The sequence below is a fragment of the Chromatiales bacterium genome, assembly GCA_020445605.1.
Taxonomy (GTDB): domain Bacteria; phylum Pseudomonadota; class Gammaproteobacteria; order JAGRGH01; family JAGRGH01; genus JAGRGH01.
The window spans coordinates 1-55897 of record JAGRGH010000063.1 but is presented as its reverse complement, the minus strand read 5'-3'; the positions used below and the strand labels follow the sequence as shown (position 1 = coordinate 55897).

Below are 55897 nucleotides of genomic sequence, written 5' to 3'. Positions count from 1 at the left end.
GCTGGCGATCGGGCTGTTCGCAGACCGGCTTTGGGTGGTGCTGCTCGCCCAGCTCGGCCACGCCGCAACCTTCGGTCTGTTTCACGCCGGCGCGATCGAACTCGTGCATCGGTACTTCCACGGTCGGCACCAGGGCCGCGGGCAGGCGCTGTATTCGAGCCTGAGTTTCGGGGCAGGCGGCGCGGCGGGAAGCCTGTCCGCCGGCTATCTCTGGTCTGCCGGGGCGCAGTGGGCGTTCGGGGTGGCGGCCGGCGCCGCTGCGCTCGGGGCGCTCGTCGCCTGGCTGTGGCTGCGCGGCCCCGAGGCCGAGCGGCCCGCCCGGATCGAGGCCCCCGAAGCCCCGGTCTGATCTGCGGAATTGATCACCCGCGGATTCCCGCGCAAAATACTCAGGAAAGCAGTCCGGTCAGGTGTCCCGGTCAGCGGCGTGGAGCGTGTTCGCGTAGGCGCGGATTCTCAGCCGCGCCGGGGTTTGGACTGCGTCGAGCCTGCGCCCACCGGGCGTGGGCCGGATTTTTCGGGGATTGAGTATGCGACTGTCGACCAAAGGCCGTTATGCCGTGACGGCGATGCTGGACCTCGCCTTGCGCGACGAGGAGCACGGCCACACCACGCTGGCGGACATTTCGGGCTGCCAGGACATTTCGCTGTCCTATCTCGAGCAGCTGTTCGCGAGGCTGCGCAAGGCCGGCCTCGTGCAGGGTCTGCGCGGGCCTGGCGGCGGCTACCGGCTGGCGCGTGACGGAGCGGAAATCTCCATCGCCGAGATCATCACGGCGGTCGACGAGAACGTACAGCTCACCCGCTGCGGGGGACGTGAGAACTGCAAGGACGGTGAGCGCTGTCTGACCCACGATCTGTGGATGGAACTGAGCGAGTCCATCCATGACTACCTGAGCAGGGTCAGTCTTGCCGACCTGGTCGAGCGCGGCCGCACCCGTGCCGCCTCCGACACTCAGCGCGACGTGTCGCTGTCGCGCGCCGCCGGGCGTTCCCGCGCTGGCTGAACAGTGTTGCGTGCCGGCAGCAGCCGGCGCAGGGCCGTGAGCAGTTCCACGCGACTCGTGGGCTTGATCAACACCTCGTCGATGCCGGCCTCGGTGCAGTCCTGACGCACGCCGTCCGGGGCGTCGGCCGTCAACGCAATCACCGGGATCGCCGCATTCGGTCCGGCCCCGGCCCGAAGTTCGCGCGCCACCTCGAGACCGGATGCAATCGGCATGCGCAGGTCCAGCAGCGCGGCGGCGAAGTGCTCGCGATCGAGCCGGCGCAGCGCCTGACCACCATCGCTCGCGACCACGACCTCGAAACCGGCCGCGCTCAGATAGGATTCGAAAATCGTCGCGTTGATCTCGTTGTCGTCGGCGATCAGCACCCGTGGCGCGCGCTCCTGAACCAGTTCCAGCCGCCGCGGGTCGGCACGGCGAGTTTCGCCGAACAGTCCGGTCAGGAGCGGAAACAGATTGCCCGCGAACAGCGGCTTCAGCGTGGTCAGAAAACGCTGCCCTTCGGCCGCGCCGGCGCGATGCGGATACAGCAGGGCGCCGACGGGCAGCGACCGGTAGCCAGCGGCATCGATCTGGCGACGGGTCGCCTTGAAGTCGCGGCCGGTCAGCGTATCGGCAATCAGTCCGGCGTCGGCATGCGCAAGGCGCGCGATGAACGCATCGATGTTCGCGGTCACCTCGACGTTCAGGTTGCAGGGCTGGAGATAATCCAGCAGTACCGTGGCGTCCGTGCCGGCGTCTGCGCACACGACGATGTTGCGCTGAGCGAAGTCTGGCACCGTGAGTGGCTGGGCGGTCGCGGCATCGATCGGCAACCGCACGCTGAATCGGCTGCCGCGTCCGGGCTCGCTGTGCGGCTCGATCGATCCGTGCATGAGTTCGACCAGTCCTTTCACAATGGACAGGCCGAGCCCTGTTCCACCGAAGCGGCGCGCGGTGGATGCGTCGGCCTGGTGAAACGGGTCAAACACCCGCTCGATCTGGTCGGGATGGATTCCAATGCCGGTGTCCACGACTGAAAACTCCAGTTCCCCTTCGACCGGAGACTGCACTTCGATTCGAATCTCGCCGCGTTCGGTGAATTTCACGGCGTTGGATATCAGGTTGCCGATGACTTCCTGAAGTCGCAGCTGGTCGAAGTTGATGTGGCGCGGCACCTCGCCGTCGATTACACAGTAAAGATCGATGCGCTTGTTCCACGCCGACTCTGCATACAGCATCAGTGTCGCGTGGATGGCTTCGTGCAGATCGAATGGGCGAAGTTCGAGCTGCATCTGGTGTGATTCGAGCCGCGACAGATCGAGCAGGTTGTTCAGCATCCCGAGCAGCAGCTTCGCCGAGGTGTCCAGCGAGCGCATGTAGGTGCGCTGGGTTTCGTCCAGGCGGGTCTCGGACATCAGCGCGGTCATGCCGACGACGCCGTTCAACGGCGTGCGAATCTCGTGACTGACATTCGCGAGGAATGCGCTCTTGGCCGCGTTGGCCGTTTCGGCCTGGCTGCGGGCAAGCACCAGGCGGCGCAGCAGTCGATCCTGATAGAGCGGCAGGATGGTCAGCCCCGCGTAACCGAACAGCACCTCGAACGGTGCGGTCTGCCAGGTGCCGAGTACCGCAAGGACGATGGTGTAACCAACGACGCTTGAAATCGACGCCGTGAGCAGACCCATGCGCCCGTAGCGGACGCCGTGACCAATGAAAATCCATATGAAAATAAGAAAATAGGGTCCCAGTGGATCGCCCGTCAGATACAGCGACCAGACCACCGCGGATGCATCGCCGGCGACTGCAAGATAGCGTTGCCACGGGGGATGTGGTCGATACCAGGCGCTGATCAACAGCCAGACGAACCACAGGAGATAGATTCCGAACAATGCAATCGTGAGCGTCGCGTCGAGCTGATAGTGTCCGGATACGATCGCGGTGCCGAGATACGCCGCGGTAAACAGCCAGAAGGCCATGCGCACCAGTGCTGATTGCAGATCGTCATCGTCGCGAATGCGCTTGACGAGCCGCTGGCCGTCCGCGGTCCCGGCGTCCTGAAGTTCGTTGATGTTCATGATGGCTGCTTCATTGATCAGAGTCCGACAAACGGCAGCGATAGATGCGCGGCAGGTTTTCGTGCGCAATCAGAGTGGCGACGTCTGGCGGCAGCTGCGCGAGCCACGCCCGAATCGTCCGCGCGACGGATGGAAGTTCCGCCCAGCGTTCCGGGCGGAAGGTGTCGACACCGACCAGAAACCGTTCCGGGTATTCCATGAACAGCCATGCCCAGTCGTCGTCCAGGACGCCATCCGGTGCGATGCGTTCGTCGCGCACGGAGGTGTCGATGTACAGATTCGGATGGCGCCGTAGGTAGTCCGCGAGCAGCGGCGGATACGGATAGGCGCCGGCATGTGCCCAGACCACCCGCGCGGCTGGAGCGAGTTCGAACAGTGCATCGATCACGGCCGGATCGCCGTGGATCAGCAGGGCGAGATCGCGTTCGACCGCCAGTTCGACGACCTGTTGAAACACCGCGCTGTGTCGCCCCGCTGCGAATAGATGCAGTTCGCCGATACCGCACCAGTGCATGGCATCGAGTCGCCTGGCCAGCCGGCCGGGAAGCGCCGCGTCATACATCCATGTCTCCTTGTTCACGGCATTCTCATACACGCCGAGTAGCGGCAGAACACGACCCGGCTGCGCCGCGGCAAGCTCGGCGACGAGTTGTGGCGGCCGGCTGGTGATCACCGCCCGATCGATGCCCGCCGCGTCGAGGACTTCGCTGATCCGTGCGGGCGGAAGGGCCTCGTGAATGTCCGCGTCGTAGTGCAGGTGCGCGTCGTTGAACGCTGCGCAATTTGTCGTTGCGGTTACCCAGATCAGGATGCGGGCAACGAGGCTCGTGGTCCGTCGCCGCCCCCCTGCCTGCATGGGTCAGTCCGGCCGGATCGCGAACCGCCCGCTGCCGAGCAACATGATTGCCACGGATCCGAACAGGAACAGCCCCTGCAGTTCCAGCGCCCAGCCGCCGTGGCCCGTGAGTTTCGCGAGGTCCGCCATGTGCACCAGACCGATGGCCACCAGCATGTTCACGGCCATCAGGGCGCCACCCAGGCGACAGAACAGGCCCAGGATGACAAGGATCGGTGCCAGCACCTCGCCGAGATATACGCCGTAGGCAATCTGTGAGGGCAGGCCGGCGCCGGTGAGCCGCTCGCCGATCTTGCCAAGCGCCTCCGCGTGCATGATCTTCGCCACGCCGTGGAACAGCATCAGTCCGCCGACGCTCAGGCGCAGTACGAGCTTGCCGAGGGCGTCACCCGGGGACGATTGCGCAATCATGATTTACCCCTCCCGTTGTTTCAAAAGACCCCTCTCTGATCAAGCGATTCTGACTTGCCAGAGCAACGTAAACGAAAAGTGTGACTTTTCGCCAAATTTTCCCGCTTTCGACGGCTTGCCGCCGTCGATCATGGCGCCACCTCCCTGTGCCGCCGGAAACCTTGATACCGGATCGTGTCTACCGCGCTGCGCGCCAAGTGTCCCGGCTGGCCTCATGTCGTGTGCGTGGGCTGCGATTCCGCGCGCTGCAACAGCGCGCGCGCCAGACGCACGATGCGGCGCCGGTGCCACATCAGCTGCAGACGACCACCGCCGACCTGGCTCCAGAGCACCGCGGCGCGAACGCCGGCCAGCAGCAGCGCGCGCACGCGCGTGGCGACCAGCGGCCGGTTCAGATGTCCGGCCTGACCGCGCACGATCACGCGCGGACGCAGCGTGCTGACGGTCTGCACATAGAGCTCCGACAGTGGCGCGATCACGTCGTCGTGCAGCGCACCGAGCCGCTGGCGCAGCTTGTCGATGCGTTCGATGCCATCGCGCAGCTGCGCGAGCATTGCCGCGTTGGCGCTCAATCGACGTTCGAGTTGCAGGAGCACGATGACGTATTGCGTGACCTGCAGATTTCGCCCCTGACCGCCCTCGAGCTGTTGCACGAGCAGTCGCAGTCCGGGCTGGAGATGCTCGAGCCCCCCGTAGACTGCGGCGGTGCTGTCGGCATCGATGCGAAAGATGCTCTCCAGGCAGGTGCTCATGGTCTCGCTGTCGGCGATGCCGGTGCGCGCGATTTGGTCGACCAGCGCGGTCGCCTGAAACAGGCCCGCCAGTGCGATGGCGGTACGTTCGTCCGGGGCGCGGATCACTCTAGGGCCATACTCTGTGGAAATGCCCGTCCGAGTCTAGCAGGTTGTTGAAAAAGGACCATCCATGGCCTTTTCAACATCGCAACCGAAAAGCGCGGTTTTCGGTTGCTCACGAAAATCAAACACTTGGGTGTTCGACTTTCGGGCGCGACGTCCCTGTTTCACGATATCAGGCTGTTGAAACGAGAATTTCAACAGCCTGCTGGCAAGTTCCCGGCGACCGGTCAGGGCACCCGGTCGATGACCGCGCCACCCAGACAACGTGTGCCGGCGTAGAACACGACGGACTGCCCGGGCGTCGCCGCGCGTTGCGGTGCGTCGAACGCGACGTCCAGCCGGCCGTCCGGATTGCCCGCGTGAACGACGCAGGCCTGCAGCGGTTGACGGTGGCGGATGCGTGCGCTGGCGCGAAACTCCACGTCTGGCGCAGTACCGTCGATCCAGTGCGCAGGGTCGGTCGTGAGCCGTGTGTGCATCAGGCGCGGATGGTCATGCTGCTGCGCCACGATCAGCGCATTGCGTGCCGGCTCCTTTGCGACCACGTACCAGGCCGCCTCGCGGGCGCCGGCGACGCCGCCCACGCCCAGCCCCTGACGCTGACCCAGGGTGTAGAACGCAAGCCCGGCGTGTTCGCCGATCACCGCTCCGTCCACCGTTTCGATCGGCCCCGGCGCGCGTTCGACATAGCGGCCGAGAAAATCCGCGAACCGGCGTTCTCCAATAAAGCAGATGCCGGTGGAGTCCCTGCGGTCGTGATTGGGTAGGCCCGCAGCGCGCGCGATGGCCCGCACTCCGGGCTTGGTGAGTTCGCCAAGCGGAAAGCGTGCACGCGCGAGCACGTCGGCGTCGAGCGTGTGCAGGAAATAGGTCTGGTCCTTGTCTTCGTCGCGGCCGCGATGCAGTTCGGCCCGTCCGTCGCGCATTTCGATGCGCGCGTAGTGACCCGTTGCGATGGCGGCCGCGCCGCGCGAGAGCGCATGGTCGAGAAAGGCGCGAAACTTGATCTCGCGGTTGCACAGGATGTCCGGGTTCGGCGTGCGGCCGGCGCGGTACTCGTGCAGGAAGTTCTCGAACACGCGGTCCCAGTATTCGCTGGCGAAATTGACCGCGTTCAGCTCGATGCCGAGGTGTGCCGCCACCGCCTTCGCATCCGCGAGATCCTGGGCGGCCGCGCAATATTCCGCATCGTCGTCTTCCTCCCAGTTCTTCATGAACAGCGCGTCGACGGGGTGGCCGGCTTCGAGCAACCGCAGCGCGGCGACGGCGGAGTCCACCCCACCTGACAGCCCCACTGTGATCGGTTCTCGCACGGCGTTCAGTCCGCCAGCGGAAAGTCTGCAATCAGCTCCAGCGGATAGCGTCGGCCGGCGCGAAAATCATCGATACAACGCAGCACAAGCTGGCTGCGCAGCATCTCGGGGCGCGCGGCGAGTTCCTCGCGCGATAGCCACACCGCGCGCTGCACGCCGTCGTCGAGCGGCTGGACCGGGTCGTGTTGGTCGACTGCACCGCAGAAACAGAATCGCAGGTAGGTCGTGCCGCCAAACGCGCGCGTCTCCAGCCGGTAGACGCCGACCAGTGCCTGCGGGGTGAAACGCCATGCGGTCTCTTCGCGCGTCTCGCGCACCACGGCGTCGAGCAGGGTCTCACCCGCGTCCAGATGGCCCGCAGGCTGATTGCGCACGAGCTGGTCGCTGTCGGCGTATTCCTCGACGATCAGGAATCGACCCTCGCGTTCGACGATGGCCGCCACGACGACATTGGGTTTCCAGATTTCGGAATGACTCATTTCCGGTGACGCCTCATGAACGGGCCCGCTGGTGTTCCGCGACCGACACCAGTTCCTGATACAGCTGCTGTGCGGACGCGTCCATGTTCTTCGCCTCTGCCGGACGGATGCCGGCGGACTTGATGGAGGCGAGCGCCGGCCTGAGGTCGGCCGTTTCCAGGTCCAGATATCCCGCCAGACGACCGAGTTCCTGAACCGCGGATTGCGGACTCAGAAACCAGTCATAAACACTGATGTAAGCGTTCGTACGGTCCTGAATGTCGCGCAGGATCCGGTTGTAGGCCCGCCAGATCTGCAACGACAGCTCGTTGACCGATAGTCCGGCCTGCTCGGCTACGGGAGTTACAAAGCCCGTGACGCACATCGAGGACACGGACGCCGCCGGTGAGCGCAGGATGATCACCGGCCGCAGGTCTTGGTAGCCCAATTCCCGCAGCAGCCGCTCCCAGAATGGATACAGCAGTACCGTACGCGGGTCTTTCCAGCCCCACAGGCCTGCGTCGCCGAACTGTTCGCGCAGGTAGGACGCGACCGGCCCGGAAACCCCGGGCGGCATCGACAGGCTCGCAGCCGATTGCGCGGCCGCGAGCAGCCGTTCCTCGGGGGCGAACCCGTGGGGATGGCAGCCCATGACCTGAAGTGCGCGCATGTCAACGCCGAGAAAGAACCGGTTCTCCCAGAATCCGTGTACGTTTGCATGATTGGCTTCCAGCAGCGGTTCGCCGAGCTGCACGCCCATCAGGTTCAGCATGCGCGCAAGCATGGACGTGCCGCTGCGGTGCATGCCCAGCACGGGCACTACGGTGGAAGAGGTTCGGGTCATGGATTTACCAGGTCTACGGCGTGACGTGCCGCGGTCATTCGCCGAGATCCGCGCGGGATGTCGGGACGGGTTCCAAGCATACCCATATCAGTCGGGCGCAAGGCACCATTGCCCGGGCGCCAGGTCGCCGAGCCGGTACGGGCCCACCGCGGTTCGCACCAGGCGCAGGGTCGGCAGACCGACCGCAGCCGTCATGCGCCGAATCTGACGGTTGCGACCCTCGCGGATCGCCAGCTCGATCCACGCGGTCGGGATATTGCGCCGGAACCGCACCGGCGGGTCCCGGGGCCACAGGCCGGGCGGCGCGATCCGCACTGCACGTGCCCGGCGAGTGGGGCCGTCGCTGAGGTCCACTCCAGCGCGGAGTTGCTCCAGCGCATGGTCTGACGGCTCGCCCTCGACCTGCACCAGATAAGTCTTCCACAGCTTGTGGCGTGGATCGGCCAGCCGGTGCTGCAGGGCACCGTCGTCGGTCAGTACGAGCAGCCCTTCGCTGTCGCGGTCCAGCCGCCCTGCGGCGTAGACGCCGGGCGCCTGCACAAAGTCCGCCAGCGTCGCCCGCCCGTTGGGGTCCGTGAACTGGCAGAGCACGCCGAAGGGCTTGTTCAGCAGCAGCACGCGCCGCGCGGGGGTTTCCGCTAGCATCGGGACCGAAACCTGAAAGTTCGAGGAGTGACCTCATGGTGATCGAACCGGTCGAATCCCGCCACCTCGTGCCGTTTGACGGTGCGTTCAGGCTTGACGGCATTTCCACCCGCCCGCCGGACGGCGCGGCCGAGGGGAAATCGCTGAAGAAACGCCTGAACAAGATCGTCGACGGCCTGGACGAGTGGCAGCGGCGGCTGTACGCGGCCGACACCCACGCGGTGCTGCTCGTCTTCCAGGCCATGGACGCCGCCGGCAAGGACAGCACGATCCGCGCGGTCCTGCGCGGGATCGATCCGGCCGGCTGCCAGGTGTTCTCGTTCAAGCAGCCGTCAAAGGAGGAACTCGACCACGACTTTCTCTGGCGCACTGCGCGCTGCCTGCCGGAGAAGGGGCGTGTCGGCGTGTTCAACCGAAGTTATTACGAGGAGGTGCTCGTCGTCCGCGTGCATCCGGAGTTCCTCGGTGGCCAGCGCATTGATGTGCCGAACGATCTCGACGCGCTCTGGGAGCAGCGCTACACCTCGATTCGTGAACACGAGCGGCACCTCGCTGCGAACGGCACGCTGATCCTGAAGTTCTGGCTGAACGTTTCCTACGAGGAACAGCGCCGGCGATTCCTGTCCAGACTCGAAGAGCCGGAAAAAAACTGGAAGTTCGCAGTCGGTGATGTGAAGGAGCGCGCGCGCTGGAACGACTACATGCAGGCCTATGAGGCTGCGCTGGCGGCGACCTCGCGCCCGTGGGCGCCGTGGTATGCCATCCCGGCCGACGACAAGCCGTACATGCGCTGGAAGGTCGCCGCGATCGTGCGGAAGGCCTTTGCCCGGCTGGCGCCTGCGTATCCGACGGTCGCCGAGGACGAGCGCGTGCGCTTCGACGAGATGCGGACCCTGCTGGAGTCGCAGGCCTGAGCTGACGACCTGCGGGCCGCTTATTCCTCGCCGTAGACCATGGGCTTTTTCGGCGGCGTCAGCACCAGGCGCTCGGCCGCGAGTTCGTCCTTCGCGAACATGATCTTGTACTGAAGTCCGGCGGCCGGGTCGGCCTGTGCGCGCAGGGCGCGGACGTTCTTCTTCGCCTGCTGGAAGTCGTCGTGCGATTCCAGCAGCGTGGCACGGCGCGGGTTCTCGCGCATCTCGAACAGGTAGTAGGGCATGGGGATTTCGTCGTTCAGGCGGGTGGGAGATGATACCTGCACGGCTGACTCAGCGTTGGCGATCCTGACCATACTCGCTATGGCTGCGAATCGCCGCCTTGATTCAGCCCTGCTCAGCCACGCAGAGACGATAGATAATTGCGGGACAGGACACTAGACTCGAACCTCACGCCCGCGCCCGACAAGCCTCATGAAAGACGCCCCGAACATCCGCACCGCGATTCCGCGTCGCAGAGTCCAGATCGGCGAATTCCAGCTGACGATCCTCGGCGACATCGAGAGCAACGATCCGCTCCCGTATCGCTGGATTGCGGCGTTCGTGCAGTCCGGCGAGAGCAAACCGCAGCTGTATGTGTGCAGCGAAAAGGCGCGTCGTGCCGAGGCCGATCGTGGCGCGTGGCGGTTGCGGGTGGTCGACCCGACGATCTCGGACGTTTTGGATGTCGGCGATCAGTGGGGTGATCTGGAGAACTTCACCGCCGAGGCGATCCGTGTTGGCCAGAAGCTGCTGAAACTCTCAGATGAAACGCCGTGGGTGCTGAGCTGATCAACTTCTGCTGACTACTTGTTGCCCCAGATCTTGGCCACTGCCTGATCGGAACCCAGCAGGCCAACAATTTCACATACCGCGCCTGTTGAGAAAAACACGGTAAACGGCAACCAGGCGCCGGGCAGGGCTGCGTAAATGGCGGTTGCCAGCGAAGCGACGGACAGCAGCAAGAACAGCGCGCCTACAACGATCAGAATGGTGCGGTGGGATCGCTTGTAGCTGTATTCACTCGCGCCCGTCTCAAACAGCTTGAGAATTGGTGAAAAGACTTTCCTCAGCCGGGTTTTCATGAGTCTTGGCGTTGGCATCCGGGCGTTTCCTGCTGGGCAGGAAAGCGGGTTGGTCAAGGCACTTCGATGACTTCAAGCAGCTGCGCCACGATTGCGTCGGCATCCAGGCCTGCCATGCGCGCACTCATGGACGGGATCACGCGATGGCGCAGGGCATCCGGTGCGAGATCGATGATGTCGTCCGGGATCACGTAGTCGCGCCCGCGCAGATAGGCCATCGCCAGCGCGGCCTGCGCGAGTGCGAGCGCGGCGCGCGGTGATGCGCCGACTTCCACGCTGTCGGACAGGGCCGGCACAGACCGGCCCGGTGCGCGGGTCGCGCGGGTGAGCGTGACGATGTACTGCTCCAGCGCGGGCTCGATGTGCACGGCGGCGACCTCGGCGCGCGCAGCGAGCACGCTTTCCACTCCGATGACGGCCGGCATGCCGGTGGCGGGTTTGGCAAAGCTCGCGCGGCCGCGGCGCAGGATCTCGAGTTCGTCGCCGGCGTCCGGATAGTCGATGCGCACGTGCAACAGGAATCGATCCAGCTGCGCCTCGGGCAGCGGATAGGTGCCGGCCTGCTCGATCGGGTTCTGGGTTGCCATGACCATGAACAGGTCCGGCAGACGGTGCGTCGCGCCACCGGCGGTGACCTGATGCTCCTGCATGGCTTCGAGTAGGGCGGATTGCACCTTCGCCGGTGCGCGGTTGATCTCGTCGGCGAGCAGGATCTCGTGAAACAGCGGCCCGGCGCGGAACTCCACATGGCCGCTGCCCGGGTCATAGATTTCGCCGCCGGTCAGATCGGCCGGCAGCAGGTCCGGGGTGAACTGCACGCGACAGAACTCCGCGGTGATCGCGCTGGCGAGCGTCTTGACGGCAGTGGTCTTGGCGAGACCCGGCAGGCCTTCCACGAGGATGTGACCGCGGGTGAGAAGACCGATGACCAGGCGGTCCAGCAGGGCGGTCTGGCCGACGATCTCGGACGACAGCCGCTCGCGCAGCGTGACGATGCGGGGTTGTTGGGTCATACGGCTTCCGCGCATGTGGTTGGGACTGCGGTCGATCCTGCCGTACCGTGTCAGCAAACGGGGGGCATGGCGATCAACGCATCCGGTTTGGTGACTACTTTAACAATTGTTAACTTCGTTTCGTGGGAAACTGAACGACGTTGTGGCATCAAACCCTCACAACCAGTCAGGTGCGGCATGGGGCGGGTCGTGACCTGAACGGGAATCGAGCGGCAAACCTGCACGCATCCCGACTGCCCGAGCGCCTGCCCCGCGGAGTGGTTCGAGTGCGAGTAGCCATCCTCGAAGACGATGCGGCCCAGGCCGAGTTGCTGCTCGGCTGGCTGTCCCAGGCCGGTCATGACTGCCACCACCACGACTCTGGCAGTGCGTTTCTGCGCGCGCTCGGACGCGATTCATTCGACCTGCTCATTCTGGACTGGGGCATTCCCGATCTCGATGGTCTGAGCGTGCTGCGTGCCGTGCGCGAGCGTGTCGACCCGCGCGTGCCCGTGCTGTTCGTGACCGGACGTGGACGCGAGAGCGACATCGTGCAGGCGCTCGAGCAGGGCGCGGACGACTACATGGTCAAGCCCGTGCGCAGGGCGGAACTCGTCGCGCGGCTCGCCGCGTTGGTACGCCGCAGTCAGCCGGACACCGAACCGCGTCACCCGCTGGACTACCAGCCGTACCGGATCGACCCGAACGACCACACGGTGGCGGTGCGAGGCGAGCCCGTCACACTGACGCAGAAGGAGTTCGAACTCGCGCACTTCCTGTTCTGCAACGCCGGGCGGTTGCTGTCGCGCGGGCACATACTCGAGCACGTCTGGAGCACGCGCGCGGACCTCAACACCCGCACGGTGGACACACACATCTCGCGCATCCGCAACAAGCTGGATATCGGTCCGAGCAACGGCTGGCGTCTGACGGCGGTGTATCAGCACGGCTACCGTCTGGAGCGCCTCGCGGGGGTCGAGGCAGCGGAATGAAAACCGCCCATCGAGTTTTTCTCCTGGCGCTGATCGCAGCTGCGGACGCCGCCGTCGCCGAGGACTGGCTGTACACCGTGCGGCCCGGCGACACCCTGTGGGGTCTGGCGCGCACCCACCTGCATCCGCAATACACCCACGACGACCTGGCCCGGCACAACGCAATCAGCGTGCCGCGGCACATGCCGCCGGGCACGCGCCTGCGCATTCCGACGACCTGGCTGAAGTCCACCGCCGAGGCCGCGCGGGTGATCGCCGTGATCGGTGCGGCCCGTTACTCCGGCGGCACCGCCCCGCGCGTGGACGATCGCATCGAAACTGGCAGCGCCATCGTCACGGGTCCGGACGGGCGGGTGACGGTGCAGTTCGTCGACGGCGCGCAGGTTACGATCGGACCGGACTCCGAGGTCGGCTTTGCGGAGATCAGTTCCAGCAGTTCGACAGGGAGCGTCGACACGCGCTTGGACCTGCGCCGTGGCCGGGTCGAGAGCCTCGTGCGGCCGCCGCCCGGGGTCGATTCGCGCTACCGGATCGACACGCCGGCGGCCGTCGCCGCGGTGCGCGGCACGCGTTTTCGCGTTCAGGCCGACGCCGGCACCATGAGCAACGAGACCCTCGACGGTACCGTTGCGGTGGCCGGCGCGGGCGTGGAGCAGCTGGTCGGCGCGGGATTCGGCACTCGCGCCGTTGCCGGTGAGCCACCGGCGGCGCCGCGCCGTCTGCTGTCGGCGCCCGAACTTTCGACGGCGACGACCGTGCGTGGCAGTCAGGCCGTACTCGAATGGCAGCCGCTGGCCGGCGCCGAGTCCTACCGCGTGGAACTCGCGCGCACGGCCTGGCCGGCCGGCATCCATACCGACCTGATGACGCCGGCGACCCGCCTCGAAGTGCTGGCGTTGCAGACCGGCGAGTACGACCTGCGCGTGCGCGGCGTCGACGACATCGGCCTAAACGGTTTCGACGCGACGACCCGCATCCACGTCATCGACGGCTGGCCGGTGCCGACGCTGTCGCCACCGGCGATGGATCGGCACCAGCTGTGGATTGGCTGGTCGCCGGTCGTGTTTGCCCCGTACTACGAGTTCGAGCTGGCGCGCGATCCGCAGTTCGTCGAGCGCATCGTTCATGTGGTCCAGAGCGGAACCGGGTGGACCCTGCCAAGGCCCGAACCGGGGACCTACTACGCGCGGGTGCGCGTGCATCAGGCCTACGCCGCGGATGGCACCTACGGCCCGGCGCAGTCCATCGCGGTTCCACCGCTCGGCTGGGTCGACCAGCTGCTGCGCTGGGCGGAGGGTCCGCCGCCCTGACTGGGTTCCACGTCGACCGCATCCCGGTGGGCGCTATCCTGACGGCATGAATCAGTCCCCGGCCGCGTCCATGCCGAAGGGCCGCTCACCGGCCATGGTGGTTGCGGCACTGGCGCTCGCGCTGCTGGCCGCGTTCGCGGCCTGGCAGGGCTGGCTGGTGCGCGCCGACCGGCTGCTGCTGGACGCCGCGAATCGACAGGCTTCGCGTCCGGCGCCGGACGACATCGTCATCGTCGCGATCGACGCCGAGAGCCTGCAACGTCTGGGGCGCTGGCCGTGGTCGCGCGCGCTGCACGCGGCGCTGGTGCAGCGGCTGACCGAGGCCGGGGCGCGCGCGGTCGTGTTCGACGTGATCTTCGCCGAGCCTGATCGGTACGACCCGGCGACCGACATGCTGCTCGAAAACGCCATCCGCGCCAACGGCCGCGTGTTGCTGCCCGTCCTGCTGGAGCAGACCCGCGACGGCGGCCAGCTGATCGAAACCCTGCCGCTGCCGCGGCTCGCCGAGGTCGCCGCCGCGCTCGGGCATATCCACGTGGAACTGGACGCCGACGGCATCGCCCGCAGCCTGTATCTGCACGAAGGGCTCGGCAGCCCGCACTGGCCGTGGGTTGGTCTGGCGCTGCTGGACTGGCTGGAGCCACAGCGCTGGGACGATCCTCCAGGCGAGCGCCGGCAACTGCCGGTGAGCAATGATTTCGCGGTCTGGGAGCGCGATCTGCGCGTGCTGATCCCGTTCGCCGGACCGCCCGGACATTTCCAGCGCCATTCGTATGCCGCTGTGCTCGATGGCCTGGTGCCGGACAGCGCGCTGCGCGACCGCATCGTGCTGGTCGGGGCCACGGCGACGGGGCTCGCCGATGCCCTGCCGACGCCGCTGTCCGGCGAGGGCCAGCCGATGCCCGGGGTCGAGATCATCGCCAATGCGCTGGACGCCGTGCGCTCCGGCGTGACCATCACGGAGCTTTCGCCCGCGGCGCGGGCCGGGCTGGCGGCGCTGGTGGTGCTCGTGGCGTTCGCGCTGTATGTCTGGATTCCGCCGCGCTGGGGACTCGCCGCGGCCCTGCTCGTGGCCGGTGGAATTGCCGTGGCCGCGACGCTGACGCTGGCCTGGTCGCGTGTATGGATTGCGCCGGGCGCGGGTCTCGCCGGCGTGTTGCTGAGCTTTCCCCTGTGGAGTGGACTGCGCCTGTCGCAGGCCGTGGAATTCCTCGACGAGGAACTTCAGCGCCTGCGCGACGAGCGGGCAACCCTGCCATTCGCGGGCCTGCCGGAGCCCGCGGCCGCCATGCAGTTCGCGTTGCGGGCGGCCGGCGCGCCGAACTGGGCCCTGCATGACGCGAAGGGCAGACCGCTCGCCGGCTCCACCGGCCTGACCGCTGCGATCCTGCCGCCGCGCATGAGCGGGGTCTGGCTGCGTGAGGGCGCGACGCTGACCGTGCGGGTGCCGGAATCCAGCGGCCTGTTACTGACACTCGAACGCGACGACGACGAGGCCGTTCCCGCGCCGGTCGAACGCCTGCTGTTCACCGCCGCGCGCCTATACGACGACGCGCCCGGGGAGCGGCGCCGTACGCGCATCGAGCGCATGCAGGCGCGCATCGACCAGATTCGCACCGTGGCGGCAGCCGCGCGCGAGCTGCGTGCCTGGGTCGAGGACAGCATCGACCAGATGCCGGACGGCCTGATCATGACCGGTGCGTTCGGACAGGTCGCACTCATGAACCGTCGCGCCCGGCAGGTACTCGGGCTGGATTCGGACGAGGCACCGGGGGCGGCGCTCGCCGACCTGCTGGTCGCGGCATTTCCGCAGTCGCCCGAAGCGGACTGGCGCGAGGCGGTTGATGCGGCGCTGATCGAGGGGCGCACGAGCCGGCTGACCACGGCCGCGGCGGACGCTTCGGACCTGATCGTCAGCATTGCGCCACTGCAGGGCGCGGCGAGCGATCCGAACGGCCAGACCGGTGTGCTGGTGAATCTCGCGGACATCTCCGCCCTGCGGGCCGCCGAGCGTCAGCGCGGCGAGATGCTGGGCTTTATTTCGCACGATATGCGCTCGCCGCTGGTGTCCATGCTGGCACTCGTCGAACTGGCGCGCGATCCGGCAGAACAGAAAGACGTCGCGCAGTTGCTCGATCGTCTCGAGGCCCAGGCCACGCGGACCCTGCGGCTCGCGGATCAGATCGTGGAACTGCGGCGCGCGGAACGGCTCGACGACCAGGCCCTTGGGGTCATCGATCTGGCCGAGGTCGTCAACAATGCCTTGGAGCAGGTCTGGCCGCAGGCCGAGGCCCGCGAAATCCGCCTGCGCCGCGAACTGCCCGACGACCCGGTCTGGGTGCGCGGCGACGGCGCGCTGCTGGAACGCGCATTCGTGAATCTCCTTGACAACGCCGTGAACTACAGCCCGTCCGGGACAGAGGTCGTCGTGCGTGCCGGCGCGCGTGACGGGCGCGGCTTCGGCAGTGTCGCGGACCAGGGGCCGGGAATGGATGACGAGACCCGCGCGCGCCTGTTCCAGCGCTTTGCGCGCGGCGCGGCTGCCCCGGCGCGCAAGCACGGAGGCTCCGGGCTCGGGCTGGCGTTCGTGAAGACCGTTGCCGACGGTCACGGCGGCGCGGTCGAGGTGCAGACCGAACCCGGTGCGGGAACGACCTTCGTGCTGTGGCTGAAGCTAGCCAAGCCGGATTGACCGGCCGGTTCAGGCGCTGGTCAGCAGCAGGATGTGCAGACTGCGCGGACCATGGGCACCGAGTTGGATGGTCTGTTCGACATCGGCCGTGCGGGACGGGCCGGTCACGAAGTTGACGGCACGCGGCATCGCGTCCGGGTCCAGTGTCGCCAGCGCCGCATCGAGATCCGCGACGATCTGCGTGGTATTCAGCACCACCAGCGCGTGGTCGGGCAGAAAATTCAGTGTCGTCGGTGTCTCGGGCCCGGAGGTCAGTAGCAGCGTGCCGGTCTCCGCGATGCCGGCCTGCGCGACGGTGACGGCCAGTTCGGCCTGCCGGATCGGGGCGGTCGGCAGTTCGGCGGGCCATTCGAGTTTCGCCAGTGCCGGTGCGATGGCGACGGGCCCGTTCAGGCCGAGTTTCAACCGATAGGCGTCGACGGCAGAGGGCACCGCGCCAGCATTCGGAAGACGTTCAAGGCTTGCCGCCGTGCCCGGCACTTTGAGAACGAACGCCTCGACGACATCGCCACCGGCGGGCGGACGAAAATGCCCGCCGCGTTCCACGGGTGCGGCGCGGCTGGCGGCCAGCCGCAGCGCGGCCAGGATCGATTCGCGCGCGTCGCTCAAGGCTTTGCCCGGCGGCGGTTGAAGAAGCTTCGCCGCGGCAGCGGGGGCAGGGTGCGCAAGCGGGTCCAGCGCCGCACCAAAAAGTCCGGAATCCAGCCGCGCCCCTGCAGCCAGTGACCGATCCTGACGTCCAAGCCGGTCAGTCGCCGGTACCAGCGCGGGCGTTTTGCGAGCCACGCCCAGGCGCGCAGCGATGTACGTTCCAGACGGGTCTCCAGGCCGGCCTCGTGGCGGCGTTCGCGCAGTTCGCGCAGCAGGGTTGGCAGCGGGATGGACGCCGGGCAGACGACCTCGCAGCGCCCGTTCAGCGTACAGGCCTGTACCAGATCGTGGCCGGCCGGCAGGCCGCGCAGCAGCGGTGTAAGCACCGACCCCATCGGCCCCGGATAGACATCCCCGTAGGCATGACCGCCGACCGCGGTATACACCGGGCAGTGATTCAGACAGGCACCGCAACGGATGCAGCGCAGCATGTCGTGGAACGCGCCGCCAATGGTCTGCGAACGGCCGTTGTCGAGCAGCACGACGTGGAAGTTTGCCGGGCCATCCGGATCGCCCGCGCGTTTCGCGCCGGTGTGCAGGGTCGTATACGCCGTCAGTGGCTGTCCGGTCGCGCTGCGCGCGAGCACCCGCATCAGCGTGGCCGCATCCGCCCGGGTTGCGCAGACCTTCTCGATGCCGGCCAGCACGATGTGGACCTTCGGAAGTGTTGCGCTGAGATCGCCGTTGCCCTCGTTGGTCACGAGCCCGACCGAGCCGGTTTCCGCGATCAGCCAGTTCGCTCCGGTGATGCCGACGTCCGCGCCCAGGAACTGTTCGCGCAGCCGTTCGCGCGCCTCATCGACGAGGTCGGCGATCGTCTCGCGCGCGCGCGGGCCGTGGTGTTCGTCGAACAGCTTTTCGATGTCCGCGCGGCTCTTGTGCACGGCCGGCGCGATGATGTGCGAGGGGCGCTCGCGCGCCAGTTGCAGGATGTACTCGCCGAGGTCGGTCTCGATGACTTCGAGATGCATGGCCTCCAGTGCGCGATTGAGGTCGGTCTCCTCGCTCGCCATGGACTTGCCCTTGGCGACCTTGCGTGCACCGGCGGCGAGGCACAGTCGCACGATGATTTCGTTCGCCTCGGCGCCGTTGCGCGCCCAGTGCACCTGGCCGGCGTGTTTTTCGACGTTCGTCTCGAACTGTTCGAGCAGCTTGGGCAGGTGCGCCAGCGCATGGGCGCGGATGCGCGTTGCCTCATCGCGCAGAGTGTCGAAATGGTCGTAGTCGGTGAATGCCCTGCGGCGCTTGTCGACAAAGCCAGAGCGCGACTTGCGCAGCGCCGCCTGCAACGGCGCATCGCTCAGTGCACGCTCGGCGCGTTCGGCAAACCCGTTGGTCATCGATCGGTCGGTATGACTGAGCTCAGCGAGTCAAGGTCTTCCGTCATGCCCGCGAGCACCTCGGCGATGTGAAAGACACGCACCGGCAGACCGCGTTTGCCGATGCGTCCGCCGAGGTTCAGCAGGCAGCCGAGATCGCCGCCGATCAGCACCTCCGCGCCGGTGTGGCCGACATCGTCAAGCTTGTCGTCGGCGATGCGCGCGGACAGTTCCGGAAACTCGACGATGAAACTGCCGCCGAATCCGCAGCAGGCCTCGTGGTCGGCGAGGCTTGCGAGTTTCAGTCCGCGCACCTGCGCAAGCAGCCTGCGTGGCGCGTCGTGGATGCCGAGTTCGCGAAAGCTCGAGCAGCTGTCGTGATAGGCCGCAACCGCATTCAGTTCGGCGTCGATCTCGAATGACTCGAGCGACGCCAGAAAGCTCGTGAGCTCGACGGTTTTCGCGGCGAGTTCGCGTGCCGGCGCAGCAATGCGTTTGTCATCGGCCAGAAGCTTCGGGTAGTGCTGGATCAGCATGCCTGCGCAGGAACCCGACGGCACGATCACCCGATCGTATTCCCGGAAGGTGTCGATCAGCTGGCGCGCAATCGCCTTCGCGCTTGCCCGGTGGCCGTGGTTGTAGGCGGGTTGGCCGCAGCAGATCTGTGGCTCGGGCGTGTCGGCTTCGATGCCCGCGTCACGCAGGAGCTTCAGGCTCGCGTCGGCGATGGACGGGCGAACGTATTCCGCCAGGCAGGTGACAAACAGCGCAGCGCGCATCGGTCGGGCCATGGTTCCGCATCATAGACCACCGGCCGGCGGCGTCCAGCACGAAAGCCAGGCCGGTTGGCGCATGCGCCAGTCTGGCGACATTTCCCTGTGTCGCGAATACCCCGACGGCCCGGCGATGCCGGGCGGTGACTACATCGGCTGACGGATCGTGAACGCCCCGCGCAGATCGCCCGGGTTCAGGTCGCGCGCCTTGTCGTTCGGGTACATCTCGTCGATGGCCTTCGCGACTTCGCGGCGCAGCTTGCCGTGGCAGTTGTAGCAGACCCCGCCCATCTCGATGGCCCGCATGTAACGGAACACCGGCTTGCCGTCTTCGGTGACCACCTCGTAGCGCTCCATGCCGGCGAGCTTTTCGCCGGCCGCCTTGCGTTTCATGAACTCGTCCAGCCCGGCCTGCTCCCAGGTGTCCGGCGCGTTCTTGGGCTGGCGCAGCAGATGGCTGGTGCGGCCGACCTGGAATCCCTGCTCCTCGGAGATGCGCTTTGTCATCGGCAGCGCCTCCAGGTTGCAGGTCTTGGCGGCCTCGACCGGACCCTTGGCCCGTGCGACTTCCGTCACGCGGTCCTTCAGGGCGTTGAGCAGGGTGTTCGCGGCGACGCGGCTGTTGGCGACACGGTCGTCGAGATCACCGGCGTTCGCGGTGCCGAAACCCAGCAGCGCGGCGGCGAGAACGGGCAGGGCGGGGCGAAAGATCATCAGGGCATCCTCGTTGTTATGTTGGGAGGGCGAAGATCATAACCGCGCTGGGCAGGTCCGGTATTTGGCCGGCATCAATTCCGCTGCAAGTGCGGCAGATTGACCACATGCCCGCCGGTGGGCGCGGCGTAACGAAAGTTTTCACCCGCCCCGAGCGCCTGCTGCCGCCGCCGCTGGGTGCCGGGAGCCGTCGGCCGTGCGCGGCGGGTGTTGCACCGGGGCCGGCGAGCGCTGAAGATGGGCGCCCCATTCAAGACCCGCGTCCGATGCAAGAACCCCTGCAACTCGACGAGCACCTGCGCCCGCCGCGCAAGCGTAGCAACGTCGGCTGGCTGCTCGGTCTTGCGGCCGTCGTGGTGGTCGCGATCCTGGCTTGGCGCTGGGTCACGGCCCCGGTATCGCGGCCGGAGCCGGTCACGGCGGCCCTGCCGAGTCCGGCCGGCGCGCCGCCTGTTTCGGGCTCGGTCGTACCGTCCGTGTCGACCGGACTGCCGAAGGCCGGTGCACCGGTCACCGGCGAACTGCCGCCCGTACCCGCCGCGCTGGCGCCGGTCCGCCCGGCCGAGCCCGGCGCGGTCGCGCGCGCCCTGATCGCGGAACTCGAAACCGCCGGCGACGCCAATGCCGCCGCCACCGCAGCCGCGCGCGCATTCGCGCTTGCGGGCGAGGGGCGGACGACGGACGCCTATCTGCTGTATTTCTATGCCGCACGCGGTGGTGATGCGGAGGCCGCGTTCAAGCTCGGCGAGTCGTCCGATCCGCTGAACGTCGCGCCAGCCGACCAGCGCCTGCGTCCGGCCGACCCGGTACAGGCGCACAAGTGGTATTCGCGCGCGGTGGCGGCCGGTCATGTTCAGGCCGGCGAGCGGCTCGGCGCATTGCGGCGCTTTGTCGAGCAGGCCGCGGCTACCGGTGATATCGAGGCGCAACGACTGGTTCTGCAATGGCGATGACACGCATGCATTGGCTGCTGCGCGGGGCCCTGGCCCTGTTTGCGATCGTGACGGCTGCCGCGACGGCGGCGACCGAGCGCCCGCTGCTGATTCCCGGCAAACAAAGCCTCTACCAGCGCGTGATCGCGGTGCCTGGCGCGCAGCTCGTCGACGCTCCGGGCGCACCGACCGGCAAGCCGGTAACGCCGTTCACGGCCTACTATGTGTATGCCCGCGAGGGCGGCGCCGTGCAGGTCGGCACCGGCCGTTACGGCAACACCGCCGGCTGGATCGCCGCCGCCCAGACCATCGACTGGAACCAGGGCCTGACGGTCGCCTTCCGCAATCCCGATGCCCACAGCCGCAGCCTGCTGTTTCGCGACGCGGCCACGCTGAAGGCCCTCGCGCAGGGGCCGGACCTCACCACCTACCGGCGGCTGTACCAGGAGGCCGAAGACGGCCGTTCAGGGCCGGACAGCCCCGTGGTCGCCATCCAGCCCGCGCGCCATGTGGATCTCAGCAAGGAGTTCTACTTGGTGCCGATTCGCGAGCACGAGGACCTTTACGTCGGCAGCGAGCGCGCGCGCCTGCTGCGCGTCGCCAGTGTGCCGCTCGAAGAACCGAAGTCTGAGGTGTCCGCTGCCGCAGCGGTCGCCGAGCCGATTCCGCTGCGCGCGGGGCTGGTGTTTGCGATCGACGCGACGCTGTCCATGCAGCCGTATATCGATCGCACGCGCGAGGCCGTGCAGAAAATCTACGACAGCCTTGCCGGCGCCGGCCTCAGCGGCGACGTGAGTTTCGGGCTGGTCGCTTTCCGCGACGATCCGGCGGCAGCCCCCGGGCTCGGCTATCGCACCCGCACGTTTGTGACATTGGACGAGGGCCGCAACGCCGCGAGTTTCCTCGACGGCGTTGCGTCGCTGGATGCCGCGACGCAGTCGAGCCGTGACTTCCGCGAGGATTCCTACGCCGGCGTGCTGCGTGCGATCGAGAACATGAACTGGGATGCGCACCAGGCGCGTTACGTAGTGCTGATCACCGATGCTGGCGCACGTGATCCCGGTGATCCGCTTTCCGGAACCGGGCTGGACGCTAACCGCCTGCGCCGGATCGCCCAGGAAAAAGGCATCGCGGTATTCGTGCTGCATCTGCTCACCCCATCGGTGTATTCCGATCACGAGGTCGCGGCACGCCAATACCGCGAACTCGCGCAGGTGCCGGGCATCGGCAGCCTCTATTACGGTGTGCGGACCGGCGATGTGCGGGAGTTCGGCGAGGTGCTGGATGCGCTTGCCGCGCAGATCACCGCTCAGGTGCGCGCCACGCCCGCCGCCGTGGCCCGTGCCGTGCAGCGCGCGCCGGAGAGCGACAATCCGCGTCTCGCGGAACTGTCGCGCACGGTGGCGAAGCTCGGTTACGCCCTTCGCATGAAATACCTCGGCAAGTCGGTTGACGGTTCGGTGCCATCGGTATTCGACGCCTGGCTGGTCGATCACGATCCGTTCGAGCCGGCGCGCCAGACCCTCGACGTTCATGTGCTGCTGACGCGCGATCAGTTGTCTGATCTGCACGACGTGCTGCGCCGGGTCCTGATCACGGCCGAAGAGGGCCTGCTCTCGCCGCAGAACTTCCTCAACGAGCTCAAGAGCCTCGCCGCCACGGTCACGCGCGATCCCGATCGCATCGGCGCGACGACGGCCACCACGGCCGGTCGCGGTCAGAGTCTCGCCGAACTGGGCTTCATGGCCGAGTACATCGAAGATCTGCCGTACACGGGCGAGGTGATGAACCTTTCGCTTGCCGACTGGCAGACTTGGCCCGCGCAGCGGCAGATCGACTTCCTGCATCGACTCGAGGCGAAGATCGACTACTACCGCGCGCTGCACGAACACGCCGATCTGTGGGTCAGCCTCGATGGCGGGCCGATCGGCGGGGATTCGGTATTCCCGGTCGCGCTGGAAGCCCTTCCCTGACAGGCTCCTGAACTTCGCCCACGCGTGAGCGAATTTCGACACCCTGCCAGCCAGCAATCATCTGTGGGCGACGTGCAATCTCCGGCTCCGGCTCCGGCTCCGGCCTCGTGGCGCGGGCGCACGCTGATCTACCACCTGCGCGATGTCGTGCGCACCCGCGAGTCCGAGGGTGGTGCGTTTCGCCTGCGCGTGCCCAGCCTGCAGATCGCGCTCGGCGAGAAGATCGCACTGATCGGCCAGAGCGGTTGCGGCAAGACCACGCTGCTCGACATGCTGGCGTTCATCCTGCAACCGAGCGAGATCGGCGCGTTTCGTTTTCGTCCGGTCAATGCCACGGAAGCGCTGGATGTTCGTGAACACTGGCAGCGCCGGCGCCTGAACCGGCTTGGTGATCTGCGCAGCCGGCACATGGGCTACGTCATGCAGACCGGCGGGCTGCTGCCCTACCTCAGCGTGCGTGAAAACATCGGTCTTTCGCGGCGTGTGCTCGGTCTGCCCGATGACGACACGGTCGACATCCTCGGCCGTGAACTCGGCATCGCCAGACATCTGGACAAGATGCCCGACCAGCTCTCGACCGGTGAACGCCAGCGTGTTGCGATCGGCCGCGCGCTCGCGCACCGCCCGTCAATTGTCATCGCCGACGAGCCGACGGCGTCGCTCGATCCGATCGCCGCCGAGAAGATCATGGCGCTGTTCATCGGTCTCGTCGAGGAGATGAACATCACCGTCATCGTCGCGAGCCACGCCTGGCGGCACGTGAAAAAGCTCGGCCTGCGCCGGCTCAAGCACCGCACCTGTCGCACCGACGATGGTCTGACCACCGAAACCACGGTGAGTGAATGATCGGTCGCACCGCAAGGCTCGCGGCGCGCGACTATCGCCACGAGTGGCAGATCTCCGGCTGCTTCGTGCTCGCGCTGGCGGCCGTGCTCGGGCCGATGATGGTGCTGTTCGGGCTGAAGTTCGGCATCGTCGGCGGCATGCTGCAAAACCTGATCGATGACCCGCGCAACCGCGAGATCGTACCGATCGCCTCCGGCCGTTATCAGCCAGGCTGGATCGAGAATCTCGCCGGTCGTGAGGACATCGCATTCATCGTGCCGCGCACGCGATCGATCGCCGCGATCGTGGAACTTTCGAGCAGCGCGTCCACGCGCATCGTCACCGCCGAAGTCCTGCCGTCCGGGCCGGGTGATCCGGTGCTGGTGCCCGATGCACCGCCACCGGATTCCTACGATCGTGTCGTGCTGTCGCGCGCCGCGGCGGAAAAGCTCGGCGTGGGCGAGGGCGATCGCATCAGTGCCAGCCTGGCGCGGGAGTTCCAGGGCCGCAAGGAACGCGTGCATCTGTCGCTCAAGGTCGCGGCACTTGCGCCGGCGGGTGCGTTCGCACGCGATGGCGTGTTCGTTGCGCTGCCCCTGATCGAAGCCCTGGAAGACTACCGTGACGGCCGTGCGGTGCCGGCGCTGCAATGGGAAGGTGCACGCGCGCAGACGCCGGAGGAACGCAACTACCCGGGGTTTCGCCTGTATACGCGCTCGATCTACGATGTGGCGAACCTGAGCGCCGAGTTCCAGAAACTCGGCATCGAGGTGCGCAACCGGGCCGAGGACATCGCACTGGTGCAACGCATGGATCGCAATCTCACGGGCGTGTACTGGGCCATTGCGATCATTGGTCTGGTCGGTTTTTCGCTGTCGCTCGGTGCGAGCCTGTGGGCGAATGTCGATCGCAAGCGTCGCGAGCTGTCCATCCTGCGACTGGTCGGCTTTCGCACCGGCGACATCATCTGGTTTCCGGTGTTTCAGTCGCTGCTGACGGGCTTCCTCGGCTGGGCACTGGCCTGCGCGATCTATTTCGGCGCGGCCGGTGCGATCAACACCGTTCTTTCGACACAACTCGATGCGGGACAGAAGGTCGCGCGCCTGTTGCCGGAACACTTTGGCATCGCGCTGGCACTCACGCTGGGGGCGGCCATCATCTCGGCCGCGCTCGCGGGGCTGCGCGCCGCGCGCATAGAACCCGCAGATGGTCTGCGGGAAGTCTAGTGACATGTTTGGTGGTTCCGAGGGCGCACGGCGCACCGATAAGGGCGAAAACAGGGCGCATCCGGTGCGCGGTGCGCACCCTGCTCGGGCTCGATTGCATTCTTATCGACGTCGCCAAAGGATCGTGTTCTTTTCGCTCGGCTGAGCTATGCTCGTCGCCCCTTTTCCTGCGGATTCAAGCTGTATGCGTAGGCTGCTTGCGGAGTTTCTGTGCCTGGTTTGCCTTGCTTCGGGCTGGACGAGCGTGTTTGCCAACGAGGCGGATACAAGGGCCGAGGCCGCAGTCTCGGCCATCCTGTTCGACAACGATGCCGATACGCTGGCGAGCTTCAAGGTGACGCGTGGCGGGCATGTCGACATCACCTTCTCTGGCAACATGCCGGAAGATCGTTACAACCACATCATGAAACAATTGCGCGAAAGCGCGGACATCTCCGGCGTTCTTGGCAGTCGCGGGCAGGCACTGCGCTGCGGCGTCAATCAATTCTGATCGGTCGATTCGCCCGGACTGAAAGCAGGTGGGCCGCGGCCTGATCCGGAATGCGCTGAGCGGGTTGCTCGCGGCATTCGTGTCCGTGAGCGTCGCCGATTCGCCCGCCATCGAGATCCCCGGTGGCGGCACGGTTCGTCTGCCGTCCGCATACAAGCCGGTGCTGGCCGGGGAGTTCAATCACCAGGACCACATCTCCAGCCTGATCGCTTACCGAAAATACCGCTCGACCATGGCGGGCAGTTGGGAGTGTGACGGCATGGTGGCCGTGAGTCGCTCCACGCAGCACGGCGATCTACATGCGTTCATGCGCCAGTCCGGCGCCGCACTGACCACCAGCTGGAGGTACGCGGACCTGAAACCGGGCTGGTTCGGCGGCCAGCGCGAGAACTTTCCGATCGAGCGCGAATCCGTCGTGGACGGCGAGGAGTTGCGGCAGGAATTGCAGGTCCACCTCGTCGGCTGGCTCGGCACCTACGACAAGCCGGCGCGCATGTACGCATATGAGGCCGGCAACGGGATACGCGTGGCCGTGTGGATCTTTGACGCCGATGGGGGCCTCAAAAAGGCACGCAGGATTGCGCGCGAGATCGCCGGGTCGTATTCACCGTAATATCCACTCTGAGGTCTCTGCTTCGGGTCTGATCCGCCAGCGGCGCGGCGTGTGCTGCGCGCATGGCGACCAATGGCGGTAGATTATGCGAACTTGCCAGACTCAACGGTGGGTTCAGACATGCAGGCGATCACGGCCGGTGTGCTTGCAGCGATGTTGCTGCTGGTGCCCATGCGATTCGCAACGGCCGGCGAGGTGGAAGACCGCGCCGATGCGGCGGTCGCCGCAGTCCTGTTCGAGAACGACGCCGACCGGCTGGTGACCTATTTCGTGCAGCCGGGCGGAAAGGTCAGCATCGTGTTTTCCGGCAATACGCCCGATGCGCTGTATTTGCGCGTGATGCGACAGCTGCGCCGGCACCCGGACGTTCCGGGTGTCAGTGGCGAGCGTGGCTTCATCGAGCGCTGCGGACCGCCGGACAGCCTCTGAACGACCGGCGGGGGGAAGCTACCCGCAGCTGAGCACGCGGCGCATGGTCGCGGCCTTCGCAATGGTTTCGGCAAATTCAGCATCCGGACTGGAATCGGCCACGATGCCGCCGCCGGCCCAGAAACGCAGTTCCCCGGCCGCCAGCGTCATGGTGCGGATCGCGATGTTGAAGTCCATGCGTCCGTCCAGCCCGATGTAACCGATCGCGCCGCAGTACACGCCACGGCGCGCGACTTCCAGCTCATCGATGATCTGCATGGCGCGCACCTTTGGCGCGCCGGTGATGGAGCCGCCGGGGAAGGTGGCCTCCAGCACACCGACCGCGTCGACCTCCTCACGCAACACGCCGGTGATCGTGCTGACCAGATGGTGCACGTTCGCGAAACTGCGTACCGCCCACAGCTGCGGCACCTCGATACTGCCGGTGCGGCAGACCCGGCCCAGATCATTGCGCAGCAGATCGACGATCATCAGGTTTTCGGCGCGGTCCTTCGCGCTCTGCGCCAGCGCGGCGGCCCAGGCGGCGTCCTGGTCCGGGTCGTCGTCGCGCGGGCGCGTACCCTTGATGGGTTCGGTGCGCACGACGCCGCCGCTCAAACGCAGAAAGCGTTCCGGTGAGCTTGACAGTACCTGTCCGTGCGGGAGGTTCAGGTACGCGGAAAACGGCGCTTCGGAAAGCTCCCTCAGCAGGCAGTACGCGAGCCACGGATCACCCGCGACACGCGCGCGCAGGCGTTGCGCGTAGTTGACCTGATAGCAGTCGCCGTCGCGGATGTACGCAAGGATGCGTTCGATTGCCCGGTGATATTCGGCCGTTGTGCGGTCGGCGTGCAGGCCGTCGCGACATTCGAACGCCCTGCCGGCGGGTGCGGATGGGGGACCGGCGGCCAGTCGCTCGGACAGCGACTCGATGCGCGCGCGCCGCGTTGCGTTGGCGGGGGAGCCGACGAGTTCACAGCGTTGCGTCGCGTGATCGACCAGCACTGCGGAGTCATACAATCCGATCGCGCACACCGGCATGCGATCGTCCGCGGGTGCGATCGACGGCAGGCGTTCGATCTGCCGGGCGAGGTCATAGCCGAGATAACCGACCGCGCCCCCGGTGAACGGCAACGACGACGGGCGGGTCGGTGCCATTGCGCGCAGGCGTTCGCGCAGAACACTCAGAAACGGCCGGCTGTCGTGAGTGCTGCCGGCGGCGTTGCGAGTCTCCGTGCGGGTTCCGTCAAAGACCAGCGTTTCGACCGGGTCGCAGACCAGAATGTCCCAGCGCCCGACCTCGCGCGACGCACCCGCGCTGTCGAGCAGCATCGCCCAGGGGTCGCCGGCGAGCGGATCGAACAGTGCCGCGGCGCTGCGGTACGGCAGTTCGCGAGATACGGTGGTCAACGTTTCGCGGACGGGTCCAGCAGTTCGAGCCAGTGCACGACCGGCACGCCGTCGGCTTCGGCAAGATGCAGCTGACAGCCGATGTTCGCCGTTGCGATCAGCGCCGGCGCGCCGGCACGAAGGTTCTTCAGCTTGTTCGAGCGCAGGCGTTGCGACCAGTCGCGTTGCAGGATCGAATAGGTGCCGGCCGATCCGCAGCACAGATGTGAATCGGCCACGCGCGTGAGCTCGAAGCCCGCGGCTTCGAGCAGGGTCTCCGTGCGCCCGCCGAGCCGCTGGCCATGCTGGAGCGTGCAGGGTGCGTGAAACGCGATGCGCCGCGGCCAGGCCTCGATGCCAAGCTTCGGAACGTCGGCAGGCTGTATGAGTTCAACCGGATCGCGTGCGAGCGCGGATACGCGCGCGGCCTTGCCGGCATAGTCCGGATCGTCGCGCAGATACTGCGCGTAGTCCTTGACCACGACGCCGCAGCCGGATGCCGTGATGACGATGGCCTCGATGCCGTTCTCGACATGCGGCCACCAGGCATCGATGTTCCGGCGCATCGCCGCGCGCGCGGACTCGGCGGCGCCGAGGTGCTGGTCGATCGCGCCGCAGCAGCCGTCTTCGTCGACGCGGATGACCTCGATGCCGAGATAGTCGAACACGCGCCGCGCGGCGCCCTGGGTCGTGGGCGCAAGCGTGTTCTGCACACAGCCGTCCGGCAGCAGGATGCGCCGCTCGCGCTTCGCCGTCGGCGTTGGCCCGCGATCAGGCCGTGCACGCGGCATCTGCTGTTTGAGCAGCGCCGGCAGCAGCGGACGCACGAGCCGTCCGGCACCGAGCAGGAGTGCAAACAGCCCACGTTTTGGCAGCACCAGGCGCAGCGCACGACGCAGCGCACGCTCACGCCAGGGTCTGGTCACGCGCGCGTCGACCCACTCGCGGCCGATGTCGACCAGCCGCCCGTAATCCACGCCGGACGGACAGGTCGTCTCGCAGTTCAGACAAGTCAGGCAGCGGTCCAGGTGACGCTGTGTTTCGCGCGTCGGTTCAAGCCCTTCCAGGCATTGCTTGATCTGGTAGATGCGGCCGCGTGGACCGTCGAGTTCATCGCCGCGCAGCTGATACGTCGGGCAGGTCGCATTGCAGAAGCCGCAATGCACGCACTTGCGCAGGATGGCATCGGCCAGTTGGCCGTGCGCGCTCGCGGCGGCCAGGGCAGTCAATCGAGTTTGCATTCAGGATTCCGGAAACAGCCGGCCCGGATTGAACAGGCCGAACGGGTCCAGGGATTGCTTGACGTTATCGTGCAGGCTGCGCAGGGCGGTTTCCAGCGGTGTGAAGGCCTCGCCCGTGCCGCCGCGAAAGCGCGTGGCATGGCCGCCGGCCGCGGCCGCGATGGCACGAATCTGATCGGCTGGCGCGTTCGTTCGCACCCAGCGCTGCGCGCCGCCCCAGTCGACGATCTGTGGTTCGGTCAGCGCCAGCGGGCCGCTGGCCGGACGCACGATCAGGCGCCAGAGCGGAGGCCCGTCGTCGGTGAAAAACCTGAGCCTGTGTTCGCGCAGATCGGCCCAGAACGCATCGGCCTTGCCCAGCGTGTCGCCGCCAATGCGTCTGGCCGTTTCGTTCACGCCGGTCGCGCCACCCGATAGCCGCACGTACAGGCGGTCGTCCATCCAGGCAAGCGCGCCGAGTGGCAGCGCGCGTGACTGTAGTTCGATCATGCGTGCGATGGCACCCGCGGCGTCGAGTTCGAAGACGCGGGTCTTTTCCTGCTCCGGGCGCGGCAGCACCTTCAGCGAAACGTCCAGCACCAGACCCAGCGTTCCCATTGCGCCGGCCATCAGCCGCGACAGGTCGTAGCCCGCGACGTTCTTCATGACTTGCCCGCCAAAACGCAGCGCCTCGGCGCGGCCGTTGACGATGCGCGCGCCGAGCACCGCATCGCGTACCGCACCACCCCAGGGCCGGCGCGGCCCGGAAAGACCGCTGGCGAGCATGCCGCCGACGGTCGCATTTATCCCGAAAGCCGGTGGCTCGAACGACAGCATCTGGCCGGCGTCGGCCAGCGTCTGTTCGAGTTCGGCGAGCGGTGTTCCGCAGCGCACCGTCACGAACAGCTCGGTCGGCTCGTGGCTGACGATGCCGCGATGCACGGTCGTGTCGATCGCTAGTTTCGCGGTGCAGGGGTGGCCGTAGAAGGCCTTGCTGCCGCCACCGCGCAGACACACGGGCGTGTTCGCCTCGCGCGCCGCGGCGACGGCGGCGATGAGCTCCTCGCTGCGGTCGGAAGCGGCGGCCATCAGAATCGCGGCAGGTCCGGGAACGCGACCTCGCCCTTGTGCACATGCATCGCGCCGTACTCCGCGCAGCGATGCAGCGTGGGCACGGCCTTGCCGGGATTCAGCAGCCCGTGTGGATCGAACGCGGCCTTGAGCGCATGCAGCTGCTCCAGCTCGCTGGCCGAGAACTGCACGCACATCGGCCCGAGTTTCTCCACGCCCACGCCGTGTTCGCCCGTGACGGTGCCGCCGACCGCGACGCTGAGTTCGCAGATGCGTTCGCCGAACCGTTCCGCACGTTCGAGCTCACCGGGCAGGTTGGCGTCGTAGAGGATCAGCGGATGCAGATTGCCGTCACCGGCGTGAAACACATTCGCGCAGCGCAGCCCGAATTCCTGCGATAGCTCGGCGATCCGGTGCAGCACGCCGCCGAGTTCGCGGCGCGGAATGGTGCCGTCCATGCAGTAATAGTCCGGCGAGATCCGGCCGACGGCGGGAAAGGCGGCCTTGCGGCCGGCCCAGAATCGTGCGCGCTCGGTATCGGTCGCGGCGGTGCGCACTTCGGTCGCACCGCTGGCCAGCAGGCGTTCGCGCACGGCCTTGATCTGTTCGCTGACCTCGGCATTCGTGCCGTCGAGTTCGCAGATCAGGATCGCGGCGGCATCCACCGGATAGCCGGCGTGCACGAAGTCCTCGGCCGCCCGGATGGCGTGGTTGTCCATCATTTCAAGCCCGGCGGGGATGACGCCCGAACCGATCAGGTCGGCGACCGCCGCGCCCGCGCGTTCGATCTCGTCGAATGCCGCGAGCAAGGCCTGCGCGCGTTCCGGGATCGGCAGCAGTCGCACCGTGATCGAGACGATCACGCCGAGCAGGCCTTCGGAACCGGTGATCAGCGCGAGCAGGTCGTAGCCCGGCGTATCCAGCGTGTCACCGCCGAGCGAGACGCGTTCGCCATCGATGGTGACGATCTCCACGCCGAGCACGTTGTGCACGGTGAGCCCGTATTTAAGGCAGTGCACACCGCCGGAGTTTTCGGCGACATTGCCGCCGATGGTGCAGGCGATCTGCGACGAGGGGTCCGGCGCGTAGTACAGACCGAACTCCGCGACCGCCTGGCTGATTGCAAGATTGCGCACACCGGGCTGCACGCGGGCGATGCGGTTGTCCGGATCGACCTCCAGCACCTGATTGAACCGCGCGAGGCTCAACAGCACGCCGTCGGCGAGCGGCAGCGCGCCGCCGGAAAGGCCGGTGCCGGCGCCACGCGCGACGACTGGCACATTGTGATCGCGGCAGATGCGCAGGATCGCCTGTACCTGCTCGACCGTGGACGGCAGCACCACCGCCAGCGGGGTCTGCCGGTACGCGGACAGCCCGTCGCATTCGTAGGGATGCAGCTGTTCGGCGGTGGTCAGCAGATCCTCGGGCGGCAGCACCGCGGCCAGCGCCTCGATGACCGCCGAAGAAGCGTTGCGCGCCGCCGCGCTCGTGGCCGGTACGTTCATGCGAATCCTTATACCGAGCGTGGTACTCGGGTTTCAACGGGGCGGACGCCGTGCTGCCGGCGTGCTGCGCTCGGTCTTTGGCCATCCCGCGCTGCGCGCTGGCTGGCTTGCAAAGCCGGCCCCGACGCGCGATCCTGCGCCCCGTCCGTCAACGATTCGCGATCGGTCCGCCGCGCAATACCATCACGGGCAGCACGTACGCACACGACAGCACACCGGGAGGCTCCAGCCATGATCCATCGAATTGCCTTTGCCATTTCCGCCCTTGGTCTCAGCGCGAATGCGGTTGCCGGCCCCGGTTGGGTCATCGACGCGTTGTCGGTACCGGTCGACTCGCCGCTCGCGCTGCTGGGTCTGGCCGCCGTGGTCGGACTGATCGCCGCGCGTCTGATCCGCAATCGCGGCAAGTAAAAAGAGCACAATTCCCGGTCGGCATGCGGTCGGTCGCGCTGTCGGCCGCGGTGGTCGGCCTGTTCACACTGCGCTTGGCGCAACCCCGCGGGACGGGGCCGTTTCCGTGTCCAACCGCCTTGTTGGCCACAACAACGGCCACCGTCGCTGCGTCACGCGTAGTGTGAACAGACCCTAGGCCGGCAGGATGAATTTCGAACACCTTCCTGTCTACACGCTCCTGTCCATGCTGGTCATCGTGCTGGTGTGGGAGCTGTTCCGGCCACGACGCCCGGAAGCGAAAAACATCGGCTGGCGCTGGGCAAACAACCTCGCCCTGACCGTCATTGACCAGTTGACCGCAAAGGCCCTCCAGACCGGGCTGTTGCTGCTTGCGGTCTGGTATGCACGGCACTTCGAAACGGGCCTGCTCGCGGAGCCGGCGATCCCGTGGCTGCTTGCCTTCGTCGTGAACTTTCTGGTGCTGGATGCCATCGGTTACGGCATGCACAGGGCGTTCCACAAGGTGCCGGCGTTGTGGCGCATTCATCAGGTGCACCACGCCGACACGGAAGTGGATTTTTCCACGACCTACCGGCACCATCCGTTTGAGGTGCTGATCATGCAGGCGGCGACCGTTCCGGTCATCGTCGTGCTCGCGCCGCCGGTCACGGCCGTGCTTGCGCAAGAGCTGATCCGAACGGTGATCAATGTCGTCGCCCACGGCAACATCCATGTTCCGGAACGGGTCAACCGGGTCCTGCTCTGGTTCATGGTGACTCCGGACTTCCACCGTCTGCATCATTCGAGCGACCGGCGTTTCACCGACAGCAACTATGGTGCGACGTTGCCGTGGTTCGATTACCTGTTCAAGACCGCAAGCCACAAACCGTTTGCCGAACAGGCGACCATGCAATTGGGGCTGGAATATGCGCGCGCGCCGGAGGATTCCCGCGTCGACCGATTGTTGCTGATGCCGTTTGCAGACCAGCGGGCGTTGCGCCAGGAACCGCTTTCATGAGCGAGACTGCCGACCGGCGCGATCACCATCTCGCAGTCATCTGCAGCGCGGCGCCATTCCACGCAACGCGGTTCTCACCGACGAACCAGGCCCGGCCGGAGCATCGCTGAGCTTCGGTCCACGGCGGCCAGCGAAGCGCAGTCGTTTCGGGCATGAGTGCAAATCCCGCTTCGCGTCGTTTCTGGCCCGGGCTGCTGGCCGCCTGCGGGCTCGTCCTCGCGCTGGCCGCGGTGGCGCTTTCGATCGGTCGCTACCCGGTCGGGGCCGGTGGGGTGCTGCGGGCATTGACGGGTGCTGAACTCGAACCGGTCGCGCGTGCCGTCGTGCTGGAACTGCGGTTGCCACGGGTGCTGCTGGCACTGGTGGTCGGCGCCGGGCTCGCCGCCGCGGGCGCGGCGTTTCAGCAGCTGTTTCGCAATCCGCTGGCCTCGCCGGACATCCTTGGTGTGTCGAGCGGCGCGGCACTGGGCGCATCGCTGGCGCTGCTCGTGGGCCTGCCGGCGCTGCTGGTGCAGGGCGCGGCATTCGTCGGCGGCGTTGGTTGCGTGGCGCTGGTCGCGACGATCGCACGAGTGGTGAAACGTCACGACCCGACGCTTGTTCTGGTGCTCGGTGGCGTGACGGTCGGGGCGCTGGCGGCGGCGCTGGTCGCGCTGGTGAAGCTGGTCGCCGATCCGGCCGGCACCCTGCCGGCGATCACCTTCTGGCTGCTCGGCGGCCTGCACGCGGCCGATCCCGGCGGCGCCGGCATCGCGGCCGGGGCGATCGGCGTCGGGGTGCTCGCGCTTGTCGCGCTGCGCTGGCGGCTCGATCTGGTGACACTGCCGGCCGATGAAGCACGTTCAATCGGCGTTGAACTGGCCGGCGTGCGGGTCGTCGTCATCGTGTTCGCCACGCTCATCACCGCCGCGGCGGTGTCCATCGCCGGGGTGATCGGCTGGGTCGGCCTGCTGGTGCCGCACATGGCGCGGTTCATGACCGGGCCGCAATTTGCGCGCCTGCTGCCCGTGGCCCTGCTGCTCGGCGGGGCCTTCCTGCTCGCGGTCGATACGCTCGCGCGCAGCCTGATCGGCACCGAGCTGCCGCTCGGCGCGGTCACCGCGCTGGTGGGCGCACCGTTTTTCCTGTGGCTGCTCGCGCGTGGTCGCGAGGCGTGGCGCTGATGCTCGGGGCGCGTCGGCTCGCCGTTGGTTATACGCGTCGCGCCGTGGCGACGGGGATTGATCTCGACGCGCGGGCGGGCGAGGTGCTCGCAGTGCTCGGGCCCAACGGCAGCGGCAAGACGACGCTGCTGAAAACCCTCGCCGGCTTGCTGCCGGCGCGGTCCGGCGAAGTCCGCATCGACGGCGTGAAGATCGACACGCAGCGTGCCACGCCGCGCGTCGCCTGGTGCCCGCAGAACGTCACGCCGGTATTCGGGTACACGGCGTTCGAACAGGTGCTGATGGGTCGCGCCGGACATCGGCCGTGGTGGAACGCGCCGTCGGCGGCCGATCGGCAGATCGCGAGCGCGGCGCTGATGCGCCTTGGCATCGAACGCCTGTCGGCGCGTGAGTTTGACGAACTCAGCGGCGGTGAACAGCGCCTGACGCTGCTGGCCCGCGCGCTCGCGCAACAGGCGCGCCTGCTGGTGCTGGACGAACCCACGGCGGCTCTGGATTTCGGCAACCAGCTGCATGTGCTCGATGAACTCAGATCGCTCGCCGCTGACGGGCTTTGCATCGTGTTCTCCACGCATCACCCGGAACATGCCCGCGCGATCGCCGATCGCGTCGTGCTACTCGCCGATGGCGGGGTGTTGGCCGCGGGTCCGCCCAACGAAATACTCACCGAATCGGCGATCTCCGAACTCTACGGCCTAGGCTCGCGTCGTGCCGGCAACGCTGGTTTCTCAAACTGAAGCGCGTGTGATTTGGGTCAGCACGGCGGCGGAGTGTGTGGCCCAGACTTCCGGCAGGTGTTAGCAGACTGAACCTGCCGGAGATTCACATGAACCCCCGACTCAAGATCGAATTCTGCATCAACGGCGAGGGTGGGGTGATCGTCGAGGAAAGCCTCACCTTCCCGAGCCCGGACGACTTTCTGGACTTCATTTCGCCCGGTGGTGGTTGCGAGTCGATCGACTCGGCGATCGACGAGGTGCGCGTGATCCTCGCGCCCGGTGGACAGTTCGAAACCGGCAATCGCCTGGCCGCGCACGGCGCGACGTTGCAGGTCGGCATGTATCTGTTCACCGGTCCGCTCGCGGAGATCGCCGACCTTGCCCAGCGGCTGATCGCACACGCGGCCGACAACGACATCGCCGAGTCCTTCTACCGCATGGTCTGATGGCGCGGCTGAGCGTCACAGAACTTTCCACTTGGCGCACTAGCACTGCAAACGAAAAGCCCCGGTCAGGCCGGGGCTTTTCGTGCGGGGAATTGGTGGAGCGGAGGAGGATCGAACTCCCGACCTTCGCATTGCGAACGCGACGCTCTCCCAGCTGAGCTACCGCCCCAATGTGTGGCAACCACGTGATTGCCGATGTACGTCCCTGTAGCGCAGCCCGGTCCGGAAAACCGTCCGGCTGGCCTCGCCCGACACCGACTGGACGGGAATCGGACAAGACCCGGAATTCTAGCACCGGCCCGAACAGGGTCGCCAGCGGATTTGTAGTGGGCCGTGGCCGGCCGTAGCATCGCGGAAACCCCCGCTTCGGCAAACCATGCACGACGTCCGCCCTCGACTGTTCCCGACCCGCTTTGCGCCGCTCGCGCGCGAGCGCATCGACACCCTGCAGGTCAACCTCAGCTATCGCTGCAACCAGCAGTGCGTGCACTGCCACGTCAACGCCGGGCCGAAGCGCACGGAGGCCATGGACAACGCCACGGTCGGGCAGGTCCTCGCGGTGCTGGAACGGCGTGGCATCGCGACGCTCGACCTGACGGGCGGCGCCCCGGAACTGCATCCGCGTTTTCGCGATCTGGTGCGCCACGCGCGCGAGCGCGGTGTCCACGTCATCGACCGCTGCAACCTGACCGTGCTGGAGGAGCCGGACCAGACCGACACGGCAGAGTTTCTGGCGCACCACCGGGTCGAGATCATCGCCTCGCTGCCCTGTTATCTCGAGGACAACGTTGATCGCCAGCGCGGCAAGGGCGTGTTCGAAAAGAGCCTGCGCGTACTGCGGCACCTGAACGAACTCGGCTATGCAGACGAGACATCCGGTCTGTACCTCAATCTCGTCTACAACCCGCAAGGGCCGGTCCTGCCGCCGCCGCAATGCGGGCTCGAAAGCGATTACAAGCGCGAACTGGATGCGCGCTACGGCATCCGCTTCAATCGTCTGTACTCGCTGGCGAACATGCCGATCGCACGCTTCGGCAGCACGCTGATTTCCAAGGGCGTGTTCGATGAATATCTCGGTCTGCTGCGCGCGGCGCACCGCGACGAGAACCGGGCCGGCGTCATGTGCCGGAACCTGGTGAGTGTCGACTGGCGCGGCCGTCTGTACGACTGCGACTTCAACCAGATGCTCGACCTGCCGCTGGCTCGCGATGGTCGTGCACGCAGCCTGGCCGACCTTCTCGATGACGATCTGGCCGGTGCGCCGATCGCGGTCGCTGAACACTGTTTCGGTTGCACGGCCGGGCAGGGATCGAGCTGTGGCGGCGCGCTGGATGGCTGAGTCGCGCGGTGCGTTCATCGTGCCGGCGCTCGATGAAGGCGCGGCAATTGCCGGGTGTCTTCAGGCGCTTGCAGCGGCGCGTGCGCGCGGCTGCGAAGTGATCGTCGTCGACGGCGGCAGCACCGACGCCACGATTGAACGCGCGCGGCCGCTGGCCGATCGCGTGACGTCGGCGCCGCGTGGGCGGGCCGCGCAGATGAATGCCGGCGCCGCGCTGACCCGCGCGGACTGGCTGTGTTTCGTGCATGCCGATACGCGCGTTCCGGACGATGTCGATTTGCGCATTGCCGCGGCGCTTGCTCCGGAGGAGAGCGGTGCGCAGTGCGCACCCTACGCAAACGATGACGGTGCGCGGTGCGCACCCTACGAGTGGTTCGGCTGGGGGCGTTTCGATGTGCGTTTCGACATCGCCGGGCCGCTGCTGCGCATGGTCGCGGGCGCGATGAACCTGCGTTCGCGACTGTCCGGCATCGCCACCGGCGATCAGGCGCTGTTCGTGACCCGCGCGCTGTTCGAGCGCGTGGGTGGTTTTGCACCGATCGGGCTCATGGAGGATGTCGAACTGTCCCGTGCACTGAAACGCCATGTGCGTCCGCAGTGCCTGCGTGCGCGCGTGACGACCTCCAGCCGGCGCTGGCGGCGCAACGGCGTTGCGCGCACGGTCTGGAAGATGTGGCGGCTGCGGGCACGCCACGCGCTGGGTGCCGATCCCGCGCGCCTGGCCGCGGAGTACGGGCCGTGTCCGTCGCCAGACAGCGAGTCCTGATCTTCGCGCGCGTCCCGCGGCCGGGGCGCGTAAAGACCCGGTTGATCGACTGCCTGGGCGAACAGGGCGCGGCGGAGCTCTACGGCCGGTTGCTCTCGCGCACGCTGCGCGTCGCGCTGGAGGCGGATCTGGCGCCGGTCGAATGCCTTGTGGACGGTGACCCGGATGCACCGTGGTTCGATCCGTGGCGCGCAACGCCGGGGCTCAGCTTCGCGCCTCAGGCCCGCGGTGATCTGGGCGAGCGCATGCATGTGGCATTCGAGGACGCATTCAAACGTGCAGACCGTGTCGTGCTGATCGGCAGCGATTGTCCGGTGCTGGAGCCCGCGCACCTCGCGCGCGCGTTCGAGATTCTGGAACTTGGCCACCGCGCCGTGCTCGGCCCGGCCGAGGACGGCGGTTATGTGCTGATTGGCCTGCGTGCGCCCGAACCGACGCTGTTCGAGGGCATTCAGTGGGGCGGCGCGGATGTCTACGCGCAGACCGTTGCGCGGCTCGATGCGCTGGGGCGCGGCTGGGCCGCGCTGGATCCGCTATGGGATGTCGATCGGCCGCAGGATGTCGCGCGCTTGCGCGCACTCGGCGGTGAATGGAGTTAGCGAGACTCTGAACCGGTCAGGGTTGCACGCGCTCGGGGAAGTGCCGCCATTTTCAAGTGCGTACGCGCATTGAAAATGCAGAAAACGAAAAGCCGCGCTTTTTCGTTTTCGTTGCCCTGGCAGGCCTGGATGGCTTGATCAGGGCTTGTTTAGAATCAGTTCCAGCACCAGCTTGCTGCCGAAATACGCCAGCATCAGCACCACGAATCCGGCGACGGTCCAGCGCAAGGCAGTGCGTCCGCGCCAGCCGCGCAGCACGCGTCCGGCGAGCAGCGCGCCAAATACGATCCACGCCGTGATCGACAGCACCGTCTTGTGTACCAGGTGTTGTGCGAACAGGTTCTCGACGAACACGAAGCCCGTTGCCAGCGAAACGGTCAACAGCGCGAATCCGACGCCGATGATCTGGAACAGCAGGCTTTCCATGGTTTCGATCGGCGGCAGCGCACCGAGCAGGCCGGTCACGCGATGGCGATGCAGGCGGCGGTCCTGCACCGCGAGCAGCACCGCCTGGATCGTCGCGATGGTCAGCGTCGCGTAGGCGAGGATCGAAATCAGCACATGCGCCTTGAGCCCGATTGGGGCGGCACGCAGAACGACCTGATCGCTGGGCGCGACGAGGTCGAAGCCGAGCGCCAGTGCGGCCAGCGGGAGCACGAAAAGCCCCAGGTTCTCGACCGGCCGGGCCAGCGCGGCGAGCAGCAGCAGGGCGACGCCGAACCAGGCGATCAGCGACAGCGCGTTGAAAAACCCCAGATGCAGGCCGTCCGCGGCCGGGATGGTCGCGCCGAGCACGATGGCGTGCAGCACGGCCGCGCCGAACCCGATGCCGAGCAGGCGGGTGCGCGAATACAGCGCCGAGCCGTTGATGCTGAAGATGTTCTGCGTAAGCAGGACGCCGCCGGCCGCGTACAGGGCGATCGCAAACAGGGCGGTCAGGGTCAGGGCCATGGTCTGGTGTGGGCGGTGCGGCAGTGGGCGTTCGAGGCTTCAGTATACTATCGGCCCGCTTCCGCTCCGCCCGCCAAACCCGATGTTCGCCAGTCTTTCCGATCGCCTGGGTCGGGTCCTGCAGACCGTTCGCGGCCAGGCCCGACTGACCGAAGACAACATTCGCGACACTGCGCGTGAAATTCGCCGTGCGCTGCTCGAGGCCGACGTCGCGTTGCCCGTCGTGCGCGAATTCACCGAGCAGGTCACCACGCGCGCGCTGGGCCAGGAGGTCGCGCGGTCGCTGACGCCGGGCCAGGTGCTCGTGAAGATCGTGCATGACGAACTCGTGCGCGCGATGGGCGAGGCGGCCGAGCCGATCAACCTGAATATCGTGCCGCCGGCCGTGATCCTGATGGCCGGCCTGCAGGGGTCCGGCAAGACCACCACGGCCGCAAAGCTTGCGCGCCACCTGATCGAGCGCAGCCGCAAGAAGGTCGCCGTGGTGAGCTGCGATGTCTACCGACCGGCGGCCATCGACCAGCTCAAGACGCTGGCCGGCCAGGTCGGCGCGATCTTCCTGCCGAGTACGACCAGCGAGAAGCCCGAGGCCATCGCCCGCGAGGCGCGCGCCCAGGCGGCGCGCCTGCATGTCGACGTGCTGATCGTCGACACCGCCGGTCGCCTGCACATCGACGAAGAGATGATGCAGGAGATCCGTCGCATCCACACGGTGGCAAACCCCGCCGAAACCCTGTTCGTCGTCGACGCGATGCAGGGCCAGGACGCGGCCAACACCGCGCGCGCGTTCGACGAAGCGCTGGCGCTGACGGGCGTGGTGCTGACCAAGGCCGACGGCGATGCGCGCGGCGGCGCGGCGCTGTCGGTGCGCCACATCACGGGCAAGCCGATCAAGTTCATCGGCGTCGGCGAGAAGACCGAGGCGCTGGAGGTCTTTCATCCGGACCGTCTCGCCTCGCGCATCCTCGGCATGGGCGACGTGCTGTCGCTGGTCGAGGAGGTGCAGCACAAGGTCGACCAGGACAAGGCGCAGAAACTCGCGCAGAAGCTCGCCAAGGGCAAGGGCTTCGACCTCGAGGACTTTCGCGATCAGCTCCAGCAGATGACCAAGCTCGGCGGGCTCGGCTCGCTGATGGACAAGCTGCCCGGCATGGGGCAGATTCCGCAGGGCGTGCGCGAGAAGGTCAACGACCGCGAACTGGTGCGCAACATCGCGATCATCAACTCCATGACGCCTGGCGAGCGGCGCCGACCGGAAATCGTCAAGGGTGGGCGCAAGCAGCGCATCGCCCAGGGTTCCGGCACGCAGATCCAGGAAGTGAACCGCCTGATCAAGCAGTTCACGCAGATGCAGAAGATGATGAAAAAGGCCGGCAAGGGCGGCATGAAGAATCTGCTGCGCGGGATGCAGGGCCGCCTGCCGCCGGGCATGCCGCCGTTTCGGCCCTGAACGGCTCTGGTCGGCGTGCTTTGATGGCACCCCCCCCCAATGCGTTCCGCTTGCCCCGTTTGCCCGCCGTGCGATACCTTTAGCCGGCTTTGGCTATGTAGCTCAGCTGGTTAGAGCGCAGCACTCATAATGCTGATGTCGGTGGTTCGAATCCACCCATAGCCACCATAAAATCAATCAGTTGGGGGTATGCCGTGGGTGGCTGCGGCGCACACGTGCCGGTCCGTCGCGGGCAGCGTCCAGGGCGTCGAAACATCGTTCGCCACGACCGAAAATCCGCGCGGCAAGGACCACAACCAGAACTGCCGGCACTCCCTCGCGTTTCACTCCCGCACCGGCGCGGACGCATGGTTCCGGCGGTGCCCACTACCGGAGCAATCGAGATGACCACACGCATGCGCGCGCTCGCTGTCCTGGCCGCACTGTTCCCGGCGCTGGCCCGCGGGGCGGATGCCACGCTGGATGGCGGCAACACGGCCTGGATTCTGACCTCCACGGCCCTGGTCCTGTTCATGACCATCCCGGGCCTGTCGCTGTTCTATGCCGGCCTGGTGCGCGCGAAGAACGTGCTGTCGGTGTTGATGCAGTGCTTTGCCATCACCTGCCTCGCGTCGATCCTGTGGCTGGCCTACGCCTACAGTCTGGCGTTTTCCGAGGGCAATGCGTTCATCGGCGGGCTGGAAAAGGCGTTCTTCGCCGGCATGGACAAGTCCAGCCTGAGCGGCTCGATCCCCGAGAGCGTGTTCGCGATGTTCCAGCTGACGTTTGCGATCATCACCCCGGCGCTGATCGTCGGCGGCTTCGCCGAACGCATGCGGTTCTCGGCGATGCTGATCTTTTCGACCCTGTGGATCACGGTCGTCTATGCACCGATCACCCACTGGGTCTGGGGCGGTGGCTGGCTCGGCTCGATGGGGCTGTATGACTTCGCCGGCGGCACCGTCGTGCACATCACCGCCGGTGTCGGTGCACTGGTGGCGGCCGTCGTCATGGGGCCGCGCAGCGGCTTCCCCGAGACTGCGATGCCGCCGCACAACCTGACCATGACCGTGACCGGCGCCGGCATGCTGTGGGTCGGCTGGTTCGGCTTCAACGCGGGTTCGGCGTTGGCCGCGAACGGTGATGCCGGCATGGCCATGCTCGTCACGCACATTTCGGCCGCCGCCGGCTCGCTGGCGTGGATGACCGCGGAATGGATCAAGTTCGGCAAGCCCAGCGTGCTGGGTATCGTCACGGGCATGGTCGCGGGGCTGGGCACCATCACGCCGGCGTCGGGTTTTGTCGGGCCTGCCGGTGCGCTGGTGATCGGCATCACCGCCGGCTTCGTCTGCTTCAGCGCGACGCAGTTCATCAAGCGCGTGCTGAAGATCGACGATTCACTCGACGTCTTCCCGGTGCATGGCGTCGGCGGCATCCTCGGCACGCTGGCCGCCGGCGTGTTTGCCTCGACCGGGCTTGGCATCTTCAGCGGCTTTGGCTTCAACGAAGGCGCCGGCATCACGACCATGGGCGGGCAGGTCTGGGTCCAGCTCGTCGGCATTGGCGCGACGCTTACCTACACGGCGGTCGCGACCTTCATCATCCTGAAAATCTGCGACATGCTCGTCGGCCTGCGCGTGTCCCGCGATCAGGAGACCGAGGGGCTCGATCTGGTCCTGCACGAGGAGCGCGGTTACACACTCTGATTCGCCGATATTTTCGCCAGCCGCACCGGCGTGCGCGCAGAGGCATGCCGGTTGTGACACAGGGACGTGTCGCTGCCCTGGCAATCCTTCGACGGATGGATCAGCGCTTCCCTTGAGCTGAAGCCGGCACTTGCCGGTGCGCTTTGCTAGGGCCTGTTCTCACTGCGCTTGGCGCAGCGTTGCTGCCCCAAAATACGTCAGGCAAGGCGCGAGGAGAGCGGTTTAGCGTACCTAAATGAACGACGAGCAACGCAGCATGACGGATTTTGGGGCGCAACCCCGCGGGACGGGGCCGTTCCCGTGTCCAACCGCGTTGCTGTTCGCTGATGTACGTCAAGTACACTGCGCTCACAGCGCCTTGTTGGCCACAACAACGGCCACCGTCGCTGCGTCACGCGTAGTGTGAACAGGCCCTAGGCTGCCGGCCGAGGGTCAACAGTCTGGGGGCACGATGAATCCGCTAAGAATTCGCTCGCGCGCGATGTCCGCATGCGGCGCTTTGGCACTTCTCGTTAGCGCGGCCGGGGCTCATGCCTCCGATCGCGTCATGTATCTGGGCGCCGGCTGGGACGACGTCAACGACAAGACCGGCAGTCCGGCCGTCGCCCTGATGGCGGGCGTGGCCGGAGAGGGCTGGCGTCCGTTCGACGATGGTTCGGGCTCGATCGGCGCGCGCTTTCGCATCCGCCCGCAACTGACCGCCGAGGCGACCTTCGACGGTGACGTGTTCGTCGGCGCGGGGCTGGCGTTTCAGCTGCCGGTCGGTTCGCGCAGCTTTGTCGAGGCGAGCTTCCAGCCCGGCGTGCAGTATCTGGAGAGCGACGTCTTCGCACCGCAGTTCCGCTCGGCGATCGGCATCGGGTTTGATCTGGACTCGACCACCACGCTGGCGCTGATCGGCAATCACAAGTCCAACGCCAAGCTCGGTCAGGACGACTCGTCCAGCGAAACCATTCTGCTGCGGGTCGGCTGGCGCTACTGATCCAAGGCTTCTTTCTGCCCGCCGCCGTCAGCGATAGCCGTTCGCGTGCAGCACTTCCACGATGCGCTCGCCCGTGATGCGTCCCGGCACCAGCACCTGGTTCGCCCCGGCCGTGAGCAGTTCGTCGTGGTCGGTCTGTTCCTCGCCGGTCATCACCAGCGTGGCGTTGGGTGCGAGCCGGCGTAGCTGGCTCGCGAGCGCGCGGGTGTTCGTGCCGCGCAGGAAGGTATCCGAGATGGTCGTGATGATGACCTTTGCCTCGGCGATGCCGAGATGCTCCAGTGCATCCGGGTGCGCGAGGTCTGCATAGGCCCAGCGGAAGCCGCGCGCCTGAATTGCCCTTCCCGAGCGCGTGTCCGCGCTCACGACCGTGACCTTGTCCTTGAGCTGCGGGGCATCCTTCTCGATGATGTCGAGCACGGCCTCGGCAATGCGGAAGTGTCCGAGCAGAACGACCTCGCGCCGCGGCCCTTCGGCGTGCGTCGACGGTGGCGCGTCCTCGTCATCGGGCACGCCGTCACCAACCACCGGGCGCAGCAGCCAGCGGGCGATCGCATCGTTGCCGTTGATGATGTAGGGAGAAATCAGCGAGGTCAGGATCATCGCCATGAGGATCAGTGACGCGGTCTCCTCGGAGACGTGTCCGAATGCCGCGCCCAGCGAGACGATCACCAGCGAGAACTCGCTGAGCTGCGCAAGGTTCAGACCCGTGACCATGGACGGCTGCCATTCGTTGCCGAGCATGCGCGCCACCGGCACGACCGCGATCAGGCGGCTCAGCATGACGAAACCGGCGATCAGCGCCGCAGTGCTGATCAGGTCTGCGTTCGGCACCGGAATCTTCATGCCCAGCGCCACGAAGAACAGCGTGACGAAGAAGTCGCGTACGCCGGAGACCTTCGAAATGACGTCCGCCGCATACGGAAACGTCGCGATACTGAGGCCGGCAATCAGGGCGCCCATCTCGCGCGACAGGCCCAGGTATTCGGCTGAACCGGACACCGCGAAGCACCAGCCGATGACCGACACCAGCACGAGTTCCGGCCACGAGGCCGTGGCATCCAGCAGAGGGCCAAGCACATAGCGGCTCACCGCGAACGCCGCGACCACCAGCAGCAGGCCGCTGCCGATGGACTTGGCGATCTGCAGCACGCCGGGGTCGGCGAGGTTCGGCTGCAATGCGAGGAACAGGATCGCCCAGACGTCCTGCATGACCAGCACGCCCAGCGTGAGCTTGCCGGCCAGGAGCTTCAGTTCGTACTTGTCGCGCAGGAGCTTGACGACGATCAGCGTCGAACTCAGCGAGGTGACGACGGCGAGGTACAGCAGGTCGAACTGGCCGCCGCCCCAGGCGAAGCCGAGCAGCGCGAAGAAGCCGAGCCCCAGCCCGACGTTGACGGCGAACTGGCCGACCGCGAGCCCGAACATGGTCTTGCCCAGGCGCTTGAGTTCGCGCAGATCGATCTCGAGCCCGATGATGAACAGGAGCAGGATCAGGCCGATCTCGGAGATCAGTTCGATGCTTTCCTCGCTGTGGACCAGCCCCAGGCCCAGGTTCGGGCCGAGCAGGATGCCGGCGGCGATGTAGCCGAGCAGCAGGGGCTGGCGGATGCGCTGGGCGATGTGCGCCAGCGCGGCGGCGAAGATGATGCCCAGCGCGATGTCGCGCAGCAGGGTAAATTCGTGCATGGAGATTCTTGTGTTCGTGTGCGGCGGGCAGATTATCGTCGCGTGCGACGCGCGGGTACAGGGCCAGGGCCGCGTAGCGGACCCATCCACTGCACGGGGGCATTATGAACACAACATCCGACTATCAGATCAGCACCGCCTCGCGCGCCGAGGTCGACATCGCCGTGGACTGGGCTGCGGCCGAGGGCTGGAACCCCGGTCTGGGCGACGCCGAAGCGTATTACCGGGCCGACCCGTCCGGGTTTCTGATCGGGCGTCTGCACGGCGAACCGGTCGCGACCATCTCCGCGGTTCGCTATGGCGACTTCGGTTTCATGGGCTTTTACATCGTCAGGCCCGCCGAGCGCGGTCGCGGGTTGGGGATCGCCATCTGGAACGCGGCGCTGCGCCATCTGGAGGGCTGCACGGTCGGCCTGGACGGGGTCGTGGCGCAGCAGGACAACTACCGCAAGTCCGGCTTCGCGCTCGCGTTCAACAACGCTCGATACGAGGGGCAGGCCGAGGCCGATCTCGCGCCGGACCCGAACGTGATCGAGCTGTCCACGCTACCCGTAGGAGCGGTCATGGAATACGACCGGGCGTTTTTTCCGGCCGAGCGCCGTGCGTTCCTGCGCCACTGGATCACCCAGCCCGGCGCCGTCGCGCTCGGCCTGCGTGCGGGCGACTCGCTGGCCGGCTATGGCGTGATCCGCCCGTGCCGCACCGGCTCCAAGATCGGGCCGCTGTATGCCGACCGCCCGGGCGGCGCCGATGCGCTGTTCCGCGCGCTCGCGGCACGCGTGCCGGCGGGTTCGGCGATCTATCTGGATGTGCCCGAGGTCAACCGGGCGGCCGTTTCGCTGGCCGAGTCCCACGGCATGCGGCCGGTGTTTCAGACCGCGCGCATGTACGCGGGCGCCGAACCGCCGCTCCCGCGCGAGCGGATGTTTGGCATCACCTCGTTTGAAGTGGGTTAGTCGTGCAATGCGCCGCCAGCGCGCCGTTGTTCAGCTCGGCGATGAGTTCGCGCAGCCGGCCGTAGCCGCGGCGGTCGAACTCGAACGCCAGCCGTGACATGGACAGCAGTTCGGGTTCGTCCTGCTCTTCCTCATGCGGGCCGGCCTGCACGATTGCGCCGCGCTTGATGATGTCGGCGAACTCCCGGTTCAGCGCCTCGATCTTCTCCGGTTCCAGCGGCTGCGCGATGCGCAACCGCAGTTCATTGTCGATCCAGCGCATGGAGTGGTAGTTCGAATAGAACCGGCAGATCAGCGCGATCGCGCTTTCGGCATCGTGCGCGATGCGATACAGCGAGGTGTCGGACTTCGAGATGTAGCCGCCGTCACGCATGCGGCCCTCCACGAACCTCAACCAGTCGTCCCAGTAGCCGCTGTGGTCGTGATCGATCAGCACGATCGGCACGATCGGCGTCTTGCCCGTCTGCATCAGGGTCAGCGCCTCGAACAGTTCGTCGGCCGTGCCGAAGCCGCCGGGCAGGACGATGATCGCGTCCGATTCCTTGATGAAGAACAGCTTGCGCGTGAAGAAAAACCGGAACGCCATCAGCCCCGGACGATCGGCCATGACGCGGTTCGGTTCCTGTTCGAAAGGCAGGGTGATGTTGAAGCCGAGGCTGTCGTCGGGGCCAGCCCCCTCGTTGGCGGCCTGCATCGCGCCGGCGCCCGCGCCGGTGATGACCATGAAGCCTTCCTGCGCAAGCCGCCGGCCGATCTCGGTCGCGAGCGTGTAATCGGGCTCGCCCGGCTGCGTGCGCGCGGAGCCGAACACCGAACACTTGCGCCGGCGCTCGAAGCGGCGCAGCCAGCCAAACCCGTTGACCATTTCGGAGAGCGCGGCGGTGGCGATCTTCGCGTCCCAGCGCGTCGCGTTCTCGGCGATCAGCTGCACGGCGGAGCGCAGCAGTTCGCGATACAGATCGAAGTTCTCCGACGACCCGCCGCCGGCGAGTTCGATCAGCGCATCGATCTGCTGCGGGATGTGTGGATCGCGCGTGCGTACGTGGCGTTCGAGCAGGTTTTCGGTCATCGACGTGACACCCGTCTGGCTGGGGTTGCAGCGCAAAGCGTATGAAAGCGTACCGCGGACGTCCAGCCCATGGACGGATCACGGTCGTCATGGAGTGCGTGTGCGCCGAACGCGACACAGTGGTGACTCGCGCACGAGTCGAATTTTCTTAAGCACACCAAGTTTGTCACATATTCACAAAAACCTGTGAATTGTGTGGATTGGTTCATGAATTAAGGTTGCGCGTCTGTTCAGCCTGTGTCCGCAGAGGCGTCGACCCGCGCGGTGCGACGTGGCATGGGTATGCACGGGTACAGGAGAGACAGCATGGTCAAGAATCACCAAAAATCAAAGCGTGTTCTGATTTCGGGCATGATCGCGTCGGTGCTTTCGCTGGCCGCGGCCGGCGTTGCGTACGGCGATGACGATCTGCGTATCCGCAGTGCGCAATGGCGCGCGGACGAGGCGCGGCTGAGCGTGCGTGTGCGTGCCGAGGAGGGTGATCGGCTGACGGTCGTCAACGCCGCAGATCACGATCAGGTGCTCGGTTCGCGACGCCTGCGCGATGAGGAATGGACGCTGCGAGTCTCCGACCCGAGCCCGGTGCCGTGTCGCGTGCGCGTCGAGCGCAGCGGTGGCGGCAGCGTGGAACGCGATGTCGAAAACGCGCCGTCGAACTGCGGGCCTACCGCGGGCGGCGGTTCGTCCGGCAGCTCCGGCGGTGGTTCGAGCAGCAGTTCGAGCAGCTCCGGAGGCAGTTCAGGCTCCGGCTCAAGCAGCTCCAGCGGCGGTTCCAGCACCAGTTCGGGTGGCAGTTCGAGCAGCAGTTCCAGCGGTGGCGGCACCGGCACGTTCCCGCCGCCGCCAGACGGACCGCTGCGCGTGCTCGGCGCGAATGACCTGGGCATGCACTGCACCGACAAGGACTTCCAGATTTTCAGCATCCTGCCGCCGTTCAATAGCGTGCATGCGCAGGTGATCGAGCGTGGCAGCAGCAGTGCTCTGCCGCGCATCGTCACCGGCGCCGAGATCGACGTGTACTACACGGCGACGACCAATCCGCTGGATCCCGTCGGCATGGGTTCCATCAACACGACCGGCGCGAATGCACCGCCGGATGTGTTCAAAACCAACTTCTGGGATGTCGCCGGCGGTTCCACGCTGGGCGGTCTGGCCTATCGGAGCCTGTATCCGGGGCAGGACAAACTCGGGCTCTGCGACCCGACGGCCGGTCCGTGTCCGAGCGTGCTGGACCTGTTCGAGCCGATTGCGCTCGATCTGGGTCTGCCGGTACCGGACCCGGTTGAATTGCCGGCACTCGCACCTTCGCAGCAGGCTCATGTCAGCGCCATCTCACACGATCCGTTCACGACCGATCCGTACAACGCGAACGTGCCGCAGGTGTTCGATCGCTTCGACGCAAACCTGCCGTTCTTCGCGGGCTTTCCGTTCGGCGCCGTGCTGTCGGATGTCAACTGGTTCGCCGCCGACGGCATTCCGTTGCTGCCGGTGGATGACAGCGGGCGTGAGAACGCGTATCCGATGATGCGCATCGACGCGGTCGCCAAGGGTGTGGATGCGTCCAGCACAGGTGCGTCGCTGGCCTCGCTGGATATCGTTCTGCCGGTCGCATCGGAAGCCGACTGTCAGAACTGCCACGCGGACACGGCCGATGCCGGCAACGGCGCGGCGACGAACTTCGCGAGCACGTCGTTCGTGATCGCACGCGTGTCCGATGCGCCGGGGCCGGAGCCCCTGCAGAATGCCGCGAAGCTGAACATCCTGCGGCTGCACGATGCCAAGAACGGTGCTGCATACACCTCCAGCGTCGACGGAGCGCCGACCCCGTGCAATACGGGCGCCGAGCCTTCATGCCTTGCGAACCGCACGCCCGTGCAGTGTTCGCAGTGTCATTACTCGCCGGCACTGGATCTTGCGCAGGTCGGCCCGGTCGACGAGCCGGAACAGGGTGAGGGCGGTCGTCAGCAGACTCGGCACATCTCGATGTCGCGCGCGATGCATGGTCACCACGGCCAGTTCGGCGATCTGTTTCCGGAGATGCCGCCGCCGAACGACCCGCAGCGCATGGAGAACGGTCTGACGGCGATCAACGACTTCGTGGAGTCCGTGCTGGAGGAGACCTGCTACCAGTGCCATCCGGGCAAGCGCACGCAGTGTCTGCGCGGCGCGATGTTCGCCGGCGGGCTGGTCTGTCAGGACTGCCACGGCAACATGCAGCAGGTCGGAGACGACTTCACGGGCGGTTTCCCGCTGCTGGCCGGTGCAGACCTCACCAAGCGCGTGCCCTGGGCGCATGAACCGAAGTGCCAGTCGTGCCATACCGGTGATGCGATGTCGAACCTCGTCGGCACACCGCACACGATCGCGGCCGCCGACGGCATCCGACTCGCGCAGGCGTTTCTCAGCAACGACCTGGCCGCAACGCCGATTGAAGCGGCGGCTTCGCGATTCGCCGAGAACGCGAGCCTGTATCGCCTGAGCAGCGGTCACGGCGGGGTCATGTGCGAGGGCTGTCATGGTTCCACGCATGCCATCTGGCCGGTCAACGGCCCGAACGGCGCCGCGGTGGGTTCGCTCGCGAACGACAACGTCGCGGCGCTCGACTTGCAGGGCCATACCGGCACGCTCATCGAGTGCACGACCTGTCACGAGCCGACCTCCACGGGGCTGCCGCTGAACCTCAAGGGACCGCATGGCATGCATCCGATCGCGGATTTCAACGGCCCGGATCAGCGCTGGAACGACAAGCACAAGGAGGTTCTGGAAAAGCAGGGGCCGGCCGCGTGCCAGGGTTGCCACGGACAGAACGGCGAGGGCACGGTGCTGTCGCGCACTGCCACCAATCGTCGTCTCGAGTGCAAGGAGAAGAGCGGTTCGCTGTGCGGCAGCGGCGCGAAGTACATCGACGTGCCGAAGGGTACGCAGATCGGCTGCGCCCAGTGCCACGAGAACGAGCTGTTTCATGACTGACAGTTGGTGAACCGGTTCGCCAGGGATGGCGATCGAACGGGGCGGGGCACGGAGCCTCGCGCCGTCTGCACGCGACGCCGTAACGCCGAACCGGTCGCGGGGTGCCGGAGTTTCCGGCTACCCTAGGCGTCATGTCCAATCCCCTCGAGCCGCCGGTCGATGCCCAGCAGGCGGCGGATCGTTCGAGCCCCGCGGGCGAGCGTGAAAGCCCGGCGTCGCGAACCGGCAGCGCGCCGGTCGTCTCGGTCATCGTCCCGGTGCACAACGCCGGTGTGCTGCTCAACGACGCACTGAATTCCATCTTCGCGCAGCGCGATGCGCCGGCGTTCGAGGTGATCGTCGTCGATGATCGAAGCGACGATCCCGCCACGCTCGGCGTGTTATCGGACCTCGCGGACGCGCGCGTTCGGGTGATCCAGAGTGATCAACGGCCGGGCCCCGCAGGGGCGCGCAATGCCGGTATCGCGCAGGCCCGCGGCGAGTGGCTGGCGTTTCTGGATGCCGATGACCGCTGGCCGCAGGCCTCGCTGGCCCAGCGCTTCCAGGTTGCACAGGGGTTCGACGGCGTGCGCTGGATTGCAGGGCGTCATGCGGACTGGGATGCGCTAAACGATACTCTGACCGAGCCCGAGAACCCGCTGCGCAACCGTATCGGCAGCCGGCGTAATTCCGCGACCGGCACGCGCATCCAGGACCCGGAACTCGAACTCGGCGGGCCGCCGTTCCTGCGCCTCGGTGCGATGCTGATCCACCGCGATGCGCTGGCGAAGGCCGGCGGCTTCGATACCCGGTTTCGTTACGGCGAGGACTGGCTGCTGTGGCTGAAGCTCGCCCTCGGCGAAAAGCTCGTCTATCAGGATGCCATCTCGCTGCACCTGCGCCGGCATGCCGGGTCGATGACCGCCGGTCTGCGCGGTCTCGATCAGGGCTGGCGCGTGACGCTGCACGCGCTGGCACAGCCCGGGTTTCGCATGATCCGCCCGCGGCTGCGCTGGACGCTCGCGCGTCAGTTCGCCAACGCCGCGAACGGCTTTCGCGACCACGGCCACTGGTTCAGGGCGCTGGGCTACGCCATTCGCGCGGTGCTGGTGGTGCCGAATTCCCGCGAACACTGGCGACGCATCGGCGCGATGTTTCTGCCGCGGCGGGGCCGGCAAAAGGGCAGAACCGAGCCCACTGTCCGGCGGCATTGACGCGCAATTCGGCACGCGCGTAGTGTGAGCAGCACGCGGGTCCGGTGGCCGGGCCACACCCGTTTCGATCTTTCCGGCATTCCCTGTCTAACGCTGCGGCGATGGTGCGCGACCGTGCCTGACGTCGTTCCAACCTCCAGGAATCATCTGCGCGACAGCAGCGTGCGTCTGCGGTGGCGGCGTCTGCGCTGCGCGTTGCGTGCGCGGCCCGCGCCCTGCCTGATCCAGAACAAATAGCCCGATTCCTCGCTTGTGGCCCGGTTCCGGGAACCGGACCGCCCGGCGCGGCCACCCGCCGCTGATCGCAGTGTGAATCGAGTGTTGTTCCATGAATTTTCTGCCCCCGACCCCAAGCCAGGTCTGTCAGTCCTGCGGCGCGTGCTGCGCGCACTTTCGCGCCTCGTTTCACTGGCTGGAAACCCGTGCGGCTCCAGGCGGTACGGTTCCGGAACACCTGACCGAACCCGTCACCCCGCATCTGGTGGCCATGCGGGGCACGAACGGCAGGACGCCGCGATGCATCGCCCTAGAGGGCACGATCGGCGAACGGGTGGCCTGCGGCATCTATGCGGACCGCGCGAGCCCGTGTCGTGACTTCAAGGTCGCCTGGGAAGACGGCGTGCCGAACCCGCGCTGCGACCAGGCACGCGCCGCACGCGGGATGGCGCCGGTTGCACCCGGTACGTTCGACGACATCGTGCCGCCGCGCGCGGCATAGCCTCTTTCTTGAATCCCTGGAAACCCCAGGGTGGCTCGGTGGGCGATCGTGGCGGCCCGTTTCTGCCACGTGGCTGGGAGAACGATCATGAAAAAGTCGATCCTTGTTCCGGTTGCCCTGGTCTGTTTCCTTGGCGCGGCACATGCCGAAACGCCGTCGCAGGGAAAACCTCAGGCCGCTGGCGTGCTGGGACAAAAGCAGCAACGCACGATACTGTCGAAGACTGATCTGCAAACCGCGCCCGGATACGAGGCCATCGTGCTGACCGTGGACGGCGCGCCTGGGCTGGTCGGCAAGAAGCACTTTCATCCGGGTGATGAGTTCATCTACCTGGCCGATGGCACGCTGACCCTGGATATCGCCGGCAGAGGCAAGGTCACGCTGCACAAGGGCGAGACCGTGCACCTTCCAGGCGGGGTGGTGCATCAGGCGGTCAATCCGAGCAAGGACATGCCGTTCAAGGCCGTCACGTTCGGCATCTTCGAAAAGGGCAAGCCCGACACGACGATCGTGACCGACTGATCCAGGGTCGTTTCGCAGGCGCAATGCCGCAAGGGCATTGCGCGGCATGGTTGTGACAACGCGGCGGTCGATGATTGTCGCCGAGCGTGCTGAACGGCCGGCATGCCGATGAAAGCGATGATTCAGGTCATGACCGGGGTTCTTGTGACGAACCAGAATCGCACTTGCAAACCCTGAAACGGAGGGGATCATGAACATCGGCTCTCGCTCATTCACCGTGACTTTGATTGCGTTACTGGCCACCTCTGCCAGCGCCACCGAGACCACCTATCGAGGCGACATTCGACCGTTGTGGCAGCAGAAATGCGCTGCCTGCCACGACGCGCAATCGCCTTACCTGGGGGAATTCAAGGCCGACAAGGAACAGTTCAAAAAGGCGATGAAGGGCCCGCGCATGGACACTTATGCCGACCTGATCTTTTACGTCGGCTGGCCGGATACCGGAGCCATCATGCGCCGGCTGGATGACGGCCAGACCAAAGGTGATGGCAAACCCGGCAACATGTACCAGTATCTGGGCAGCGATGAGCAAGAGCGCAAGCTCAATCTCGGTCTGTTCAAGGCCTGGGTTGGCGAAGGCGCCTGGACGCTGAAGCGGTCGAGGGAAATCACCACCGAAGAACTCGCCAGGATCAAGGTTCCGTACTAGGGCCTGTTCACACTACGCGTGGCGCCTCCGGTGGTCGGCCCGGCGGCAGCTTACCGGTCGCCCAGCGCACCGCGCCGGACGCCCTGTTCTTGTCGTCGTCCCAAACCCGTGCTAGGTTCCCTTCCCGGGGACAGGCAGAAACATTTGCCACACGGGAGCGACGCCTGTGGATCAGGCCGGGGGCACAGGACAATCAGGGCCAGAACCGCGTCGCGCCATTCGGCCGGCCACCCGCTTGCGTGCCTGCGGGGCTCGCCATAGACCCCATCGAATCCAACGGGCTGCGCACCGCATTTCCACCCCGGCCAAGCACCTGCGTGTAGATCTGCGTGGTCTTCAGGTCCGCGTGGCCGAGTTGTTCCTGCACCGTGCGGATATCCGCCCCTCGCTCCAGCAGATGCGTCGCAAAGCTGTGGCGCAGCGTGTGGCAGGTGGCTCGCTTCTGAATGTGGGCGGCAAGGGCCGCACGGCGCACGGCCCGCTGCATCGTTTTCGAATACAGATGATGACGCCGGACGATGCCACTGCGGGCGTCGCGCGCAAGGTTCTGAGCCGGAAATACGAACTGCCAGCCCCACGAAACACCGGCGCTCGGGTATTTGCGATCCAGCGCATTGGGCAGATATACGCCCGCGACGCCGGCCGATCGGTCCTCATTGACCAGCCGACGGGCTGCCGCGAGCTGTTCGTTCAGGGGCGCGATCAGGCGATCCGCGAGCGTGGTGACACGGTCCTTGCCGCCCTTGCCGTCGCGAACAATGATCGCGCGATGTTCGAAATCGATGTCCTTGACTCGCAGCCTCAGGCATTCCATCAACCGCAGGCCCGAGCCATACATGAGGCTCGCTGCAAGCCGCTGAGCGCCCGAAAGCTGCGCCAGCAGTGCGTTAACCTCCTCGGGGTTGAGCACGACCGGAATCCGCGCGAATTTCGTAGCCCGACTGGCCTGAATGCCCTCGATCGGCCGACCGATGACATGCCGGTACAGGAACACCAGTGCGCACAGGGCCAGGTTCTGGGTGCTCGGGGAAACGTTGCGGCGAACGGCCAGGTCGGTCAAAAAAGCCGTAACCTCCGGCTCGGCCATCTCCCGCGGGTGACGCATGCCGTGAAACCGGATGAAGCGGCGAAACCAATGCAGGTAAGTTTGTTCAGTGCGATAGCTGAACCCGCGAAACCGCGCGGCGGCGCGGACCGAATCCATGAACGGGGAGGCTCCCATGCCAATCTCCTGAGTACTGTATGTATAGACAGTATGTCGGGGTGTCCTTTTTGTCAAGGTGGGTTAGGGAGCAAAGTGTCCATAAGTACGCCAGACGAGGTCGTTGCCGATGGCGCCGCCAGCCGGACTAAAGATTTAAAAACAGTGGGTTATGCGGCATACTTGCAAGGCGGCACCCGCTGCCGCGGAATGCTTATGGACACCCGTGCCCGGAATGCTTATGGACACTTTGTCTTCTAATAACTGTTAGAGCGAAATAGCAATCATGGAAATATGGACGCAGATCAATGAGGCAGCGGATGTTGCCGAAATTGAGAAAAGATATAAGGAATTAGTGGCTAAGAGCGATGAAGAGCTAAACGATTTACCGCCTGAATCAACAGAAGCGATTGTTGGTGACTCTAGAGGCTCAAGGGTTTCGGTATACAAAGTCATGAATAAAGCTGAGGGAATGGATGTAATCTTACAAATGTACATTCCAGGAAGGAACTTTCTTCTTGTCAAAATTGCCAGTGTGGCTGCCGTTGGTTTTCGTGTCCTACCAAATGGCGAGAAGAGCGAACTACCTAAGGATATTCTCTATGAGTATATGTAATGCTCTAACAATTTGTTCAAGTCGTTCGCTTCGCTCACTGGGACGCTCCGCCGCGATGCGGCTCCGCGCCCCTTAACAACGCGTTATACGCAAAGACTTGGAGGAAGTGCTAATGGACAACGTTGGGCGCTCAGTTCTTATTGGTGTCGTGGCATTGAGCATGTGCTCATGTTCGACTTATCGATCAATAGGCGTTTCGGAGGAGAGAAGCAACAGAAACGAACGGGCAATCGAAGCAATAACCAATAATATGTTTGCCCTGGAAAATGAAAAGCTCCGACTTGAAAATAGAATTCTTCAACTCCAAGTAGAAGGAAAGGCAAACACCTCGGAGATGAAAGCAGTAAAACAGCAATACTACAGCCTGACGAAACAACATAAGCTTTTGCAAGAAGAAGTAAGGAGCATCGATACAACCGTAAAGCGTCACGAAAGACAATTGATCGAGCACGATCAAAAGATAAACGATTTAGATAAGCGCCAGACGCGATACGAGAGAATATTGGATTTAAAAAATCAGGAATGGCAATCGATTTCCCAGGAGACAAAGCAAATGATCGACGAATTGAATGCGGATCAGGACAAGAAAGAAAAGGAATAAGACAATGGAAGGGAAATTTAACATCACTGCTGTTCCGATTACCATTGTGTCTTTAGTTTTCGGTTTCATCAATTATCACTTGGAGAACAGAATCTCTGCATTCGAAAACACCGTTGAGCAACACACAATAAACATAAGCGAAGCAATTAGAGAGCAACAACATCTCAAGAATCGAATGGACGGATTTGATATCAAATTCAGAGAAATATACAAAGGAGCCGAATCCTCAGAGTATGAAGAATATCTGGCCATGAAAACGGAGGTAAAAAAAATAAAGCTGATTTTGGCAGATCAATACCAAAAACTTGAGTTGCTAAACAGAACGATAGATCAAATGAGGTCTTTTGATTGAAATTTGTTTATAACAAGCGACCATACAAGGCGGTCAAGTCGCTCGCAAGCTCGCTCGGACGTTCAGCACTCCGCGCCTGCTCGGGCATGGTTTCGCCATTTTTCCCCGAGCAGTCGCTCCATGCTGAACGCCGCTTACCTTGGCATTGAGGCTGTCGGAAAACCCCGGTACTGGTGAAATCGGCCATAAAAATCAGCGATTCGAGGGGCGGGCGGATGGCCAGATACAAGGATTACGACTACGGGCAGATGAAGATGATCCCGGTGTCGTTCGATCAGCAGATTCTCCCGGGTAGTTTCGAGTATTCG

Annotated in this window: 57 protein-coding genes and 2 tRNA genes (1 of these 59 cut by a window edge); 35 read left to right on the top strand and 24 right to left on the bottom strand. The window is 65.8% G+C overall.

Annotated features, from left to right (window positions below; genetic code table 11):
- Positions 1–349 carry the end of an MFS transporter gene (locus tag KDG50_15650; GenBank protein ID MCB1866851.1) on the top strand. The gene continues 833 nt to the left of window position 1, outside the view, so the window shows 349 of its 1182 coding nt (coding positions 834–1182); its start codon lies beyond the left edge, outside the window; it ends in the stop codon at positions 347–349.
- A gap of 181 nt (positions 350–530) precedes the next feature.
- Positions 531–1007, top strand: coding sequence for an Rrf2 family transcriptional regulator (locus KDG50_15645; protein MCB1866850.1), 477 nt, complete (start codon positions 531–533; stop codon positions 1005–1007).
- On the opposite strand, the gene KDG50_15640 is transcribed toward KDG50_15645, so the two are convergent.
- The 8 genes from KDG50_15640 to KDG50_15605 form a co-directional block, all read right to left on the bottom strand.
- Entirely contained in the window at positions 956–3064 is a 2109-nt protein-coding gene (locus KDG50_15640) for a response regulator (protein ID MCB1866849.1), read from the bottom strand. The genes KDG50_15645 and KDG50_15640 overlap by 52 nt on opposite strands.
- Before the next feature lie 10 nt (positions 3065–3074).
- Complete coding sequence (locus KDG50_15635; protein MCB1866848.1) at positions 3075–3920, bottom strand: amidohydrolase; 846 nt, start codon at positions 3918–3920, stop codon at positions 3075–3077.
- A gap of 3 nt (positions 3921–3923) precedes the next feature.
- A complete protein-coding gene (locus KDG50_15630) occupies positions 3924–4331 on the bottom strand; it encodes a DoxX family protein (protein ID MCB1866847.1) in 408 nt (135 codons plus the stop codon).
- A gap of 212 nt (positions 4332–4543) precedes the next feature.
- The gene (gene hflD / locus KDG50_15625; GenBank protein MCB1866846.1) at positions 4544–5191 is read right to left on the bottom strand and encodes a high frequency lysogenization protein HflD; all 648 of its coding nucleotides are present in this window, start codon (positions 5189–5191) and stop codon (positions 4544–4546) included.
- A 224-nt stretch (positions 5192–5415) separates the two neighbouring features.
- Positions 5416–6510 (bottom strand): tRNA 2-thiouridine(34) synthase MnmA, encoded by a 1095-nt coding sequence (mnmA, locus tag KDG50_15620; protein ID MCB1866845.1) that lies wholly within the window; start codon positions 6508–6510, stop codon positions 5416–5418.
- A complete protein-coding gene (locus tag KDG50_15615; GenBank protein ID MCB1866844.1) occupies positions 6507–6980 on the bottom strand; it encodes an NUDIX hydrolase in 474 nt (157 codons plus the stop codon). Before KDG50_15615 ends, mnmA begins: the two co-directional genes overlap by 4 nt.
- A gap of 13 nt (positions 6981–6993) precedes the next feature.
- Positions 6994–7803 (bottom strand): hypothetical protein, encoded by an 810-nt coding sequence (locus KDG50_15610; protein ID MCB1866843.1) that lies wholly within the window; start codon positions 7801–7803, stop codon positions 6994–6996.
- 87 nt (positions 7804–7890) lie between these two features.
- Positions 7891–8448 carry a pseudouridine synthase gene (locus tag KDG50_15605; protein ID MCB1866842.1) on the bottom strand — a complete coding sequence of 186 codons (558 nt, stop codon included), beginning with the start codon at positions 8446–8448 and terminating at the stop codon, positions 7891–7893.
- A 35-nt stretch (positions 8449–8483) separates the two neighbouring features.
- Here KDG50_15605 and KDG50_15600 point away from each other — a divergent pair, with 35 nt between their 5' ends.
- The gene (locus KDG50_15600; GenBank protein ID MCB1866841.1) at positions 8484–9362 is read left to right on the top strand and encodes a polyphosphate kinase 2 family protein; all 879 of its coding nucleotides are present in this window, start codon (positions 8484–8486) and stop codon (positions 9360–9362) included.
- Between the two features lie 20 nt (positions 9363–9382).
- Here the strand turns inward: KDG50_15600 and KDG50_15595 are convergent, their stop codons facing one another.
- Positions 9383–9649: a hypothetical protein gene (locus tag KDG50_15595; GenBank protein ID MCB1866840.1), complete on the bottom strand. Its 267-nt coding sequence runs from the start codon at positions 9647–9649 to the stop codon at positions 9383–9385.
- A 148-nt stretch (positions 9650–9797) separates the two neighbouring features.
- On the opposite strand from KDG50_15595, the gene KDG50_15590 reads away from it, so the two are divergent.
- Positions 9798–10154, top strand: a complete 357-nt coding sequence (locus KDG50_15590) for a hypothetical protein (GenBank protein MCB1866839.1) — start codon at positions 9798–9800, stop codon at positions 10152–10154.
- Positions 10155–10168: 14 nt separating this feature from the next.
- Here KDG50_15590 and KDG50_15585 read toward each other — a convergent pair whose 3' ends face one another.
- Positions 10169–10447, bottom strand: coding sequence for a hypothetical protein (locus KDG50_15585; GenBank protein MCB1866838.1), 279 nt, complete (start codon positions 10445–10447; stop codon positions 10169–10171).
- Positions 10448–10500: 53 nt separating this feature from the next.
- Positions 10501–11460 (bottom strand): AAA family ATPase, encoded by a 960-nt coding sequence (locus tag KDG50_15580; protein MCB1866837.1) that lies wholly within the window; start codon positions 11458–11460, stop codon positions 10501–10503.
- A gap of 266 nt (positions 11461–11726) precedes the next feature.
- Between KDG50_15580 and KDG50_15575 the strand changes: the two genes are divergently transcribed.
- Genes KDG50_15575 through KDG50_15565 form a run of 3 tightly spaced genes read left to right on the top strand, consistent with a single transcriptional unit; the run spans position 11727 to position 16433 of the window.
- Entirely contained in the window at positions 11727–12431 is a 705-nt protein-coding gene (locus tag KDG50_15575; GenBank protein ID MCB1866836.1) for a response regulator transcription factor, read from the top strand.
- Positions 12428–13741, top strand: a complete 1314-nt coding sequence (locus KDG50_15570) for a FecR domain-containing protein (GenBank protein MCB1866835.1) — start codon at positions 12428–12430, stop codon at positions 13739–13741. Before KDG50_15575 ends, KDG50_15570 begins: the two co-directional genes overlap by 4 nt.
- Positions 13742–13787: 46 nt before the next feature.
- Complete coding sequence (locus tag KDG50_15565; protein MCB1866834.1) at positions 13788–16433, top strand: CHASE2 domain-containing protein; 2646 nt, start codon at positions 13788–13790, stop codon at positions 16431–16433.
- A gap of 9 nt (positions 16434–16442) precedes the next feature.
- Here KDG50_15565 and KDG50_15560 read toward each other — a convergent pair whose 3' ends face one another.
- The 4 genes from KDG50_15560 to KDG50_15545 form a co-directional block, all read right to left on the bottom strand.
- A complete protein-coding gene (locus KDG50_15560) occupies positions 16443–17042 on the bottom strand; it encodes an LUD domain-containing protein (protein MCB1866833.1) in 600 nt (199 codons plus the stop codon).
- The gene (locus KDG50_15555) at positions 17039–18424 is read right to left on the bottom strand and encodes a lactate utilization protein (GenBank protein MCB1866832.1); all 1386 of its coding nucleotides are present in this window, start codon (positions 18422–18424) and stop codon (positions 17039–17041) included. Before KDG50_15555 ends, KDG50_15560 begins: the two co-directional genes overlap by 4 nt.
- Complete coding sequence (locus KDG50_15550) at positions 18421–19194, bottom strand: (Fe-S)-binding protein (GenBank protein MCB1866831.1); 774 nt, start codon at positions 19192–19194, stop codon at positions 18421–18423. The genes KDG50_15555 and KDG50_15550 overlap by 4 nt, the downstream gene beginning before the upstream one ends.
- A 129-nt stretch (positions 19195–19323) precedes the next feature.
- Positions 19324–19890, bottom strand: a complete 567-nt coding sequence (locus tag KDG50_15545; protein MCB1866830.1) for a DUF3365 domain-containing protein — start codon at positions 19888–19890, stop codon at positions 19324–19326.
- 266 nt (positions 19891–20156) lie between these two features.
- Here KDG50_15545 and KDG50_15540 point away from each other — a divergent pair, with 266 nt between their 5' ends.
- The 7 genes from KDG50_15540 to KDG50_15510 all read left to right on the top strand — a co-directional run bounded on the left by KDG50_15540 (position 20157) and on the right by KDG50_15510 (position 26378).
- Positions 20157–20843 (top strand): sel1 repeat family protein, encoded by a 687-nt coding sequence (locus tag KDG50_15540; GenBank protein MCB1866829.1) that lies wholly within the window; start codon positions 20157–20159, stop codon positions 20841–20843.
- Positions 20840–22795 (top strand): VWA domain-containing protein, encoded by a 1956-nt coding sequence (locus KDG50_15535; GenBank protein ID MCB1866828.1) that lies wholly within the window; start codon positions 20840–20842, stop codon positions 22793–22795. Before KDG50_15540 ends, KDG50_15535 begins: the two co-directional genes overlap by 4 nt.
- Positions 22796–22918: 123 nt before the next feature.
- Positions 22919–23641: an ABC transporter ATP-binding protein gene (locus KDG50_15530; protein ID MCB1866827.1), complete on the top strand. Its 723-nt coding sequence runs from the start codon at positions 22919–22921 to the stop codon at positions 23639–23641.
- The gene (locus tag KDG50_15525) at positions 23638–24846 is read left to right on the top strand and encodes an ABC transporter permease (GenBank protein ID MCB1866826.1); all 1209 of its coding nucleotides are present in this window, start codon (positions 23638–23640) and stop codon (positions 24844–24846) included. Before KDG50_15530 ends, KDG50_15525 begins: the two co-directional genes overlap by 4 nt.
- A 184-nt stretch (positions 24847–25030) precedes the next feature.
- Complete coding sequence (locus KDG50_15520; protein ID MCB1866825.1) at positions 25031–25336, top strand: hypothetical protein; 306 nt, start codon at positions 25031–25033, stop codon at positions 25334–25336.
- Positions 25337–25364: 28 nt separating this feature from the next.
- Positions 25365–25949: a hypothetical protein gene (locus KDG50_15515; protein ID MCB1866824.1), complete on the top strand. Its 585-nt coding sequence runs from the start codon at positions 25365–25367 to the stop codon at positions 25947–25949.
- 120 nt (positions 25950–26069) lie between these two features.
- Positions 26070–26378, top strand: a complete 309-nt coding sequence (locus tag KDG50_15510; protein ID MCB1866823.1) for a hypothetical protein — start codon at positions 26070–26072, stop codon at positions 26376–26378.
- A gap of 18 nt (positions 26379–26396) precedes the next feature.
- Here KDG50_15510 and pabB read toward each other — a convergent pair whose 3' ends face one another.
- The 4 genes from pabB to KDG50_15490 form a co-directional block, all read right to left on the bottom strand.
- Complete coding sequence (gene pabB, locus KDG50_15505) at positions 26397–27689, bottom strand: aminodeoxychorismate synthase component I (GenBank protein MCB1866822.1); 1293 nt, start codon at positions 27687–27689, stop codon at positions 26397–26399.
- A 74-nt stretch (positions 27690–27763) separates the two neighbouring features.
- Positions 27764–28987, bottom strand: coding sequence for a glycolate oxidase subunit GlcF (glcF, locus tag KDG50_15500; GenBank protein ID MCB1866821.1), 1224 nt, complete (start codon positions 28985–28987; stop codon positions 27764–27766).
- Positions 28988–30055 (bottom strand): glycolate oxidase subunit GlcE, encoded by a 1068-nt coding sequence (gene glcE / locus KDG50_15495; protein ID MCB1866820.1) that lies wholly within the window; start codon positions 30053–30055, stop codon positions 28988–28990.
- Positions 30055–31542 (bottom strand): FAD-binding protein, encoded by a 1488-nt coding sequence (locus KDG50_15490; GenBank protein ID MCB1866819.1) that lies wholly within the window; start codon positions 31540–31542, stop codon positions 30055–30057. The genes glcE and KDG50_15490 overlap by 1 nt, the downstream gene beginning before the upstream one ends.
- Positions 31543–31773: 231 nt before the next feature.
- Between KDG50_15490 and KDG50_15485 the strand changes: the two genes are divergently transcribed.
- From KDG50_15485 to KDG50_15465, 5 genes are all read left to right on the top strand, one after another.
- A complete protein-coding gene (locus KDG50_15485; GenBank protein MCB1866818.1) occupies positions 31774–31953 on the top strand; it encodes a hypothetical protein in 180 nt (59 codons plus the stop codon).
- 187 nt (positions 31954–32140) lie between these two features.
- Entirely contained in the window at positions 32141–32953 is an 813-nt protein-coding gene (locus tag KDG50_15480; GenBank protein MCB1866817.1) for a sterol desaturase family protein, read from the top strand.
- A 152-nt stretch (positions 32954–33105) separates the two neighbouring features.
- The gene (locus KDG50_15475) at positions 33106–34116 is read left to right on the top strand and encodes an iron ABC transporter permease (protein MCB1866816.1); all 1011 of its coding nucleotides are present in this window, start codon (positions 33106–33108) and stop codon (positions 34114–34116) included.
- Positions 34116–34853, top strand: coding sequence for an ABC transporter ATP-binding protein (locus KDG50_15470; protein ID MCB1866815.1), 738 nt, complete (start codon positions 34116–34118; stop codon positions 34851–34853). The genes KDG50_15475 and KDG50_15470 overlap by 1 nt, the downstream gene beginning before the upstream one ends.
- A gap of 89 nt (positions 34854–34942) precedes the next feature.
- Positions 34943–35281, top strand: coding sequence for a hypothetical protein (locus tag KDG50_15465; GenBank protein MCB1866814.1), 339 nt, complete (start codon positions 34943–34945; stop codon positions 35279–35281).
- Between the two features lie 93 nt (positions 35282–35374).
- Here KDG50_15465 and KDG50_15460 read toward each other — a convergent pair.
- A tRNA-Ala gene (locus KDG50_15460) sits at positions 35375–35450 on the bottom strand.
- A gap of 207 nt (positions 35451–35657) precedes the next feature.
- Here KDG50_15460 and arsS point away from each other — a divergent pair.
- Genes arsS through KDG50_15445 form a run of 3 tightly spaced genes read left to right on the top strand, consistent with a single transcriptional unit; the run spans position 35658 to position 37985 of the window.
- On the top strand, positions 35658–36620 hold the full coding sequence (gene arsS, locus KDG50_15455) for an arsenosugar biosynthesis radical SAM protein ArsS (protein ID MCB1866813.1): 963 nt from the start codon (positions 35658–35660) through the stop codon (positions 36618–36620).
- Entirely contained in the window at positions 36613–37386 is a 774-nt protein-coding gene (locus tag KDG50_15450) for a glycosyltransferase family 2 protein (protein MCB1866812.1), read from the top strand. Before arsS ends, KDG50_15450 begins: the two co-directional genes overlap by 8 nt.
- The gene (locus tag KDG50_15445; GenBank protein MCB1866811.1) at positions 37359–37985 is read left to right on the top strand and encodes a TIGR04282 family arsenosugar biosynthesis glycosyltransferase; all 627 of its coding nucleotides are present in this window, start codon (positions 37359–37361) and stop codon (positions 37983–37985) included. The genes KDG50_15450 and KDG50_15445 overlap by 28 nt, the downstream gene beginning before the upstream one ends.
- Before the next feature lie 138 nt (positions 37986–38123).
- Here the strand turns inward: KDG50_15445 and ccsA are convergent, their stop codons facing one another.
- Positions 38124–38936 carry a cytochrome c biogenesis protein CcsA gene (gene ccsA, locus KDG50_15440; protein MCB1866810.1) on the bottom strand — a complete coding sequence of 271 codons (813 nt, stop codon included), beginning with the start codon at positions 38934–38936 and terminating at the stop codon, positions 38124–38126.
- Between the two features lie 82 nt (positions 38937–39018).
- Between ccsA and ffh the strand changes: the two genes are divergently transcribed.
- The 4 genes from ffh to KDG50_15420 all read left to right on the top strand — a co-directional run bounded on the left by ffh (position 39019) and on the right by KDG50_15420 (position 43053).
- The gene (ffh, locus tag KDG50_15435) at positions 39019–40386 is read left to right on the top strand and encodes a signal recognition particle protein (protein MCB1866809.1); all 1368 of its coding nucleotides are present in this window, start codon (positions 39019–39021) and stop codon (positions 40384–40386) included.
- Positions 40387–40477: 91 nt separating this feature from the next.
- Positions 40478–40554, top strand: a tRNA-Met gene (locus KDG50_15430).
- A 215-nt stretch (positions 40555–40769) separates the two neighbouring features.
- A complete protein-coding gene (locus KDG50_15425) occupies positions 40770–42071 on the top strand; it encodes an ammonium transporter (GenBank protein MCB1866808.1) in 1302 nt (433 codons plus the stop codon).
- Positions 42072–42618: 547 nt separating this feature from the next.
- Entirely contained in the window at positions 42619–43053 is a 435-nt protein-coding gene (locus tag KDG50_15420) for an acyloxyacyl hydrolase (GenBank protein ID MCB1866807.1), read from the top strand.
- Between the two features lie 27 nt (positions 43054–43080).
- Here KDG50_15420 and KDG50_15415 read toward each other — a convergent pair whose 3' ends face one another.
- Positions 43081–44742: a cation:proton antiporter gene (locus KDG50_15415; protein MCB1866806.1), complete on the bottom strand. Its 1662-nt coding sequence runs from the start codon at positions 44740–44742 to the stop codon at positions 43081–43083.
- 104 nt (positions 44743–44846) lie between these two features.
- On the opposite strand from KDG50_15415, the gene KDG50_15410 reads away from it, so the two are divergent.
- A complete protein-coding gene (locus tag KDG50_15410; protein ID MCB1866805.1) occupies positions 44847–45698 on the top strand; it encodes a GNAT family N-acetyltransferase in 852 nt (283 codons plus the stop codon).
- Here KDG50_15410 and KDG50_15405 read toward each other — a convergent pair.
- The gene (locus KDG50_15405; GenBank protein ID MCB1866804.1) at positions 45676–46767 is read right to left on the bottom strand and encodes a TIGR00730 family Rossman fold protein; all 1092 of its coding nucleotides are present in this window, start codon (positions 46765–46767) and stop codon (positions 45676–45678) included. The two genes, KDG50_15410 and KDG50_15405, sit on opposite strands and share 23 nt — an antisense overlap.
- Before the next feature lie 351 nt (positions 46768–47118).
- Here KDG50_15405 and KDG50_15400 point away from each other — a divergent pair, with 351 nt between their 5' ends.
- The 5 genes from KDG50_15400 to KDG50_15380 all read left to right on the top strand — a co-directional run bounded on the left by KDG50_15400 (position 47119) and on the right by KDG50_15380 (position 52819).
- A complete protein-coding gene (locus KDG50_15400; GenBank protein MCB1866803.1) occupies positions 47119–49737 on the top strand; it encodes a hypothetical protein in 2619 nt (872 codons plus the stop codon).
- 131 nt (positions 49738–49868) lie between these two features.
- The gene (locus KDG50_15395; GenBank protein ID MCB1866802.1) at positions 49869–50930 is read left to right on the top strand and encodes a glycosyltransferase family 2 protein; all 1062 of its coding nucleotides are present in this window, start codon (positions 49869–49871) and stop codon (positions 50928–50930) included.
- 328 nt (positions 50931–51258) lie between these two features.
- On the top strand, positions 51259–51648 hold the full coding sequence (locus tag KDG50_15390) for a YkgJ family cysteine cluster protein (GenBank protein MCB1866801.1): 390 nt from the start codon (positions 51259–51261) through the stop codon (positions 51646–51648).
- An 87-nt stretch (positions 51649–51735) separates the two neighbouring features.
- Positions 51736–52170 carry a cupin domain-containing protein gene (locus KDG50_15385; protein MCB1866800.1) on the top strand — a complete coding sequence of 145 codons (435 nt, stop codon included), beginning with the start codon at positions 51736–51738 and terminating at the stop codon, positions 52168–52170.
- Positions 52171–52360: 190 nt separating this feature from the next.
- The gene (locus KDG50_15380) at positions 52361–52819 is read left to right on the top strand and encodes a cytochrome C (GenBank protein MCB1866799.1); all 459 of its coding nucleotides are present in this window, start codon (positions 52361–52363) and stop codon (positions 52817–52819) included.
- A 193-nt stretch (positions 52820–53012) separates the two neighbouring features.
- Here the strand turns inward: KDG50_15380 and KDG50_15375 are convergent, their stop codons facing one another.
- Positions 53013–54041, bottom strand: coding sequence for an integron integrase (locus KDG50_15375; GenBank protein ID MCB1866798.1), 1029 nt, complete (start codon positions 54039–54041; stop codon positions 53013–53015).
- Positions 54042–54306: 265 nt separating this feature from the next.
- Between KDG50_15375 and KDG50_15370 the strand changes: the two genes are divergently transcribed.
- The 3 genes from KDG50_15370 (at position 54307) to KDG50_15360 (ending at position 55589) form a co-directional block, all read left to right on the top strand.
- Positions 54307–54636, top strand: a complete 330-nt coding sequence (locus KDG50_15370; GenBank protein ID MCB1866797.1) for a hypothetical protein — start codon at positions 54307–54309, stop codon at positions 54634–54636.
- Positions 54637–54748: 112 nt separating this feature from the next.
- The gene (locus KDG50_15365; protein MCB1866796.1) at positions 54749–55237 is read left to right on the top strand and encodes a DUF4472 domain-containing protein; all 489 of its coding nucleotides are present in this window, start codon (positions 54749–54751) and stop codon (positions 55235–55237) included.
- 4 nt (positions 55238–55241) lie between these two features.
- Positions 55242–55589, top strand: coding sequence for a hypothetical protein (locus tag KDG50_15360; protein MCB1866795.1), 348 nt, complete (start codon positions 55242–55244; stop codon positions 55587–55589).
- The last annotated feature ends 308 nt before the right edge of the window (positions 55590–55897 follow it).

Excerpts from the sequence above, each read along its gene's own strand:
- KDG50_15630 (MCB1866847.1), bottom strand. The coding sequence starts at position 4,331 with ATGATTGCGCAATCGTCCCCGGGTGACGCCCTCGGCAAGCTCGTACTG.
- KDG50_15570 (MCB1866835.1), top strand. The coding sequence starts at position 12,428 with ATGAAAACCGCCCATCGAGTTTTTCTCCTGGCGCTGATCGCAGCTGCG.
- KDG50_15645 (MCB1866850.1), top strand. The coding sequence starts at position 531 with ATGCGACTGTCGACCAAAGGCCGTTATGCCGTGACGGCGATGCTGGAC.
- KDG50_15615 (MCB1866844.1), bottom strand. The coding sequence starts at position 6,980 with ATGAGTCATTCCGAAATCTGGAAACCCAATGTCGTCGTGGCGGCCATC.
- KDG50_15535 (MCB1866828.1), top strand. The coding sequence starts at position 20,840 with ATGACACGCATGCATTGGCTGCTGCGCGGGGCCCTGGCCCTGTTTGCG.
- ffh (MCB1866809.1), top strand. The coding sequence starts at position 39,019 with ATGTTCGCCAGTCTTTCCGATCGCCTGGGTCGGGTCCTGCAGACCGTT.
- KDG50_15520 (MCB1866825.1), top strand. The coding sequence starts at position 25,031 with ATGCGTAGGCTGCTTGCGGAGTTTCTGTGCCTGGTTTGCCTTGCTTCG.
- KDG50_15385 (MCB1866800.1), top strand. The coding sequence starts at position 51,736 with ATGAAAAAGTCGATCCTTGTTCCGGTTGCCCTGGTCTGTTTCCTTGGC.
- KDG50_15640 (MCB1866849.1), bottom strand. The coding sequence starts at position 3,064 with ATGAACATCAACGAACTTCAGGACGCCGGGACCGCGGACGGCCAGCGG.
- KDG50_15375 (MCB1866798.1), bottom strand. The coding sequence starts at position 54,041 with ATGGGAGCCTCCCCGTTCATGGATTCGGTCCGCGCCGCCGCGCGGTTT.
- KDG50_15605 (MCB1866842.1), bottom strand. The coding sequence starts at position 8,448 with ATGCTAGCGGAAACCCCCGCGCGGCGCGTGCTGCTGCTGAACAAGCCC.
- KDG50_15480 (MCB1866817.1), top strand. The coding sequence starts at position 32,141 with ATGAATTTCGAACACCTTCCTGTCTACACGCTCCTGTCCATGCTGGTC.
- KDG50_15405 (MCB1866804.1), bottom strand. The coding sequence starts at position 46,767 with ATGACCGAAAACCTGCTCGAACGCCACGTACGCACGCGCGATCCACAC.
- KDG50_15635 (MCB1866848.1), bottom strand. The coding sequence starts at position 3,920 with ATGCAGGCAGGGGGGCGGCGACGGACCACGAGCCTCGTTGCCCGCATC.
- KDG50_15415 (MCB1866806.1), bottom strand. The coding sequence starts at position 44,742 with ATGCACGAATTTACCCTGCTGCGCGACATCGCGCTGGGCATCATCTTC.
- KDG50_15360 (MCB1866795.1), top strand. The coding sequence starts at position 55,242 with ATGGAAGGGAAATTTAACATCACTGCTGTTCCGATTACCATTGTGTCT.
- arsS (MCB1866813.1), top strand. The coding sequence starts at position 35,658 with ATGCACGACGTCCGCCCTCGACTGTTCCCGACCCGCTTTGCGCCGCTC.
- KDG50_15540 (MCB1866829.1), top strand. The coding sequence starts at position 20,157 with ATGCAAGAACCCCTGCAACTCGACGAGCACCTGCGCCCGCCGCGCAAG.
- ccsA (MCB1866810.1), bottom strand. The coding sequence starts at position 38,936 with ATGGCCCTGACCCTGACCGCCCTGTTTGCGATCGCCCTGTACGCGGCC.
- KDG50_15420 (MCB1866807.1), top strand. The coding sequence starts at position 42,619 with ATGTATCTGGGCGCCGGCTGGGACGACGTCAACGACAAGACCGGCAGT.
- KDG50_15400 (MCB1866803.1), top strand. The coding sequence starts at position 47,119 with ATGATCGCGTCGGTGCTTTCGCTGGCCGCGGCCGGCGTTGCGTACGGC.
- KDG50_15380 (MCB1866799.1), top strand. The coding sequence starts at position 52,361 with ATGAACATCGGCTCTCGCTCATTCACCGTGACTTTGATTGCGTTACTG.
- KDG50_15590 (MCB1866839.1), top strand. The coding sequence starts at position 9,798 with ATGAAAGACGCCCCGAACATCCGCACCGCGATTCCGCGTCGCAGAGTC.
- KDG50_15465 (MCB1866814.1), top strand. The coding sequence starts at position 34,943 with ATGAACCCCCGACTCAAGATCGAATTCTGCATCAACGGCGAGGGTGGG.
- KDG50_15545 (MCB1866830.1), bottom strand. The coding sequence starts at position 19,890 with ATGATCTTTCGCCCCGCCCTGCCCGTTCTCGCCGCCGCGCTGCTGGGT.
- glcF (MCB1866821.1), bottom strand. The coding sequence starts at position 28,987 with ATGCAAACTCGATTGACTGCCCTGGCCGCCGCGAGCGCGCACGGCCAA.
- KDG50_15485 (MCB1866818.1), top strand. The coding sequence starts at position 31,774 with ATGATCCATCGAATTGCCTTTGCCATTTCCGCCCTTGGTCTCAGCGCG.
- KDG50_15365 (MCB1866796.1), top strand. The coding sequence starts at position 54,749 with ATGGACAACGTTGGGCGCTCAGTTCTTATTGGTGTCGTGGCATTGAGC.
- KDG50_15610 (MCB1866843.1), bottom strand. The coding sequence starts at position 7,803 with ATGACCCGAACCTCTTCCACCGTAGTGCCCGTGCTGGGCATGCACCGC.
- KDG50_15390 (MCB1866801.1), top strand. The coding sequence starts at position 51,259 with ATGAATTTTCTGCCCCCGACCCCAAGCCAGGTCTGTCAGTCCTGCGGC.
- KDG50_15565 (MCB1866834.1), top strand. The coding sequence starts at position 13,788 with ATGAATCAGTCCCCGGCCGCGTCCATGCCGAAGGGCCGCTCACCGGCC.
- KDG50_15450 (MCB1866812.1), top strand. The coding sequence starts at position 36,613 with ATGGCTGAGTCGCGCGGTGCGTTCATCGTGCCGGCGCTCGATGAAGGC.
- KDG50_15475 (MCB1866816.1), top strand. The coding sequence starts at position 33,106 with ATGAGTGCAAATCCCGCTTCGCGTCGTTTCTGGCCCGGGCTGCTGGCC.
- KDG50_15425 (MCB1866808.1), top strand. The coding sequence starts at position 40,770 with ATGACCACACGCATGCGCGCGCTCGCTGTCCTGGCCGCACTGTTCCCG.
- KDG50_15490 (MCB1866819.1), bottom strand. The coding sequence starts at position 31,542 with ATGAACGTACCGGCCACGAGCGCGGCGGCGCGCAACGCTTCTTCGGCG.
- pabB (MCB1866822.1), bottom strand. The coding sequence starts at position 27,689 with ATGCTGCTCGACAGCGCGGGTGCGTCGCGCGAGGTCGGGCGCTGGGAC.
- KDG50_15410 (MCB1866805.1), top strand. The coding sequence starts at position 44,847 with ATGAACACAACATCCGACTATCAGATCAGCACCGCCTCGCGCGCCGAG.
- KDG50_15600 (MCB1866841.1), top strand. The coding sequence starts at position 8,484 with ATGGTGATCGAACCGGTCGAATCCCGCCACCTCGTGCCGTTTGACGGT.
- KDG50_15370 (MCB1866797.1), top strand. The coding sequence starts at position 54,307 with ATGGAAATATGGACGCAGATCAATGAGGCAGCGGATGTTGCCGAAATT.
- KDG50_15555 (MCB1866832.1), bottom strand. The coding sequence starts at position 18,424 with ATGACCAACGGGTTTGCCGAACGCGCCGAGCGTGCACTGAGCGATGCG.
- KDG50_15470 (MCB1866815.1), top strand. The coding sequence starts at position 34,116 with ATGCTCGGGGCGCGTCGGCTCGCCGTTGGTTATACGCGTCGCGCCGTG.
- KDG50_15585 (MCB1866838.1), bottom strand. The coding sequence starts at position 10,447 with ATGAAAACCCGGCTGAGGAAAGTCTTTTCACCAATTCTCAAGCTGTTT.
- KDG50_15395 (MCB1866802.1), top strand. The coding sequence starts at position 49,869 with ATGTCCAATCCCCTCGAGCCGCCGGTCGATGCCCAGCAGGCGGCGGAT.
- KDG50_15580 (MCB1866837.1), bottom strand. The coding sequence starts at position 11,460 with ATGACCCAACAACCCCGCATCGTCACGCTGCGCGAGCGGCTGTCGTCC.
- KDG50_15550 (MCB1866831.1), bottom strand. The coding sequence starts at position 19,194 with ATGGCCCGACCGATGCGCGCTGCGCTGTTTGTCACCTGCCTGGCGGAA.
- KDG50_15525 (MCB1866826.1), top strand. The coding sequence starts at position 23,638 with ATGATCGGTCGCACCGCAAGGCTCGCGGCGCGCGACTATCGCCACGAG.
- KDG50_15510 (MCB1866823.1), top strand. The coding sequence starts at position 26,070 with ATGCAGGCGATCACGGCCGGTGTGCTTGCAGCGATGTTGCTGCTGGTG.
- glcE (MCB1866820.1), bottom strand. The coding sequence starts at position 30,055 with ATGGCCGCCGCTTCCGACCGCAGCGAGGAGCTCATCGCCGCCGTCGCC.